Annotated in this window: 43 protein-coding genes and 2 pseudogenes (2 of these 45 only partly in view); 32 read left to right on the top strand and 13 right to left on the bottom strand. The window is 55.0% G+C overall.

The window, feature by feature from the left end; all coding sequences use genetic code 11:
* Nucleotides 1-688 carry the 3' portion of a DNA-processing protein DprA gene (gene dprA / locus OEV49_04600; GenBank protein ID MDH3890341.1) on the top strand. The gene continues 428 nt to the left of window position 1, outside the view, so the window shows 688 of its 1,116 coding nt (coding positions 429-1,116); its start codon lies off the left edge, out of view; it ends in the stop codon at nt 686-688.
* Complete coding sequence (locus tag OEV49_04595) at nt 685-963, top strand: HPr family phosphocarrier protein (protein ID MDH3890340.1); 279 nt, start codon at nt 685-687, stop codon at nt 961-963. The genes dprA and OEV49_04595 overlap by 4 nt, the downstream gene beginning before the upstream one ends.
* Nucleotides 964-1,322: 359 nt before the next feature.
* On the opposite strand, the gene OEV49_04590 is transcribed toward OEV49_04595, so the two are convergent.
* Complete coding sequence (locus OEV49_04590) at nt 1,323-4,253, bottom strand: S8 family peptidase (GenBank protein ID MDH3890339.1); 2,931 nt, start codon at nt 4,251-4,253, stop codon at nt 1,323-1,325.
* A 530-nt stretch (nt 4,254-4,783) separates the two neighbouring features.
* Here OEV49_04590 and OEV49_04585 point away from each other — a divergent pair.
* Nucleotides 4,784-6,148 (top strand): MSCRAMM family adhesin SdrC, encoded by a 1,365-nt coding sequence (locus OEV49_04585; protein ID MDH3890338.1) that lies wholly within the window; start codon nt 4,784-4,786, stop codon nt 6,146-6,148.
* Between the two features lie 106 nt (nt 6,149-6,254).
* On the opposite strand, the gene OEV49_04580 is transcribed toward OEV49_04585, so the two are convergent.
* The 4 genes and pseudogenes from OEV49_04580 to OEV49_04565 form a co-directional block, all read right to left on the bottom strand.
* Complete coding sequence (locus OEV49_04580; GenBank protein MDH3890337.1) at nt 6,255-7,070, bottom strand: mechanosensitive ion channel; 816 nt, start codon at nt 7,068-7,070, stop codon at nt 6,255-6,257.
* A gap of 144 nt (nt 7,071-7,214) precedes the next feature.
* Nucleotides 7,215-7,874: an OmpA family protein gene (locus OEV49_04575; protein MDH3890336.1), complete on the bottom strand. Its 660-nt coding sequence runs from the start codon at nt 7,872-7,874 to the stop codon at nt 7,215-7,217.
* A pseudogene (locus OEV49_04570) lies at nt 7,815-8,068 on the bottom strand (thrombospondin type 3 repeat-containing protein). The gene OEV49_04575 and the pseudogene OEV49_04570 overlap by 60 nt, the downstream one beginning before the upstream one ends.
* A 189-nt stretch (nt 8,069-8,257) precedes the next feature.
* A pseudogene (locus OEV49_04565) lies at nt 8,258-8,785 on the bottom strand (porin family protein).
* A gap of 274 nt (nt 8,786-9,059) precedes the next feature.
* On the opposite strand from OEV49_04565, the gene OEV49_04560 reads away from it, so the two are divergent.
* A complete protein-coding gene (locus tag OEV49_04560; protein MDH3890335.1) occupies nt 9,060-9,716 on the top strand; it encodes a LysE family translocator in 657 nt (218 codons plus the stop codon).
* A 7-nt stretch (nt 9,717-9,723) separates the two neighbouring features.
* A complete protein-coding gene (locus OEV49_04555; GenBank protein MDH3890334.1) occupies nt 9,724-10,203 on the top strand; it encodes a GNAT family N-acetyltransferase in 480 nt (159 codons plus the stop codon).
* 90 nt (nt 10,204-10,293) lie between these two features.
* Here OEV49_04555 and OEV49_04550 read toward each other — a convergent pair whose 3' ends face one another.
* On the bottom strand, nt 10,294-11,124 hold the full coding sequence (locus tag OEV49_04550; GenBank protein MDH3890333.1) for a class I SAM-dependent methyltransferase: 831 nt from the start codon (nt 11,122-11,124) through the stop codon (nt 10,294-10,296).
* A gap of 700 nt (nt 11,125-11,824) precedes the next feature.
* On the opposite strand from OEV49_04550, the gene OEV49_04545 reads away from it, so the two are divergent.
* The 21 genes from OEV49_04545 (at nt 11,825) to OEV49_04445 (ending at nt 40,269) form a co-directional block, all read left to right on the top strand.
* The gene (locus OEV49_04545; GenBank protein MDH3890332.1) at nt 11,825-15,517 is read left to right on the top strand and encodes a hypothetical protein; all 3,693 of its coding nucleotides are present in this window, start codon (nt 11,825-11,827) and stop codon (nt 15,515-15,517) included.
* A 1,224-nt stretch (nt 15,518-16,741) separates the two neighbouring features.
* On the top strand, nt 16,742-17,281 hold the full coding sequence (locus OEV49_04540) for a DUF177 domain-containing protein (protein ID MDH3890331.1): 540 nt from the start codon (nt 16,742-16,744) through the stop codon (nt 17,279-17,281).
* Nucleotides 17,282-17,291: 10 nt separating this feature from the next.
* Nucleotides 17,292-17,474: a 50S ribosomal protein L32 gene (gene rpmF / locus OEV49_04535; GenBank protein ID MDH3890330.1), complete on the top strand. Its 183-nt coding sequence runs from the start codon at nt 17,292-17,294 to the stop codon at nt 17,472-17,474.
* A gap of 139 nt (nt 17,475-17,613) precedes the next feature.
* Nucleotides 17,614-18,714, top strand: a complete 1,101-nt coding sequence (plsX, locus tag OEV49_04530) for a phosphate acyltransferase PlsX (GenBank protein MDH3890329.1) — start codon at nt 17,614-17,616, stop codon at nt 18,712-18,714.
* Nucleotides 18,653-19,630 (top strand): ketoacyl-ACP synthase III, encoded by a 978-nt coding sequence (locus OEV49_04525; GenBank protein ID MDH3890328.1) that lies wholly within the window; start codon nt 18,653-18,655, stop codon nt 19,628-19,630. Before plsX ends, OEV49_04525 begins: the two co-directional genes overlap by 62 nt.
* 4 nt (nt 19,631-19,634) lie before the next feature.
* Nucleotides 19,635-20,567 (top strand): ACP S-malonyltransferase, encoded by a 933-nt coding sequence (fabD, locus tag OEV49_04520; GenBank protein ID MDH3890327.1) that lies wholly within the window; start codon nt 19,635-19,637, stop codon nt 20,565-20,567.
* Nucleotides 20,568-20,596: 29 nt separating this feature from the next.
* Entirely contained in the window at nt 20,597-21,331 is a 735-nt protein-coding gene (fabG, locus tag OEV49_04515) for a 3-oxoacyl-[acyl-carrier-protein] reductase (GenBank protein MDH3890326.1), read from the top strand.
* 46 nt (nt 21,332-21,377) lie between these two features.
* A complete protein-coding gene (locus OEV49_04510; protein MDH3890325.1) occupies nt 21,378-21,617 on the top strand; it encodes an acyl carrier protein in 240 nt (79 codons plus the stop codon).
* 21 nt (nt 21,618-21,638) lie between these two features.
* Complete coding sequence (gene fabF, locus OEV49_04505) at nt 21,639-22,901, top strand: beta-ketoacyl-ACP synthase II (protein ID MDH3890324.1); 1,263 nt, start codon at nt 21,639-21,641, stop codon at nt 22,899-22,901.
* Between the two features lie 3 nt (nt 22,902-22,904).
* Entirely contained in the window at nt 22,905-23,654 is a 750-nt protein-coding gene (gene rnc / locus OEV49_04500; GenBank protein MDH3890323.1) for a ribonuclease III, read from the top strand.
* Between the two features lie 359 nt (nt 23,655-24,013).
* Entirely contained in the window at nt 24,014-24,433 is a 420-nt protein-coding gene (locus tag OEV49_04495) for a hypothetical protein (protein ID MDH3890322.1), read from the top strand.
* A 788-nt stretch (nt 24,434-25,221) separates the two neighbouring features.
* On the top strand, nt 25,222-26,007 hold the full coding sequence (locus OEV49_04490; protein MDH3890321.1) for an electron transfer flavoprotein subunit beta/FixA family protein: 786 nt from the start codon (nt 25,222-25,224) through the stop codon (nt 26,005-26,007).
* A gap of 178 nt (nt 26,008-26,185) precedes the next feature.
* Nucleotides 26,186-28,423 (top strand): hypothetical protein, encoded by a 2,238-nt coding sequence (locus tag OEV49_04485; protein ID MDH3890320.1) that lies wholly within the window; start codon nt 26,186-26,188, stop codon nt 28,421-28,423.
* Between the two features lie 64 nt (nt 28,424-28,487).
* Entirely contained in the window at nt 28,488-30,251 is a 1,764-nt protein-coding gene (locus tag OEV49_04480; GenBank protein MDH3890319.1) for an ABC transporter ATP-binding protein/permease, read from the top strand.
* The gene (locus tag OEV49_04475) at nt 30,248-32,044 is read left to right on the top strand and encodes an ABC transporter ATP-binding protein/permease (protein MDH3890318.1); all 1,797 of its coding nucleotides are present in this window, start codon (nt 30,248-30,250) and stop codon (nt 32,042-32,044) included. The genes OEV49_04480 and OEV49_04475 overlap by 4 nt, the downstream gene beginning before the upstream one ends.
* A 3-nt stretch (nt 32,045-32,047) precedes the next feature.
* Entirely contained in the window at nt 32,048-32,851 is an 804-nt protein-coding gene (locus OEV49_04470; GenBank protein ID MDH3890317.1) for an inositol monophosphatase, read from the top strand.
* A 97-nt stretch (nt 32,852-32,948) separates the two neighbouring features.
* Nucleotides 32,949-35,495, top strand: a complete 2,547-nt coding sequence (locus OEV49_04465) for a fibronectin type III domain-containing protein (GenBank protein ID MDH3890316.1) — start codon at nt 32,949-32,951, stop codon at nt 35,493-35,495.
* Between the two features lie 101 nt (nt 35,496-35,596).
* Complete coding sequence (gene glmM / locus OEV49_04460) at nt 35,597-36,958, top strand: phosphoglucosamine mutase (protein ID MDH3890315.1); 1,362 nt, start codon at nt 35,597-35,599, stop codon at nt 36,956-36,958.
* 15 nt (nt 36,959-36,973) lie between these two features.
* Nucleotides 36,974-38,800, top strand: a complete 1,827-nt coding sequence (gene glmS, locus OEV49_04455; protein ID MDH3890314.1) for a glutamine--fructose-6-phosphate transaminase (isomerizing) — start codon at nt 36,974-36,976, stop codon at nt 38,798-38,800.
* A gap of 15 nt (nt 38,801-38,815) precedes the next feature.
* Nucleotides 38,816-39,292, top strand: coding sequence for a GNAT family N-acetyltransferase (locus tag OEV49_04450; protein ID MDH3890313.1), 477 nt, complete (start codon nt 38,816-38,818; stop codon nt 39,290-39,292).
* Nucleotides 39,289-40,269, top strand: coding sequence for a class I SAM-dependent methyltransferase (locus tag OEV49_04445; GenBank protein ID MDH3890312.1), 981 nt, complete (start codon nt 39,289-39,291; stop codon nt 40,267-40,269). Before OEV49_04450 ends, OEV49_04445 begins: the two co-directional genes overlap by 4 nt.
* Before the next feature lie 159 nt (nt 40,270-40,428).
* Here the strand turns inward: OEV49_04445 and OEV49_04440 are convergent, their stop codons facing one another.
* Complete coding sequence (locus tag OEV49_04440; protein ID MDH3890311.1) at nt 40,429-41,007, bottom strand: hypothetical protein; 579 nt, start codon at nt 41,005-41,007, stop codon at nt 40,429-40,431.
* Between the two features lie 271 nt (nt 41,008-41,278).
* Here OEV49_04440 and OEV49_04435 point away from each other — a divergent pair, with 271 nt between their 5' ends.
* Complete coding sequence (locus OEV49_04435; GenBank protein ID MDH3890310.1) at nt 41,279-41,824, top strand: hypothetical protein; 546 nt, start codon at nt 41,279-41,281, stop codon at nt 41,822-41,824.
* A 264-nt stretch (nt 41,825-42,088) separates the two neighbouring features.
* Here the strand turns inward: OEV49_04435 and OEV49_04430 are convergent, their stop codons facing one another.
* From OEV49_04430 to OEV49_04420, 3 genes are all read right to left on the bottom strand, one after another.
* Nucleotides 42,089-43,198 (bottom strand): DNA alkylation repair protein, encoded by a 1,110-nt coding sequence (locus tag OEV49_04430; protein ID MDH3890309.1) that lies wholly within the window; start codon nt 43,196-43,198, stop codon nt 42,089-42,091.
* 64 nt (nt 43,199-43,262) lie between these two features.
* Nucleotides 43,263-45,206, bottom strand: a complete 1,944-nt coding sequence (locus OEV49_04425) for a tetratricopeptide repeat protein (protein MDH3890308.1) — start codon at nt 45,204-45,206, stop codon at nt 43,263-43,265.
* 33 nt (nt 45,207-45,239) lie between these two features.
* On the bottom strand, nt 45,240-45,650 hold the full coding sequence (locus OEV49_04420; protein MDH3890307.1) for an arsenate reductase ArsC: 411 nt from the start codon (nt 45,648-45,650) through the stop codon (nt 45,240-45,242).
* Nucleotides 45,651-45,930: 280 nt separating this feature from the next.
* On the opposite strand from OEV49_04420, the gene OEV49_04415 reads away from it, so the two are divergent.
* Nucleotides 45,931-46,533, top strand: coding sequence for a cation transporter (locus OEV49_04415; GenBank protein MDH3890306.1), 603 nt, complete (start codon nt 45,931-45,933; stop codon nt 46,531-46,533).
* A gap of 456 nt (nt 46,534-46,989) precedes the next feature.
* Complete coding sequence (locus OEV49_04410; protein MDH3890305.1) at nt 46,990-47,973, top strand: PorV/PorQ family protein; 984 nt, start codon at nt 46,990-46,992, stop codon at nt 47,971-47,973.
* A gap of 88 nt (nt 47,974-48,061) precedes the next feature.
* Here OEV49_04410 and OEV49_04405 read toward each other — a convergent pair whose 3' ends face one another.
* Together OEV49_04405 and OEV49_04400 are read right to left on the bottom strand one after the other, a co-directional pair.
* On the bottom strand, nt 48,062-49,069 hold the full coding sequence (locus tag OEV49_04405) for a YCF48-related protein (GenBank protein ID MDH3890304.1): 1,008 nt from the start codon (nt 49,067-49,069) through the stop codon (nt 48,062-48,064).
* Nucleotides 49,070-49,172: 103 nt separating this feature from the next.
* Nucleotides 49,173-51,833: a BamA/TamA family outer membrane protein gene (locus OEV49_04400; protein ID MDH3890303.1), complete on the bottom strand. Its 2,661-nt coding sequence runs from the start codon at nt 51,831-51,833 to the stop codon at nt 49,173-49,175.
* A gap of 16 nt (nt 51,834-51,849) precedes the next feature.
* Here OEV49_04400 and OEV49_04395 point away from each other — a divergent pair, with 16 nt between their 5' ends.
* From OEV49_04395 to sppA, 3 genes are read left to right on the top strand one after another with little or no spacing between them, the layout of a single operon-like run.
* Nucleotides 51,850-52,644 (top strand): RNA methyltransferase, encoded by a 795-nt coding sequence (locus OEV49_04395; GenBank protein MDH3890302.1) that lies wholly within the window; start codon nt 51,850-51,852, stop codon nt 52,642-52,644.
* A gap of 5 nt (nt 52,645-52,649) precedes the next feature.
* The gene (locus OEV49_04390) at nt 52,650-53,693 is read left to right on the top strand and encodes a DUF4097 domain-containing protein (GenBank protein MDH3890301.1); all 1,044 of its coding nucleotides are present in this window, start codon (nt 52,650-52,652) and stop codon (nt 53,691-53,693) included.
* Between the two features lie 23 nt (nt 53,694-53,716).
* Nucleotides 53,717-56,119, top strand: a complete 2,403-nt coding sequence (gene sppA, locus OEV49_04385; protein MDH3890300.1) for a signal peptide peptidase SppA — start codon at nt 53,717-53,719, stop codon at nt 56,117-56,119.
* Nucleotides 56,120-56,193: 74 nt separating this feature from the next.
* Here sppA and OEV49_04380 read toward each other — a convergent pair whose 3' ends face one another.
* On the bottom strand, nt 56,194-57,671 hold the 3' portion of the coding sequence (locus OEV49_04380) for a hypothetical protein (protein ID MDH3890299.1). Its footprint extends 178 nt past the window's final position; 1,478 of the gene's 1,656 nt are visible here — the last part of the coding sequence; its start codon lies beyond the right edge, outside the window; its stop codon occupies nt 56,194-56,196.

The following is a 57,671-nucleotide window of genomic DNA, read 5'->3' as shown; positions in this document are numbered from 1 at the left end:
GCTGGCCCGAAGCGGCATCACTGTCGTTTCCGGAATGGCTGAAGGAATCGATGCCGCCGCTCACAACGGCGCGCTGGAAGGCGGCGGTAAGACAATTGCCGTACTCGGCAGCGCCCTTGATGTGATATACCCGGCCACCAATAAGGGGCTGGCCCAACGAATCAGAAACCAGGGCGCTCTGTATTCCGAATACCTTCCCGGAACCAAACCGGACCGAGCCTTTTTCCCCGAACGGAATCGAATCATCTCCGGTCTGTCACGCGGCGTGGTGGTGATCGAGGCGGGGAGAAAGTCGGGAGCATTGATCACCGCTTCGCATGCTTTGGAGCAGGGTCGTGAACTCTTTGCGGTACCGGGATCGCCGCAGGACAACATGAGCGAAGGAACCAACGAGTTGATTCGTAAAGGGGCAAGATTGACCACGTCACCCGAGGATATTTTCGATGAACTACCCACCCTCAAAGGTGAAGTCGCCGCCAGGAAATTTATTCAACTGCCCGATATGACCGACGATGAGAAGATGCTCACCACCCTGTTTGCAACCGGACCTATGCAGGTTGACCAGCTGTCGCGGGTGGCCGAACTGCCGGTGGCGAAATTGATGGAACTCCTCCTGGCTTTGGAACTCAAAGGTGTGGTGCGCGAACTGTCCGGCAAGCGGTTTGTCCTCGCTGAAGAATACGCATGATCAAACGGACCGTCACTATCGTCAACAAACTTGGTATGCACGCCCGGCCGTCGGCTATGTTTGTCACCGAAGCCTCACGGTTTCAGTCCGAGGTGTGGTTGACCAAGGAGGGTCAGCGTATCAATGGTAAGTCGATCATGGGCGTCATGATGTTAGCGGCCGAGATGGGTTCAGAAATCGAGATTGAGGTCAACGGTCCTGACGAGGAAGCATCGATGGCCGCTTTGGTCAAGGTGATCGCATCAGGCTTTGGTGAGGAACTTAGTGCCTTATGAGTGGGCCTGTTTCATGTGCGGGCCTGTCCCATATATGAGCGCACGGCCAAGCAGTGTTCTTCGCGCTTCTCATGTCACCCTGAGCGCAGTCGAAGGGTGAGCGCAGTCGATGCGTGAGAGCAGTCGAAGGGTGAGCGCAGTCGATGCGTGAGAGCAGTCGACAGGTGAGCGCGTTGTGCCCGCGTGATCTTCAGATCGCGTGGGTCCTTGCAGCCGAGTCTGAAGACTCGCCTGCCACAACGACTCGGCTCTTTCCGCGTAGCGGCGGGGCTTGTCTCCGCCGACCAAGTCACCCTGGCCGGAGTCGAAAGGTGAGGTTACATGAAGCACACGTGAAGCGCTAGAAACAGGCTTGCCTGTCACCGCAGAAGCAGCATCTTGCGGCTTGAAGAGAAATCGCCGGCGGTCAGTTTGTATAAGTAGATGCCGGTAGCCAGACCATCAGCATTCCAGTCAACTCGATTGGTGCCGACACCGCCTTGGCCAATAATCTCCGTGACCCTCTGCCCGGCGACGTTGTAGATGCTCAACCGATACTCGCTCCTGCGCGGCAGCACAAACGAAATCGTCGTGCTGGGATTGAACGGATTGGGATAGTTTTGATTAAGGGTGAAGCCATCGGGCAGCATATCGCTACCACCTTCATCGTCTGCGTCAAGCATCAGATCATTGTAGGCCACGCGAGCACGATCGGACGCGTCGGTCATCCCACTGAGATCATCGGCGGCCAACAGCGCAAAGGCGACCGTATCGACCTCACCGGCGATCAGATTGAGTGGGCCGACCGCAATCAACTGGACCAAATCGATACTCGCATCGGCATAGATGTCGGCACTGCCGGTACCGTTGGTGAGAGCCCAGTATTTTTCAGCTTCGGTGAAGCCGTCGCCCGAGTATGACACCAGAGTGCCGGGATGCGTCAAAGCGGTGGCCAGGTTACCGTCAAGCACCATCACGCCGCGTGGTTGACTGTTGGTGAAGCCTGTGTGATAGGCTGTCCAGACGAACTCGTCGAAACTTGCGAAGCCCCCGGCGTTGGAGTTGAAGTTGACTACATCCCAGTCCGCATAGATACCGACATAGATTCCACCCATGCTGACCGGACAGTTGTTGAAGACAGCATACTGTAGGATGATAAAGTCGTCGAATGGGTCTTGCGGATAGGCAAACGAAAGTTGGGTGATCTCGATATTTAGCGGGTTCTCAGCGCGGTGGTCACCGAAGCGCGCAATCATTTGTTGCGAGCCGTTGGGACCGGGTTCTACAAATGCGATGTTCCCACCGGGCAATACACCAAAGTCACCGTCCAGTTCGCCGGCTGCGTTGCGAAGCCCATCGGAGACGTGGGTTTCGTCCGTGCCGATAATCAAACCACCTTCGTATAAGTAATCCGGTGAGCCGTCGAAAGTGAAACCCTCGCCGCCGGCCGGAAAAAACTGACCATCACCGAGGCCGAAACTTCCGAAATTGGTCAAGCTGAATCTGATCCGTCCCACATCGTGCGTCCCTATCGACCGCTCCAGATTCGGCTCGACCAGAAAGTAGAGATGTGCACTTTCCGAGTAACCGCCGGAGCCGGTGATCTGCATATCGAGTGACAGGATGTCTCCCTCAATTGCATCCTCTGAGACTGCCACCTCGATCTGTTGAAAGGACGAGAGTACTTCACCTTCATCTATGTCGCCGAACACGGCTGTGCCTGTTATCACGGATAACAACGGTTCGCTGGAAGTCAAGGAGATTGAAACATCGGAGACCGCCTGCCCGGAATTCTGAAGATCAACCGTTCCGCGCACTGTGTCGCCGGGAGCGATGGGTGCGTGATCGAAACTGTAGAGCCGAACATTCGGATCGATATTTCCGGCCGGCAGCGCGTTCAGCGCCGCCATGCAGTCAATAACGCCCCAACCGAAATCGTTGTCCGGCAGACTATGCCCGAAGTCACGCGCCGTTGACAGAATGGCCGTTTTGATCTGTTCCACGGTGGCGCTGGGATTTTTCTGGCGCATCAGCGCCACCAGCCCGGCCACCTGCGGAGCAGCCATGGAGGTGCCGGTCATCGCCTGGTAGGACCCGCCGGGCACCGATGAATAGATGCTCACACCGGGGGCGGTGACGTTCGGCTTGGCGGCGCCATTGCAGTCGGACGGGCCGCGCGAGGAAGAAAAGTAAACAGTCGGCGGTCCGGAACGCATGTCGACGTTGCCGACGGCGAAACAATCGATCGAATCGAGCGCCCGGTTGGCCGGGTTGCGAATTGTCTCGCTGCCACCGGCTCCCTCATTACCGGCCGCAAAGATGTTCACGATACCCAGTGCTTCGGTTGCTTCAACGATGCCGTAAAAAAGGTTCTCGCAGCCAACATCGGCCACGCCCCAACTGTGATTGATGACATCGGGGACGTCGTCTATCGTGTTCAGATCGCCGTCGGGGTTGGCCGCCCACTCAAAAGCATCGACAATTGAAGTGCCGGTGACGTCGATCACAGCCGCCGAGATCCACAAAGCGTCGGGGGCAACACCGATGGTGTCGGTGTCGTGGCCGACCATGGTGCCCATGGTGTGAGTGCCGTGTGAAGTGTTGCAGGGACTGTAACCGCACTCAGAAATAGAGCGTGGTGTGGACTGCCCGTCGTAACGAGGGTCGAACCAGGCAGCGGCATGATTGCCGTCGTTGCCTTTCCAGTTCGAAGACAGGGCCGGGTGGTCGCCATCGACGCCGGTATCGAACGAACAAACAAGCCGGCCTTGTCCGGTATAGCCGGCTGCCCAGGCATCGTCGGCGTTGATGGCGGTCAGATGATCACGCACGCCGGTTGACAGTGGTGGCGCCGTTTCAACTTTATCAGGAAGGACTGATGTAATTCGGGGTTTTGCATGGATCATGATGACGTCATCGTGCGCGGCAATTGAAGCGATCGAACCGGCCTTGATTTCTGCCTCAACCAGATTGATCATCCAGTGCTGTTTGATGTTCCGAACCTGACCCTGGGCCTCAAGTTGTCGCAAGGTGGCCACAAGGCTCTGCTGTTGCTCGGAATGTGTCTGCTTCAACTGCTGCACCGTCGCCCGGTTGCGCTTTGCTCGCGAGACGTCGGATTCGGATACGGCGGCTTTCAGTAACGCCGTGCCGTTTTGAGAATCAAGCTGAATCCATACCGGTACCAACTGGTCGCCATTGGCGCCGGCTAGTTCTGCCTGTAAGTTATCAGTAACCTGACCGGCCTGAACAGAGACGATCAAGGTCAGAGTCAAGAGGATCGAAGATGTCAATACAGTCGCGGTTTTCATCCATTTTCTCCACATAAGAGGACGTAAGACGGCCTTCAGATATCCATTACGAGCGAAAAGTATGCCGCGTTGAGAGTTTCTGGTTGCTATATATCTGGCTGACGTTCAGTCGATTACACATAACCGTCTGGGCTGGGACAGAGTCCTTATCCTCCGGCGACAGATAATGAGCAACAGTTTTCACTCTGAGCTTTATACTGCAGGTGAGACCGCCTGGGAAATTTGCTATCGGAACATCCATGTTCGATCTATTATACGCCTTGATCGTCGATTTGTAAACAACCGGCAGTCGATTTGTGTGTCTGAGGATATTTGGACTGGAGGATAAACAACCCGCCCGATCAAGCAGCTCCTGCGCGATGTCTTACAACTTGACAACTTGGCCATTCGTGCCCATATTAGGATGTGTCGCTGATCAGTGACACTGACTGTGTGTATTTTTCTTGTTTTTGGCTAAGTTTACCTGAGTGCCAAGAGTGCCCTCATGGGTAAACTCTGACATCAATGGTCGACAGCGGAGGAATGGTAAAATGCTGAAGCTTACTTGCGTGATTGGGGCATTTCTGATGATCGCATCGTGTGGGGTAGTTCTCGGTCAGAGTATTTCCCTTGACCACGTGGATGGCATGACACCGGGTGGAGATTTGGAGATCGACGTACCGATCACATTCTATTTGCGAGTAACAGCCGACAATCACGATTACGCGGCCATTGCCAACGGCTTTCGAGTCTACTCATTGAGTGGGGTCAATTGGGATACAACAATTGCCGACACCACAGGCACCTTGGGCGGAGAGCAGTTTGACTTCGTGTTTGTGATTAGACAGCAGAATACCGACGGACTGGCGGCGGACACGGTGTGGTTCAGTGGAAGCAGACTCTTCACAGTAGGGATGCCGGCCGGATTTGACGATGTCGCGTTTACGATCCAGATCGGACCGATAGGGAGTGATTATGTTGGGCGAGCGATTTGCCTGGATTCCTCCTGGGTCCCACCCCAGAACCGATGGATGTGGTATTACCCGTATCAAAACGTGTTTCCGTCATGGGATGGGCCGCACTGTTTTAATGTCGAGTGTGATGCAGTTAGGACTGATACCGATGGCGATGGCATCGCGGACGCCTGTGACAACTGCCCTGATCTCTTCAACCCGTTGCAGGAAAACGCCGATGGCGATTGGCCCGGCGACTCGTGTGATGTTTGTCTCTACGACCCGTATGATGATGCCGATGGCGATGGTGTCTGCGCAGATGTCGACAATTGCCCGACTGTAGACAACCCAACTCAGACAGACGAAGATCAGGACGGTCTCGGCGATGCGTGTGACAACTGTCCCACGGTCAGTAATGCGGACCAGGCGGATGACGATGGTGACAATTTCGGTGATATTTGTGACAACTGTCCCAATGATGACAATCCCGGACAAGAGGATGGCGACATTGACGGCATAGGTGATGAGTGCGACAATTGCCCAACTCAATACAATCCTCAACAAGAGAACAGTGATGGCGACGAATTCGGAAACCTATGTGACCCTTGTCCCGCCGACCCCGCGAACGATGCCGATGGCGACGATCTTTGTGCAGCTGATGACAACTGTCCTACGGTGTACAACCCAGACCAGACCGACTCCGACGGGGATGGTGTGGGCGATGCTTGTGCCGCCATGTTTGAGTGTGTAGGAATCAGGGGTAATATCGACGCTGACCCAACAGACGAGATAACAATAACTGACTTAGTATACCTTGTCGATTTCATGTTCACCGGTGGTCCGGCACCGCCGGTATTCGAGGAGGCCGACATGGATGCCAACGGTGGAATTGACATCTCCGACTTGGTATTGCTTGTCGACTACATGTTCACCGGCGGGCCTGCACCGGAGCCTTGTCCGTAGATTCGAGATTGGCAGAAGGGCCCCCGGTGTCATCAGGGGCTCTTCGAATCCGCTTTAGTTTGACCAGATTGTCGTGTGCAGTCTTTGTTGACGCACACGAGCGTCGCTACCCAACTTTCTCCTGGAACAGGTGTACGTCCCGTTGCGGGAAGGGAATTGTCACTCCGTTTTCGTCGAAAGTCATCTTGACTTTTTCGGTCGTATCAAAGTAGACCGCCCAGTAGTTTTCGACTTTTACATACGGTCTTACCACGAAGTTGACCGAGTTGTCCCCAAGTTCCGACACCGCGACGGTCGGGGCGGGAGCGTCGAGCACACGGGGATCATCGGCCAGGATTTTCTCGAGGATCTGTTTGGCTTTGGGAATGTGATCACCATAGTGAATCCCGAAGACCATATCGACGCGCAGCATTCCTTCAGCCGAATAATTGACGATGTTATCGCCGGTGATCTTGGCGTTGGGTATTATCACCCGCTTGTTGTCCAGAGATACCATGATGGTGTTGAAGATATGAATCTCCTTGATGACCCCGAGGGCTCCTCCTGCCTCCACCAGGTCACCCACCTTGATAGGACGCAGAACGATCAGAATCACACCGGACGCGAAATTGGACAATGACCCCTGTAGGGCAAAGCCGATAGCCAAACCGGCGGCGCCTATGACTGCGATGACCCCGGTTGTCTGCACCCCCAGAGTGTTCAGCGCCGCCATCAGCACCAGAATCATCAGGGCGATTCGGACCAACGTTGTCACGAACTTGGTGAGCGTTGACTCCAAACCGGTCTTTTCCATTAACCTGCGAACAATTTTTGTGAGCAGTCCAACAAGCAACCGGCCGAAGACCAAGATGGCCAACGCGCCGACAATGCGCATTCCATACAGCGCACCCCATTCGGGGATTTTTTCCAGTAAGGCTTCCATGACAGTTTCCTCTTACTTAGTGACTACACTTATGTATTCGTTTTCAAAAAAAGCGCCAGGCCTGTTGATCGTTCAGCTGGGCCAATACTAATACGAGAGCGAGGCCTGAGACTTCGCTCTTGCATAGACTCTCCAAAACCGCGACTATTTTCCGCCGGAACTCTCCAAAAGGTCGATTTCTACACGACGGTTTTTCTGTTTTCCTTCTGCAGTGCCGTTGTCGCCTATGAAATACTGAGGGTCCTCACCGAATCCCTGCACGGTCATTCTTGAGGATTCAATCCCCAGAGAAACCAGGTGGTCTCGGGCCGCTCCGGCACGGTTTTGCGAGAGCGTGAGGTTATATGACCGAGAGCCGGAGGCATCAGTGTAACCGCTGATTGATATCATGATGTCTGGATAGGCGCGCATGGGTGCGGCCACGCTGTCAGCCAGGAACTTCTTGGCGGCGTCGGTAAGTTCAAATCGATTGACCGCATAGTTGACACTGCCGCTCAAGCTGATCTTTTTGGTAATGCGTTTGACAATGGGACAACCTTTCGCATCCACCTTGACGCCGGCGGGCGTGTCCGGGCATTCGTCCTGAGAGTTCAAGACACCATCACCATCCTGGTCGGGTGGGCAACCGAACTCATCAACCGGCGAGTCGGTCGGTGAGTTGGGACATTTGTCAAGACCGTCAAAAACGCCGTCACCATCTCCGTCGAGCGGACAGCCGCTGGAATCCACTCTGGCCCACGGGGGGTATCCGGACACTGGTCGGCATGATCCATGACTCCATCGCCATCGGAATCCGGTGGGCATCCCTTGTCGTCCACGGTCAGGCCCACAGGTGTATCCGGGCAGTCGTCGAAACTGTCAAAGACACCGTCGCCATCTGAGTCTATCGGGCAGCCGTCGGCGTCGACCCGCACTTCTGCCGGTGTATTAGGACACAGGTCCAGACCATCGAAGACACCATCGCCGTCGGTATCGATCGGGCATCCGCGCTCGTCCACCATAGCACCCTTGGGTGTACCTGGGCATTGATCGTCGCTATCCCTGACGCCGTCTCCATCTTCGTCCGGCGCACCGCCCAGATAGACCGTGATTCCCAGCGACGGTTCAAAGTATCCCCGGTAGGGACGCAAACTCCAGTCGGTCCAATCGCCCGCGCCGTAGAATCCTTCCGGCACTTCAGATTTGAGATTGGAAAGACCGTAGGAGAACTTCGCTTGAAGATCGATCGTCAACCACTCGAAAATCCAGTAATTCAAACCGCCGCCGAGTTTCAAACTGAGATCGGTGATAGAGTGCGTATCCCAACCCCGTCGCTCACGAAGCCGCCAATGATCGATACCCAACCCGGCCAATGCGTAAGGTTGCAGTTTCTTTTCCGTCTGAAAATAGTAGTTGGCCGTAAGTGCATACAGCTTACCACGCAGATGACTAAAGGCGTTGTCTCGATCACGCCATTTGAACGTCCGGTTGCTGGTTTCGGTGGTGTCATCGTAGGTGTTGGCATAGCCGATTGAGAAGACACCGACCCAGTTGCGCGTAAATCCATAGCGCGCTTCGCCGCCAAGTTTGTAGCCCATTTCAAAGGGCTGGTATTCACCACCGAAATTCGAGAAATCGGACCCTTTGAACATCAAGGCCGTTCCCAGGCCGCGAGCTCCAATGCCCATTTTGCCTTTCCACTCTTCGGCATGCGTCGTAGCAATCAAGAGGACCATTGCCAGAACTGTCAGAACAACAGCTTTCTTCACCCTACACCTCCATGTTAATCCCATAGCGCTTAGCTCTCACGTCATTATGTGAGTGTATGTTTTGATTCCCAATGTCAGTTGATCGATTCTCCTTCCAAGTAAGAACCATGGACTCTAAATGGCAAGCAGTTTTTGACCAACCGGCCATCCGCTTGGTGTGGTAGCATGCTTGTCAGGAACAAATGTCATCCCACTAATACAGATTTGGAACCGAGCATTTTTTGAGTTATAATATGTAACCATGGAACTGCTGGTATTGTTCTTCACATCGTTCATGGTCGGGTTCTCAGGCGCTATGATGCCGGGTCCGCTGTTGGCGGTCGACATCGCCGAAACGCCGCGCTACGGCTGGCAGGCCGGGCCGATCCTATCGGTCGGTCATGCCATTGCCGAAATCGCGGTCGTGGTAGTGCTATCGCTCGGCGTGGCAGCGTTGGCGCAGAACGAAAGTGTAGCCGGCGTGATCGGCGTGGTGGGGGGGATCGCTCTTATCTTGATGGGGAGTAGCATGGGGTACGAGACGCTGAAAAACAGGTTGAGTTACGAAGTCGACGGTTCAAGTAAATCGGGCGGTCATCGTTTGACCGGTAAAGGAATCACGGCAACCTTGTCCAATCCATACTGGTTCGTCTGGTGGGCGACCACCGGGCTGGCCTATTTGCTCAAATCACAGAAGTTTGGCTGGGTGGGTCCGGTGGTGTTTTACTTTGGGCACATACTGTCGGACTTTGTCTGGTACACGGTGGTGTCGATTCTTTTGTGGCAGGGGAAACGGTTGTTGGTGGGGCGCTCAATGAAAATCTTGATGGCGTTATGTGCGGCTTTTTTGATCTATCTCGGATGCACGTTCGTTATGGATGGGGTTTCAGGAGAACTGGCGCTCGACATGAATGGATGATCAACCAATGTCTTTCACGATCAAGAAGGTTACCGATAAAGAACGCGAATGGGTGCTTGAAATAGCGCGCGGTTGGGGAGCGGACTTTATCATCAGTCGGGCGCGCAGAATCTATCCGGCCGAGATCGAAGGATACTACGCCGTGGACCAGACCGGCAAACGGGTTGGCCTGGTGACCTACGAAGTAACCGGCGACCAATGTGAGGTCGTGACACTGGATGCCTTCGACAAGTTCCGCGGTGTCGGAACAGCACTTCTGGATACGGTACGTGCGGAGATGCCGAAGCGCGGTGTGGAGCGCATGTGGTTGATTACTACCAATGACAACCTTGATGCAATCCGTTTTTACCAGCGTCGTGGCTGGACGATTGCGACGGTTCACGTTAACGCACTGGCTGAGTCCCGACGTATGAAACCATCCATTTCGGAGATCGGGATGCACGGTATCCCTCTGCGTGACGAGATTGAATTTGAGTTGCTGTTGTAGCACCCCGTAGGGCAGGATCCCTGTGATCCTGCCGAATACGGCGGCATCCCTCCTGCGGCGGACCTTCGGCGCAGGGATGCCGCCCTACTGCTACTTAATCGAAAGCTCCAACCCGAAGCGGTCGACATCGAACGATACAGACTCCGAGAAATTGCGCGTGTCCCGAACCCAGGCCAGGTATCCTGCCAGGTCCTTCTGGTGGTCGGCGTGGGTCGAATCGTGAGCGATGACCCAGGCGCCCGGTGGTAGCTTGTCGTATGCTTGCTGTAAAAATTCCAGATAGCCACTGAAGTTCTTTTCGTCTTTGGCTTCCAGGTACAAGAAGTCTATGGGTGCATCGATTCGTTCCAAGACCACGGCGGCGTCTTCACCGATTAGCTCCACCGATTCGCAGTGGCCGAGCTGGTCGAAGTTTTTGCGAGCCTGAGCGGTCATGGCCACATCGATATCGACTCCGTAGATTGTTTCTGCATCGTACACTCGATGCTCGCCGACACAGGGACCGGCAAACCAGGCCAGGCTGTTACCCCAAAAGCTACCCAATTCGACCAGGCGCTTGGGTCGCTTGACTGCGGTCAGCATGTACATCAGACGCTCCATCACGGGTGTGATAGTTGTCCAACCACCTTTGAATGTTTCTTTTACTTTGGCGCGGTGTTTGTCGAAGGCGTCTTTGTCGTAGGATGCATCCGATGGAATCAGTTTCATTTCGATCAGCATCTGGAGCGCGGCGTCGACACATTCCACTTGCGGTGTGCGTTCCATCCGGTATTGGAGGTCCTCGTCGCGGTAGGTGATTTCTCGACGCATGCCGCCTTCTGCTTCGTAGTTGAATTTGGCTTCGGGGTGAGCGACGCCGTCGGCTATCATTTTGGCTACTGCTTGTTCGATGACACTTTTGGGTGGATGGAATATACGCACTCTGTCTTGTCCTTGTTTTTGTCTTTATGGAACTTCGTCTTGTTTGATACGAGGAATGCCCCGCAGGGTTCCGGTGACAAATCACTTTATGCGGTGCGCGGCTTGTGACACCATCAGGCTTTGCCTAGGGCAATGTGCGCGTAGCGCGAAGAACGGGCTTGCCCGCCGTCCCAAGCAAGGCTTGAGACGGCCACCCAGTTTGGCTCATACCTCGACTCCGCACGTCATGACACACGGTCAAGCCGTGTGTCTCACGCTTCGCGCGCAGCTCATGTGTTTACGTTGTGTCGGGTCTTGATTCTGCAATTGCGGGAGTGTGACCCGACACAAAACCGAATACAGGACGAGAGCGTCAGGTCACACAAATCACGCGTTCCGCGTGATTCGCAAGACCTGACGCAACCGAGCAAGCGTTGTGCCCGTGTGATCTTCAGATCGCGCGGGAAGGCATCGGCTGACCAATTCATGGCCGAGTCCGAAGACTCAGCCACCACAACAATTGTGATCGTCCGTGCCACCGCGGACGCAAGGGGCAGCCGAGGACGGCCATAAGTGGCTTCCACTTGCCACCCGAAGCCAAGACTGGATAGCGGCCCGCTCCAGTTGACAGATAACCGAAAACCTGCGTTTGGGATTGACAGAATTGCCATCCCCGCCTATCTTTCGGGGATACATGACTGACGGCCAATGCGGAGGACCGATGAAGTGTCTTCTCTCTGTGGCGATGCTGGTGCTCTGCGCCGGTGCGCTCAACGCGGCCACGATCCACATACCAACGGACCAGTCCACGATCCAGGCAGGAATTGATGCCGCCTCCGACGGGGACACGGTGCTGGTGGCACCGGGTCTCTATACCGAGAACATTGTGTTCGGCGGACATTCTATTGTGCTGCTGGGGTCTAAGGGTGCCGACAGCACGATTCTCACGCCGGCGGAGCCAAACGTTCATACCGTGGTCATCGGCAACGGTGAACTGCCCGGTACCGAGTTCCGAGGGTTCACGGTAAGGGGTGGTGGCGTTACCCACACTTTACGCGTTGATGGCTCGGCGTCGCCTACGATCTGGTACAACCTTTTCTGCGACAATATTCCGGTCGGAAGTGAAAACGTTGAGGTGATTTCCTGTCTCGACGCATCGGCCCACGTGACTCGGAATATCTTCTCCGGCAACGGCGGTATCGGCTGCGTAGGTCTCCGGGTGGGGGCTCAGGGAAGCTGGATTGTCAACAACACCTTTGACAACAATGAGCGTGGCTTCTTCTCCATCGCCAGCGGCGGCTTCGCCCTGAACAATATCGTGACCAACTCTATTGAGTTGGGTGTCGTCGTCCATGAAACTTCCAACTTCACGCTGCTTGACTACAACGACATCTGGAATAACCCAACAGATTATTCCATGCCGGAAATTGAAGGCCCCAACGATATACACGTTGATCCCCTCTACCTTGATGCGATCAGCAGGAACTATTCACTATCGGATTTATCACCCTGTATCAACGCCGGGCACCCCGATAGCGAGTATGACGACCCCGACAGTAGCCGCAACGACATAGGCGCTGTGCCTCTGCACGCATGGTCGGACCAGTATCCGCTGGCCGCAAAACTAAACTTCGGAGCAGATGCTCATGGGGACGTTCTGTCATCACCGACACCAGCTATCTACTGGACGTTCACGGACACATCGGGGGTCGGGCAGGTCCAGTATGAGATCGAGGTTGATTCGGACGGAAGTTGGTCATCGGCCGATCTCTGGTCTACTGATGCTGTGACCTCTCCCGATACCCAGGCCGTCTATGCCGGTTTACCGTTAGCCGACCACTCAGATCTATATGTGCGGGTAAGAGTCAGTAATGGTTCAGCGTGGGGCACCTGGTCGATGCGTCGTATGTCTACCAATTTTAACCCAACGATTCTCGTTCCGGAAGAATACCTGACGATCCAGGAGGCTATCGATACTGCTTTCAATGGAGACACTATCCTGGTGGGTCCCGGCGATTATACCGAGAATATCGATTTTCTCGGAAAACAGATAGTCATTCTTAGCACCGCCGGACCTGAAGTCACTGTGCTGAGACCGGCCAACCCCGCGGCGAGTACGATCAAAATCGCATCCGAGGAGCCCATAGGTACGGAAATCAACGGCTTCTCTATTACCGGCGGGGGCGACACACATACCATTGCCGTGTCCGGAAGTGCCGGCGTTCTTATAAGGAACAACGTCATTCACGACAACATCCCGATCGGCAGTGGTAACGTCGAAGTGGTCTCGTGTAACAACGCCAGCGTGGTGGTAACAAGAAATGTCTTCTATAATAACGGTGGCATAGGCTGCGTCGGTCTTCGCTCTGGCGCCGAGAATAGCTGGATTATCAACAATACTTTTGACGGCAACGAGCGAGGGTTCTTCTCGATTGCTGGTGGTGGATACGCCATCAATAACATTGTCACCAATTCAATCGACGGGGGAGTGAACGCGGGATCATCGGGGGACTTCACCTTACTGGATTACAACGATGTTTGGAACAACAACCCCGACTACATGCCCGTCCTGAGTCCCGGGCCCAATGACATTCAGGTCGACCCCGAGTACCTGGAGTTGGTTGCTCACGATTACCGTCTGCTGCCTGGCTCGCCCTGTATCAATGCCGGCCATCCCGACTCGCTGTATAACGATCCGGACAGCACCAGAAGCGACATGGGCGCTCTTTGGTTATCAGACGTCTTCCCGTATGTCGGTATGCTGGAGTTGGAATCCGAGGACCCCTGGCACGTTGTAAACCACTCTCCGAAGTTCCGCTGGCTCTTTGTCGATACCCTGCCGTCACAGATTGCATACGAGATCGAGGTGGGGGTTGACCAGGATTGGTCCACGGCTGAGATGTGGAGTCCCGGACAAGTCTATACGGCCGACACTTTCGCAGTTTATTCCGGACTGCCGCTTGAGGATGGAACCCTGTACTACTTTCGCGTCAGGTTGTACAACGGTATCCAATGGGGTGGCTGGAGGACTCGCACTTTATACATGAACAGTGCACCCACAGAACCCATGCCGTTCAGCCCGGTGGGGGGGGAGACCGTACATGTGTCAATAGTCTCCTTGAGCGTGGATCACGGGTCGGACGCCGAAAACGATCCGCTGTTATACGACTTTGAATTATACGAGGACCCGGGATTGATCTTGCTCGTCGAGTCGGTCGAGGGCGTTGACGAAGATTCGTTGATGACATCCACCGGTTTCCTTCAAGATTTGAGCCCGGAGCAATCCTATTGGTGGCGCGCCCGGTCATTTGACGGCTTTGAAACATCCGACTGGTCTGATACCGAGTGGTTTGTGACGCGCTCACACTATGTTGTGATCCATGTTCCCGGGCAGCGTCCGACCATCCAAACCGCTGTAGAATCCGGGTTCCATGGCGATACCATCCTGGTAGCCCCCGGCACCTACCAGGAAAACATTGACTTCCTGGGTCGGCAGTTGATCTTAACCAGCTCCGAAGGCGCCCAAACGACCACGCTGACGCCGATGGACCCGGAGTTACCCACCGTTTCGATCGAGGATGTCCCGATGTCAGGCACCGAATTGGCCGGCTTTACGATAACCGGAGGTGGCCAGGAGTTCACCGTGGCAATAAAAAACGCCGTCTCGGCGACGCTCTCGGCATGTGTTTTCAGAGACAACATCCCGGTCGGCACCGCCAATAGGGAGGTCATTCGGTGTCAGGAAACGGCGGTGCTTGTGACCAGATGCCTCTTTTACGATAACGGCGGCATTGGCTGTGTGGGATTGCGGGGGGGCGCCCACGATTCCTGGATCATCAACAATACGTTTGACGGCAACGAAAGCGGTTTCTTCTCAATCGCCGGTGGTGGCTATGCGATCAATAACATTGTGACAAACTCGCTGGAACGTGGTGTCGGCGCCCTCTCGGCTTCAGATTTTACGCTACTGGATTACAATAACACCTGGAACAACAACCCCAACTATGACGTGCCCGAAACCGAGGGTGCCAACGACATTCATGTTGACCCGCTGTATACGAATCCGCTTCAGGGCGACTACTCGCTTCTCAATAGTTCCCCCTGCATCGACGCCGGGCATCCAGACTCACAATACGACGACTCCGACGGCAGTCGCGGCGATATCGGTGCGATTCCTTTTGTCATCCACTGTGTCGGTATCCGAGGCAACGTCGACTATGATCCCGGCGACGTGATTGACATCTCCGATTTGGTCTATCTCGTCGACTTCATGTTCAGCGGAGGTCCAGAGCCAGTTTGCTTTGATGAAGCAGACATAGACGGGAGTGGTGTGGAGCCGATCGACATAGCAGACTTGGTATATCTGGTCGACTACATGTTCACCGGCGGCCCGCCGCCGGCGGCCTGTCCGTGAATGCGGCACAGCCCCTTGCGAGGATTGGTCCGGGCACCCATCGAAGACTGGACTCCGGCCTTCGCCAGAATGACCGGCAAGCCGGTCTTTCTGCGCTTCGCGGCGACAAATCGCTTTTTCGGCGCTAGGCGCCCACTGTGTGTCATCGGGAGCACGCCGCCACCTCACCCTGAGCGGAGTCGAAGGGTGAATCCGCTCACACAGCAACCGTCCCAAACAAGATTTGAGACGGCCACCCTGACGAGCTACCTATCTCGTCATGCCGGACCTTGATCCGGCATCCATCGCCAAAATCGAATACTGGATTCCGGGTCAAAGCCCGGAATGACACAGGTAAACCTGTTTCTTCGCGCTACGCGCACCCCTTACTGTACATCCTGCAGAAGTGTGTAGGCTGGTGGAAATGGGTTTGTTTTACGGAAAAAGTGTTTTCAGAGCGCGGCAGTCCTCTTCGTATGTCTCAAGTCTGTACCCATGCAGGATTTGAGGTGGTTTTCGAGATGGTGTGCAAATGGCTTAGGGCGGAAAAGTCCTGCATTAGAGATACAAGATTGATGGTGATTGCCGGACCGACACTGTTTGGCGGTTATGTGTACAGCGGTTTGTTTTGCGATGGTGGTCATTGGACGGTCCTTTTATGTCCCGACCTCCAGCCACATTCTGCTACTATTTGATAGGGTTCTTATGGACTGAAGAACCCACCAGTCGCGAAACGCTCTTGGTGGGGTACCGTACCCAAGAAAGATGGTGCTATGAAGTCGATTGGTGTGTTACCAGGTTTCGCCCTACAAGAAGCTGCGTTTTCAAGTTGATCATCTATGGACAGGCAGATGTGGACATCTGCCGGGCACAGGGCAATGAAACCCGGACTGAAGGACCTGTTGATATAGGTCCATATCGTGGGTGGTGTTGGGCGACCCCGCCCGACACCTGCTGCCCTACCCACTAGCTGTCAGGCGAGTCGCCTTACAGCACCGGCACCGCAAGGCACGTCACCTGACGGCGCAGAGGGTTTTTCAACAAGCCCTGAAGTCCGGGCCACCCAGGCTTTCTATGTGCCCGAATCTGAAGACTCAGGCACCACAAGGACGGGACCCTTCGACTGCGCTCAGGGTGACACGGTTTGCCACCTCCCGCCCCCCCCCTTAACCCATTGCGCTCCAAACCGTTCTAAGGCCGGTTTTAGCTTGACTTTTTCGCTCCATTTTCATACTCTTCGAAGCTGTGATTATTGACTTTCGGGAATTTGAAACGTTCCCAGCACATAAGGTCCTGGAGGGCGGCCCGGAAAAGATTTCCCTGGATTATCAAGGGGTTCACAGCGTTCAGGCAGTGAAAGTCGACCTCTCAATCCAGAAATCCGGCGAAGAATACTTCTGCCGAGGGGAAGCCCGAGCCAGGACGACAATTGAATGCGCGCGATGTCTGGCTCTGTACGAGATGGACGTCAACAACCAGCTGGACTTTATCGTCTGCTCGGCCGATTTGCACCAAGCAAACGCCCAGGAAGCAGTGGACGCCGAAGACTATGTGCATTTTGTGGACCAGGCGATGCGCGCCGACATAAGCGAGGTGGTCAGACAGGCGATCCTGCTGGCGGTTGATCTGAAACCGCTATGTTCGGATGATTGCGCGGGGCTTTGTGCCCAGTGCGGCAAGAATCTGAACGACGGCGTCTGTGACTGCAAGAACGAAGTAATTGACGAACGCTGGGCGGCGTTGAAAGATGTCACGCCGCCCGAGCAGCAACCTGACAATAGTTGAGGAATATCTGATGGCCCTGCCTAAGAGAAGACATTCGAAAACGCGCGGTCGCAAGCGTCGCACCAACTGGAAGATCACGGCTCCGAACGTGATCGAGTGCGCGCACTGTCACCAAGCCCGCTTGCCGCATCATATCTGTTCACACTGCGGCTACTACGACGGCCGGGCGGTACTGGCGGAGAAAGAGGCGTAGGAAGAACCAATGCCGACGAGGTTGTCTGAATCATCGTCGGGTCACACCATCCCGCTGGTAGCGGGAGGCCAAGACCCGACGCAACGACCTCGCGAGACATCTTCCGACCGATGATGTAACGAATCAGTTGCGGAGTTTGATGACGGATTCCAAACCATATACCGTTGTTCTCGACGTGATGGGCGCCGACTCAGGCGAGGTGGGCATTATCGACGGCGGCGTCGAGGCGGCTATGGGTGTCGGTGACAGCCTGCATGTTACTCTCGTTGGCCAGAAGGACCTGATCGAACGAAGACTCAGCCAGTGGGACGACCTGCCGAGCAACATTTCCGTCGAGCATGCCAGCGGGATGGTACCGATGCACGTCTCGGCCTCGGACGGAGTGCGGGTGAAAGACAGTTCTATCAAAGTCGGGCTCAGACTGTTGCGCGAAGGCAAGGGTGATGCTTTTGTATCGCCCGGCAATACCGGCGCCGTAATGGGGACCTCTCTATTGACTCTGGGTCGTATCGAAGGGGTCAGTCGGCCGGCGATCACGGGAGCTTTTCCCACCTGGACGGGTCGGCCGACGGTGGTTTTGGATGTCGGCGCCAACGCCGACGGCAAACCGATGCATCTCTCGCAGTTTGCGGTAATGGGTTCGGTGTATTATTCGGTAGTATTCGGCCAGGAGGCCCCTCGGGTCGGTTTGGTATCGATAGGCGAGGAGCGTTCCAAGGGGAACGAATTGATCTTTACAGCGTTGAAACTCCTGAAGAACTCGAACATCAATTTTGTAGGCAACATTGAAGGGCGTGACATTTTATCAGGTACCGTGAACGTAGCCGTCACCGATGGATTCACCGGAAACATAATTTTGAAGTTCGCCGAATCGATAAGGCCATTTTTGGTTAAGACAATGCAACGACAGATACAGACTAATATTTTTTCGCGAGTCGGCGCAATGTTGCTGCTCCCGTTTTTGAGGCGGATGCGCAGTAATTTCGATTATGCCGAGGCCGGCGGTGCGCCGCTTTTGGGTGTCAACGGCATCGTGATAATTTGCCACGGTGCATCGGGCGCCAAGGCTATTCGCAACGGTGTGAGATTGGCGCACGATTTGGCTTCGAGAAACCTGTTGAAACGTATCAAGGATGAACTGGTAACAAACCATTTTGGACGGAATAATGGCACAACAATTGAGAGCCAGGATAATCGGGACGGGGTCATACGTTCCTCCGCGGCGAATGACCAACGCTGATTTTGAGAAGATAGTCGATACCTCGGACGAGTGGATCATCACGCGCACCGGTATCCGTGAGCGACGTATCTCCGACAACGGTATGATGTCCTCGGACATGGCCGTCGAAGCGGCCGCTAAGGCTATAGCCATGGCCGAGTGTTCGCATGAGGAAATCGAAGCAATCATCGTGGGTACGGTCACTCCCGACTATCGGCTTCCTTCAACCGCTTGTGTTGTCCAGGAGAAGATGGGTTTCCCGAATGCCGTTGCTTTCGATACCGTCGCTGCCTGTACCGGGTTTATCAACTCACTTTCGATCGGTCGTTCGTTCGTTGAGTCGGGAATGCATAAAAAGGTTTTGGTGATTGGTGTGGAGAAACTCTCCAGTATCACCAATTATGCCGACCGCAACACCTGTGTGCTGTTCGGCGATGCCGCCGGGGCGGCGGTGCTGGACGTCAGCAACAACGGCCGTGGTGTCGTGTCGACTTTCATGAAGTCGGAGGGTAATCTGCGCGAGTTGTTGTGGATGCCGACCGGTGGCGCGGTAAATCCGTATACGTCGGAATTCGCTTATGATGGTTCCGACAAAATCGCCATGAACGGTTCTGAGGTGTTTAAGGTGGCGGTGCGTCAAATGTGCGATGCCGCTTTGCGGGTTGTCGATGAGGCCGGACTGCAACCGTCGGACATATCTCTGGTGGTTCCGCACCAGGCCAATATTCGCATCATTGAGGCCCTGGCCAAACGGCTCGGCCTGAGTATGGATAAGATAGTTTTGAACATTGATAAGTATGGCAACACATCCGCTGCTTCGGTGCCGTTGGCCCTTGACGAAGCCAACCGCGCGGGGCGGATCAAACCTGACGATAACATTCTGATGGTGGCTTTCGGCGGTGGGTTGATATGGGGCGCTGCCCTGGTAAGGTGGTAGAAGAGTGAGCAAGACAGCACTGTTTTTTCCGGGGCAGGCTTCCCAGTATGTCGGTATGGGTCGCGAATTGTACGAGGCATCGGCCAAAGTGCAAAAGCTGTATCAATTGGCCTCCGACGAGATCGGCGTCGATATCGCCAGGCTGTCGTTCGATGGTCCGTCCGATGAGTTGAAACGAACTCGCTTCACGCAACCGGCGATTCTTTTGCATTCGCTGGCCGTCTTGATCCATCTTGAAGAGAACATGCCACGCTTTGATTTTGCCTGTGGTCACTCTTTGGGAGAGTACGGCGCCTTGGCCGCAACCGGCGCGCTGACTTATGAGGCTGCGGTTAAAGCCGTTGTCAAAAGAGCCGAGTTGATGGAGCAGGCATGTCAGGACCAACCGGGTACTATGGCGGCGGTGCTGGGACTGAATGAATCGCAGGTCGAAGATGTCTGCAAAGAGGCCGCGTCCATCGGTGTGGTCGTCCCGGCCAATTATAATTCTACAGGCCAGATCGCGATTTCGGGAGCCGTTGCAGCTGTGGAAGAAGCTACGGTACATGCAAAAGCTGCCGGCGCCAAAAGGGCTATAATCCTGGAAGTGGGTGGCGCTTTTCATTCTCCGCTAATGGAACCGGCCAGGCAGGGGCTTGAGGATTATCTGCGAAGTGTCAACATTGCCGCACCGGTGCAAGTGGTCGTGGCCAACGTTACGGCCCAGCCAGTGGTTGATGGTGACGATATCAAGCAGTTGTTGGTTCAGCAAGTGACCTCCCCGGTGAAGTGGTCGCAGACCATGAGCTACCTGGTGGCCAATGGTGTTGAGCGCATCATCGAAGTCGGACCCGGACGAGTACTGAGCGGGTTGGCCAAGCGCGACATGAAGCCGACCGACTCCACCAGTCTCGACAAGCTAACCGATATCGACTCTTTCATCGGCGTAACGGCCTGATTGTTGATCACAGTTTCAGCGAGGAGCGTATGAGTTTCGAGAATAAGACAGCCATAGTGACCGGCTCAGGACGAGGTATCGGAAAAGTCATTGTTTCGCAGTTGGCCGCTGCCGGCGCCAATGTGGTGGTGAGTGATATTGATCAAGCAACTTGTGAGACCACGGCTGGGGATATCGGTGCTTCGGCAATCGCCTGCCAGGCCAATGTAACCAAGGCCGATGACATTGACCGTTTGTTCAAAACAGCCTCGGAGAAATTCGAGAGTATAGATATTGTGGTAAACAATGCCGGGATTACTCGGGATGGTTTGATGATTCGGATGGATGAAAAGGACTGGGATACGGTACTTGACATCAATCTTAAAGGAGCCTTTCTTGTCACGAAAACCGCCGCCCGGATTATGATGAAGCAGCGTCGTGGTCGCATCGTGAACATCAGTTCGGTGGTTGGGCTGACCGGGAACGCCGGGCAGGCGAATTATTCCGCAGCCAAAGCCGGACTGGTAGCCCTGACGAAAACAGCGGCCAAGGAGTTGGGTTCGCGCGGTATTACGGTTAACGCCGTTGCGCCTGGTTTTATCGAGACGGAAATGACGGCCGCCCTGCCCGAAGCCGCTCGCGCATCGTTTCTGAGCAACATAGTTCTGGGACGGGCGGGAACGCCTTCCGATGTGGCCGCCGCGGTGCTTTTTCTGGCTTCCGATGAAGCGGCCTATATCACCGGTCAGGTGCTGTCCATAGATGGCGGCATGGTGATGGCTTGAAGATGAGAACGAGAGAAATAACATAGCGTTTACAAGGAGTGAACAAATGTCAGTTGAAGAAAAGGTCAAAGAACTCATCGTGGAACAGTTGGGTGTGGAGGCTTCGCAGGTCACGGAGCAGGCTAAGTTCGTTGAGGACCTCGGGGCTGACTCGCTGGATACTGTCGAGTTGGTAATGGCTTTGGAAGAAGAGTTTTCCATAGAGATCCCAGATGAAGACGCCGAGAAGATCGTTGCTGTTGGTGATGCCGTTAAGTACATCAACGAACACGCCGAGAAAGCGTAGCGCCGAAGGCGGCGTGGCAGTATGAACAGGACCGCGACTCTAAGAAGAGTGGTTGTAACCGGGATGGGGGGGATAACTCCCCTCGGTAACAACGTCGAAGATACCTGGCAGGCATTACTTGCCGGCAGGTCAGGGGTTGGTCCGTGTACCCGATTCGACGTCAGTGATTACTCGACTCAGATTGCTGCCGAGGTCAAGGATCTGGATGTCTCCGAGTTAATCGATAAGAAAGAACTGAGGCGGATGGATCTGGCCGAGCAGTATGCCATCATGGCCAGCGAAGAGGCTCTGAATCACAGCAAGCTCGATCTGGATTCGTTGGATCTTGATCTCTGCGGCGTGGTTATAGGGTCTGGGATCGGCGGTATCTCTACTTTCGAGCAGCAGCATGCGCGGCTTCTCAAAGGGGGACCCGGCAAGGTTTCACCGTTCTTTATTCCGATGATGATTACTGATATGTGCGCCGGGTTGGTCTCTATTCGGTACAACTTTCGTGGTCCCAATTATGCCACCGTGTCCGCCTGTGCTTCATCGGCGCACGCCATATCGGATGCTTTCAAGATCATTCAACGAGGTCAGGCCGAGGTCATGATCGCCGGCGGCGCTGAAGCCACGATCACGCCGGTTTCGATGGCCGGTTTTTGTCAAGCCCGCGCTATGTCCACGCGCAACGATGATCCGACAGCCGCTTCGCGGCCGTTCGACAAGCAGCGTGATGGGTTTGTGATGGGCGAAGGGGCCGGGATCTTGATATTGGAAGCGCATGACCATGCAGTAGCGCGCGGTGCGCGTATGTACGGCGAGATACTCGGCTCGGGCATGACGGCCGACGCTCACCACATTACCGCACCTCATCCCGAAGGTCACGGCGCTCGTCGGGCCATGGAGGCGGCCTTGAAAGACGCCCAGTTGACATCGGACCAAATCGATTATGTCAACACCCACGGTACGGCCACCGGGCTGGGTGATATTGCCGAAACCAAGGCAATCAAAGATGTGCTGGGCGATCGTGCTTACGAGATTCCGTGCAACTCCACCAAGTCGATGTCGGGGCATCTGCTTGGATCAGCCGGCGCCATCGAGGCGATCGCGACCATACTGTCCATCGATGAAAGTGTCGTGCATCCCACAATCAATCTTGATTACCCCGATCCGGACTGCGATCTGGATTATGTACCGCAGAAGAAGCGGGAGGTTTCCATAAACTGTGCGCTGTCGAATTCGTTCGGCTTTGGCGGTCACAACGTCACCCTGGTGGTCGGCAGCGTGAACGGCAGCAGATAATAGATGAGTCTTTTTGACAATCTAAGAAAAATACTTGGTGTGGCGGTGAGTGCACACGCGGCGGACCTCTATGCCGTGCAGGAATTGCTGGGCTACCATTTCCGCGACACCGCACTATTACTGCTCAGCCTCACCCATCGCTCATATTCACGATTCGATCAGGATCACTCACCATCCAACGAGCGGTTGGAGTTTCTCGGTGACTCGGTCCTGGGGCTGGTCATCGCCGATCAGTTGTTCCAAGACAACCCCGATCTTCGCGAGGGAGAACTCACTCAGACCAAAGCAAAACTGGTCAATGAAAACGCGCTGGCCTCGGTAGCCGGGGATATCGGGCTGAACAAGTTTCTTCGTTTATCACCGGAAGAAGATAAAGCCGGTGGGCGCAGCCGTCCGTCGATCATCTCCGACGCTTTCGAGTCGGTCATTGCGGCGGTCTATCTCGATGGTGGATTGGAAGCGGCCCGTGATGTCATTCTGCGGTTGATCTACTCACGACGAGATGAGCTGGCGACCGATTCGGCTCAACGTAATTTCAAGGGAGAACTACTTGAGTTGACCCAGTCGCGCGGTGATGGTGCGCCGCGTTATGATGTTTTGGCTGCTGAGGGACCCGACCATCGCAAGCGGTTCAACATCGCCGTCAATGTGGCCGGTCAGCGAGTCGGCTCAGGCGAAGGATCATCCAAGAAAGAGGCGGAACAACAGGCCGCCGCCGTTGCGCTTAAGAAGCTCTCCGAAGATGCGCCCTAGCCGTTGGTCGTATCGTTGCGTCGCGGATCGCTTGAATCGCATCACCAAGACGTAGCCGACCCCGACAAAACTCCAACGTTTGATCTTTCCACATCACGTCCGCCTGTGAACATCGCTTTGGTTCTACCGTATGTCACAACGGCTAAGAGATGCACAGGCAGGATAGTATCCGCGAGATTGATCCGGCACCTGACAACAATGTGGTTCGCTTGCGGACAAGACCATGTCAATGTTTTATATTGACTTGATTTTCAAATTGTGGTTTATGGGTGCATCTGAACGGGTATCCCTGCATTCGTGCATAACCTGTCCGTCGGATGTGTAGGAAACCTTGAACCTTTTGTCAGGAGCATCAGCGAATGCGCAAAGCAACACGGAAAAAGCCAGCTCGAAAGGCGGCGGCTCGGAAAACCACTCGCAAAGCCGCGCCGCGCAAAGCCGCCAAGAAAAAAACCGGTCGCCCCGGTGTGAAGCCATGGAGCGCCGCTGAACTCAGCATGCTCAAGAAGTCTTACAAGACGACGACGGCGACCGCTATAGCCAAGAAACTCAGAAGGACCTTGTCGTCGGTGAAGGCGAAGATCAGAGTTTTGGGTCTGAGCAAGCCGAAGGTTGCTCGCAAAGCGGCGCCGAAACGCAAGGCCGCCCCCAAACGTAAGGCAGCTCCCAAGCGCAAAGCCGCCGCCAAGAAGAAACCGGCCAAGAAGGCTGCCGCCAAACGGAAACCGGCCAAGAAAAAAGCGGCCGCCAAGAAAAAGCCGGCTCGCAAAAAACGCTAAGAAGAGATCGAACGGAGATCTCTCTTTCTTGCAGTAACACCTATGGGTGTAAAGCCCGCCATCAGGCGGGCTTTTTTTTTGGTGGTAGTTTCATTTCATGACTCACAGCATGCTCCAAGGCACAGGGTTCATGCTTCGACTGCGCTCAGCATGACACGGTCAAGCAGTGTTTCTCACCTTCTGGCCATGGTTTTGGACCTGCGGTTTGCTCTGGAAACCCGGGGCAAGGGGAGTGTTGAAAAAGGTCCATGTCGTGGGTGGTGTTGGGCGACCCCGCCCGACACCTGCCGTCCAACCCACTGGCTGTCAGGCGAGTCGCCTTACAGCACTTGCACCGCAAGGCACGTCACCTGACGGCGCAGAGGCTTTTTCAACAAGCCCCAAGCCCACGGGCCACCCGCCCCACCCATGTGTTGCGGTGGGTCCTGTTCGCCGCGGCGGACGCGAGCGAATCCGTGTGACCCGCCGCCGCTGTCCAACATGGGGTTGGGTGTCGGGTCACAACCCCCGCTATCGCGGGGTCCAGGACCCGACACAACGTATACCGGGCTTGTCAACAAGCCTCAAGCAGTCATGCGGGGGTGCATGACGGCACAAGAGAAGAGTGGATTCCGGACTTCGCCAGTATGATGGAGGAGGGTTAGCCAGGTGCGTGGTTGGCAATAACGAGTTCCAGGGTCTTTCAACACCCTCACCAGTCTGCACGCTACTTGACAAACAAACCGGTTTTCGACATATTCGCCCGAAGACAACTTGGACGGTTCCGAGATTTCCTAATAGGAGCAAAAATGAATATTGTCGTTCTGATAAAACAAGTACCTGAAATTGCACTGATAAAAGTGGATGAAGCAGCCAACGAAGTAGTCCTGCCGCAGGGGCCGGGAATGGTCAACCCCTTCGACGAATACGCCGTGGAAGAAGCTCTTCGCATCAAAGAGCAATCCGGGGGGACGGTCAGCGTTATTTCGGTCGGTTCCGAGCGCACCGACTCTGCCCTGCGGGCCTGCCTGGCGTTGGGGGTCGATGAAGCCTACCTTTTGTGTGACGATTCTTTTGTCGGTTCCGACCCTCAGGCAGCCGGTCGCATTCTGGCCGCCGGTCTAAAGAAACTTGACGGTGTCGATCTGATTCTGGCCGGTAAGCAGGCCATCGATTCCGACGCTGCTCAGGTTCCCACGGTCGTGGCAGCGCTTTTGGATCTGCCGCAGGCTATGTTTGTGCGTAAGTTCGAGTCGGTCGAAAGCGGTTCGGCTACTGTGCAGCGCACTACGGAAGAAGGATACGATCTGATACAGTTATCGCTGCCGGCCGTGGTTTCGGTGGTGAAAGAGATCAACGAACCCAGACTGCCATCGTTGAAGGGCAAGATGGCGGCCAAGAAGAAGACAATCACCACCTGGACCGCGGCTGATTTGGAGATCGATTCCGGTGGTGTCGGCGAGGCATCGTTGACCAAGACGATCAAAGTGTCGGTACCGCCGCCGCGTCCTTCGGGTGAGATGGTCGAAGGGGAGACACCGGAGGAGATCGCCGGAAAGTTGTTCGACAAACTCAGAGACAAACAGGTTTTGTAATCGCCAAGCCGCCTTCGGGCGGCTTTTTTATTGTCTTGATAACCGGCAATTGGGCGGTCGCACGTCACCTGGTTCGGCGCATCGTTGTTTCGGCCACCAGAAACGGTTCCTATAGCGGGTTTAGCCAGACCTTTTTCATGTTTGACACTCTCGCCAAGTTGCCGATATATTCGAATAGATGCAATACAATCGCAACCATATCATCCGCCTCACGCTGCTTGCGTTGTGGCTACTGACGGCGCGGTTGGCTGTGAGTGCCGACGCTGGTCTGATCGACTTCGCCCTGTCCGATGTCCGGGTACTATATGTCTATGATGACGACAGGACGATAGACTGGCCGACTCTGTACTACCTGAACGATGAGTACGGATGTCGGGTGGACCTGGTGACACTAAAGCCGCACACACAGTTTCATACCGCTACTACCTCGCTGCCGAGGCGCGAGATATACATGCATCGCTATCTTGTGCCCGACGACAGCGGCGCCATGCTAATGGTAGAGGACAGTTTGTTCAAGCAACGGCGTCCCGATCTTATTATTTTCGGTCCCTCAATCGAGAGTGTGCCGGGACGAGCATTCAAGAGCCATGTGACGGCCTTACCTGAATCCGATTCATTGCTGTTTAACGTTATCAAGATTTTTCAGTTGATTGCCGACGATCGCGACCGCACCGACCCGGCCAATACGGTGGTGATCAACGTTCGCGAGGCGTCCCGTCGGTACCGGGGGCGGATGGATCGTGAGATTCCGCAGCTAACCAACAGCTATTATACCGACGAAATCGGCGTTGGCATTCTATCGCACTACCGGATACTGGTTTCACGTTTAGGCGTTGCAGCCAATAAGAGCGACTTCCTCTCCGGCATCGAAACCAACCGGCTCAAGAGCGTGATTGATGACCTGACAACGGCCGGACCGCGAGCCACGATCCTGCAAGATCAGGCTAAGCGTTTTCAGGCCGACTTCGAAGCTGCCCGCCGGGCCGAAGGGCGAGAGCGTGTCGATCTGCTCGTGTCCGGCTATGACGCCGTGCTCAATCTGCAGGAAGCAGCTCTGTCTGCTCCCGCCGATCCGTTGAAACTCGCCCTGACAAGATTTCTCAAACGGACCCTGTATCGAGCCGAGCGCGCGACTCTTGATGCCGTCGGAATAGACTGGGAGGGACGTATCACCCTGCGCGAGTCGCCACACGGTCTGAAGGCCAAGGTGGTGTTGGCGCTTTCCGTTGATGGTCCCTCCGAGGTTGATCTCACCGCCGTGCAGTTTCTACCGGCCGCCGATACGGCCAGAGTGACTCTCGACAGTGTGCCGCGAACCATCGTTCCTCATCAGTCTTACGTCCGTCAATACCTGGTCGACATCGAGACCGATCAACTCGAAACCACCGAACCGGATTCGCTGACCTTTGTCACGATTCTCAAATATGGACGAACGCCGCTGGTGTTGTCGCACAGCCTGCCTTTGAAGGAACTACCCAATCTAAAAGTTCGCTTTGATCCGGAGTTCTTCTTCGTGCCGCCGGTGGCGCAGCTTGATGTTGATCGTATCGTAGCTTCCATGGCCTGGAACATAGTGATCACTAAACCGCCGGACCTGACCGGCGACGTACATATCAAACTGGCTTCGCCGCGAGGCGTTTTTGCCGGAGCTTACCGCACCGATCTTTCCCTGGAAGAAGGCACTGTTCGTCGAATGGTCCGAATCCCATTCAGTGTCTCCAATCTTTTGGAGCAAGGCATTCACTTTCCAACGGTGTCGCTGGTCGTCGATGGTCAGGTGGTCGCGGCCGACACCGGTCGCATGCGTATTGCAGCGTGCAAGCTGAACAGCGAACCGACGGTGACGTTCCTCCCGGATTCGACCGGTTTGTTGGAAGATTGTCTCGGCATGACCAGTGCGGCCACGCGTCCGATGACATCGCGCAGTTTGATGACCGCCGATCTGTCAGCCTATGATGTGCTGCTGATCGGCTCAGGTGCGGCCCAGCGTTTCGATATGCTGTCCGACGCTCGCGACCGGCTGGAGGACTACGTGCGGCGAGGCGGTTCTGTGGTGACCTTCGGCCAGGATTATCGGTGGCCGCACGATGTGCTGCCCTTTATGCTGGTTCCGTCGCTTGAACAGGTTCCCGGCAGTGACATTGCCGTGGTGTTGCCGGATGCGAAGATACTCACACAGCCCTACCAGATTTCGGTGGGTAATCTTTTCAAGGGCTTTGGTTCCACGCGAAAATTGGCCGCGGCTGTGGTCTCGCCTTCGGAGAAGGTCCTGACCACGCCGAGCGGGGCGGTTCTTTTGTCGGTGTCACGTTTGGGCGACGGTCAGGTCATTTACTGCGGTCTGCCGCTTTTTGAGATGATTGGTGATCTCAACCTGCAAGCCATACATCTGCTGGCGAATATTCTGAACTACTGATCTGGACTGTTGTTACAGAGGCTCGAACCTTGTATACTGCCTGGATTAGTATGGATACCGACCTGTGAGCGAGCACAACAAAGAAACCACGACAGACCTGTTTAGTACTGTCACCAAACATCTGAAGCGATATCGTTTCTACCTGATATCAGGCGGCGTCTGCATCATTGCATCTAATCTCTTGCTTTTGCTTTTGCCGTACATCACAAAGATCGTTTTTGATCTTCTGGAACAGCAAGGGACCGATCGCGAACGATTGAACTGGGTGCTGATCCTGATAGCCCTGGCTTTCTTGTCTGGTTTGTTTCGGTTTCTGACCAGACGCACCGTCATCTGGATGTCGCGACGAGTTGAGTATGATCTTCGGGGAGAGGTGTTCCGCCACCTATTGACTCTGTCACCCTCCTACTACGACAAGACCCGCACCGGTGATATAATGGCCCGCATGACCAGCGATCTGGAGGCCATTCGTATGATGGTCGGCCCTGGTATCATGCATTTTACCAGTACCATTGTGACATTCGTAATAGCCTTGTCGTTTATGGTCTATTTGTCGCCACGCTTGACCCTCTATTCTCTGGTTCCCATGGTGCTGTTTCCGTTGGTTGCCAATCGCGTTGGCAACCTTGTGCACAGGCGCGCCATGCGTATTCAGGATCACTTTTCGGTTCTCACTGCTTCAGTTCAGGAAAACATTGCCGGCATACGCGTTGTCAAAGCCTACCGTCAGGAGGAAAACGAAACCGAACATTTCGCGGGACTGTCAAGACAATACCTGGACCTCAACATGGATATGGCCCGGCTGTATGCCGCCATGGTGCCGATTCTCTTCTTGTTGGCCTCGCTCTTGATGTTGTCCGCGTTGTATTTCGGGGGTCTGGAAGTCATGAACGATGTTGTCCCGCTCGGGACTCTGGTTGCCTTTTTTGCCTATTTATCCATGCTCATCTGGCCGGCGGTGGCCCTTGGCTGGGTGGTGTCTTTGTACCAACGAGGCAAGGCGTCGCTTCAGCGGATCAATCGTATTCTGCACACCGAGCCGGACATAAAACAGAGCGCTGACAAACTGCATGCAGAAAAGATGCGTGGGCATATTGCGTTTCGCGCTCTGGATTTCAAGTATAACGGCACGAGAGTTCTTCGTGGAATCGAGCTTACCATCGAACCGGGTCAGACGATCGGATTGGTCGGTCGCACCGGTTCCGGTAAAACAACGCTTGTGTCGCTGCTGGCTCATCTTTATCCGATTGATCGAGGCCAGTTGTTTATTGACGGTGTCGACATTAACGACTGGGACCTATCGGCGCTGCGGCGTCAAATTGGGTTCGCAACGCAGGAGCCGTTCCTGTTTTCTGACAGCCTGGGCGACAACATTCGGTTCGGTGTCACCGGCGCTACCGATGAATCGGTCGAGCAAGCTGCGTCGACAGCGGCTCTGACCAAGGATGTCGACACTTTTGCCGACCGCTTTTCAACCATCATCGGCGAACGCGGCATCACCTTGTCCGGCGGCCAGAAACAACGCACGGCCATCGCGCGGGCGATCCTGACCGATCCGGCCGTGTTAGTGCTGGATGACGCAACATCGTCGGTTGACACCGAGACCGAAGATGAGATCAATCAACGGATATCCAGTGTCCTGGCCGGGCGGACGTCAATCATAATTTCGCACCGGGTCTCATCGGTCAAGGGCGCCGACCGGATTCTGTATTTGGAAGATGGCCGGATCGTCGAGCAGGGACCGCATGAGGAGTTGATAGCCCTGGGCGGGCGATATCATGATCTCCATCGTTCACAGTTACTGGCCGAACAGTTGGAGAACCTATGAGCGGGGGCAACAACTATCACGACGAAGAAGTGCTGGGCAAGGCATACGACGCTCGTCTGATGAAGCGACTGCTTACTTACATCCGGCCCTATCGGTTGTGGGTGACTCTGGCCGTGATTCTGCTTTTGTTGGGTTCGCTGCTTCAGATTTCGTTCGCTTTTTTCACGCAGATCGCCATCGACGATTACATAGCCCATGGTGACCAGGCCGGTTTGGTGCGCCTGGCTCTGGTATTTCTGTTGGCCGTTGGGCTTTCTTTCGGCGCCTCATTTGCGCAGTTGTACATCACGGCGTGGCTGGGGCAACGGGTGCTGCATGATATTCGAATGCAGGTTTTTTCGCATCTTCAAAAACTGCGCCTGAGTTATTTTGATCGCAACCCGGTCGGTCGGCTGGTGACCCGCGTGACATCCGACGTCAACGTGCTCAATGAGATGTTCTCCTCCGGAGTCGTTACAGTGATCGGCGATCTGTTCATGCTGGCTTTGATTGTCGCGGTCCTTCTATACTACAACTGGCAATTGGCTCTGATAACCTTTGTGGTCCTCCCTCTGTTGATTGGCGCCACTTTCCTCTTTCGGGCCAAGGTGCGGCGCGTCTATCGCGAGGTGCGGGTACGAGTGGCTCAGTTGAACGCTTTCGTTCAGGAGCACATCGGCGGCATCAAACTTCTGCAGTTGTTCGTGCGCGAGGAAAGAACCTATGACAGGTTCGACAAAATTAACCACGACCTGCAATCGGTGCACCATCGAGGTATCTACTACTATGCTATCTTTTTCCCGGCCGTCGAAATAATCAGCGCTTTGTCGTTGGCTCTCCTTCTGTATTATGGCGGCGCGCGCATAAACGAGGCTACATTGACTTTCGGGGAGCTGGTTGCGTTCATTCATCTGGTCGAACGTTTCTACCGACCGATAAGAGATCTTTCTGAAAAGTACAACATCCTGCAGGCTTCGATGGCATCATCCGAGCGCATCTTTGCACTCCTGGACACGGTACCGGCATCAACCGAAGGCGGTAGCGTGGGCAGGTTCACCGGACAGATGACGCTTGACAATGTCTGGTTTGCGTACAACCCGGATGAATGGGTGCTAAGGGATGTGTCGTTCACGGTTGAGCCGGGGGAGAAAGTAGCCATCGTGGGCGCCACCGGGGCCGGCAAGACCTCGCTGGTTTCGTTGCTGTATCGCTTTTATGATTATCAGCGGGGGGCAATCAAGTTGGATGGCCTCACGCTGAAAGACTGGTCGCAGCAACGTCTGCGTTCGCATCTCGGTTTGGTGCTGCAGGACGTATTTGTTTTCACCGGCGACTTCGCTACCAATGTGAGGTTGCGCGACAAGACCATCAGCGACGAGGCTGTTCGAGAGGCACTTCATCGTGTCGGCTTTGATCGCTTTCTTATCGATCTACCCGATGGCATCCACTCCAGGGTGCGGGAGCGTGGGGCTACACTGTCGACTGGTCAGAAGCAACTGCTGTCGTTTGCCCGAGCTTTGGCTCACGACCCTGATGTGTTGATTCTGGACGAGGCGACCAGTTCGGTGGATACTGAAACCGAGTTGCTGATACAGAAAGCTCTCGATGAACTTTTGAAAAACCGAACCTCGATTGTGATAGCACATCGTTTATCGACAATTGAGAAAGCCGACAAGATCGTAGTCCTGCACCACGGTGAAGTACGACAGATAGGTACCCATAATGATCTGGTGAAAGAACCGGGTATTTACCAAACACTTTATCAGATGCAGTACCAGAAACCAAAACGACCACCCTCGACTCCGGTGACATAGCCGATGACCATCGTGCCGCCCGGAAAGACAGCGATAAAACGGCTGAGTGGGCTCAGCGCCGAGCTTGCCCGTGAGGCCGGCGGCGTTCTCAAGCAGGGATTCAATCGCAGGCTGTCGATTGTGTATAAGGGGCGCATTGATCCGGTGACCCAGTTTGATCTTAAAGCAGAAAAACTGATAACCTCGCGCATCAGGAAACTCTACCCGGACCACGCCATCCTGGCCGAAGAAGGTACAGCCGTCGACTCGTTATCCCCCTATCGCTGGGTGATCGACCCGCTTGACGGCACGGTGAATTATGCCCACGGATTTCCCATGTACTGTGTTTCCATTGCCGTTGAATACGAGGAGCAGGCTGTAGCCGCCGCGGTGTTTGACCCGGAAAGAAATGAGATGTTCACGGCCGCAGTGGGATTGGGGAGTTTCTTAGACAGCCGAAAGATTCATGTCTCGTCCGAATCCCGTCTGGACCGATCTCTGTTGGCTACCGGATTTTCATATAAGGTGTCGACCGAGCGCAGGAACAATCTGGGCCTGTTCGCGCGCATGGTCAAGAAAGCCCAAGGCGTTCGTCGACCCGGATCGGCGGCCCTTGATCTCTGTTGGCTGGCCTGCGGACGAATCGATGGCTTCTGGGAACTCAATTTGCACCCCTGGGACACGGCCGCGGCGAGATTGATTGTTGAACAGGCAGGCGGCAGAGTGACCCGACTGAACGCGAGACCTTTTTCCATTTTCGACAAAGACATCCTGGCCTCCAACGGTCGCATCCATCGGGCCATGCAAAAAGTACTGACGGCAAAGTAGTCAAAGTCCGCTTGAACGTTTATTCCGGTCGCTTCGTCTCTTTTATTGACGCAATGGAGATACACCGGTATATTTAAGTCAGCACAGGATATCGTCGATGCTCGAACCGGGAGGTAAGCGCATGTCACCGGGTTTTCTCAGAACAACTTTACTTTGTCTAACGTTGATCTTCGCCTCGTGTGGTGATGATTCTGCCGTTAACAATGTCGATACCGTGCCGCCTGCTGCCATTGGTGATTTGCTGGCTCAATGCCGCTCCGATGGTGTTGTCACTTTGATCTGGACAGCTTCAGGTGACGACGGCATGTCGGGCACGGCCTCTCGGTACAAGATCGGTTATTCGGTTGAACGAATCGGCAGCGGCAACTTCGATCAAGTTCCTCTCCTCTCAGGACCGCCCAGTCCGAAAGCAGCAGGGCGGATCGACGCTGTCGACATATCCGGACTATACCCGGATGCTGTTTACTATTTTGCTATCAAAGTAATCGACGAAGCCGGGAATCAGTCCGGGCTTTCCAACACCGTTCATCTGCGCGCCTCGCCAAATGCCGACACCACGCCACCGGCTACGATCACAGACCTTCAGGTCACCGCCGTGACCGAGCAGAGTGTCGCACTCGCCTGGACGGCGACCGGAGACAATGGCAGCGTAGGCTTTGCTCTGCAATACCAATTGCGTATGGATGAAGGAGAAGATTTCGATTGGGGAAGGGCCACGATTGTGACCAACGTTCCTCAACCGGACAGCGCCGGAAAAAGAGAAGCGATGATCGTGACCGGCCTGGCCGCCGACAGCAGCTACTCTTTTGCGATAAGAGCGGCGGACGAGGAAGACAACTGGTCACCGGTTTCCAATGTGATAGCTGCGACCACCTGGGTCTCTACTGACAGCGTGCCGCCGTCGGCGATTGTTGATTTGATAGTGATTGACTCAGCCACCAATCACATTTCACTTAGCTGGACGGCGCCGGGTGACGATTCGGACAGCGGAACGGCGCGTGCATACGAGGTGCGGTTTTCCGTGGGCTCGTCGCTTGACTGGGAAGCGGCCAGGTCGGTGGACGAAGTGGCACCGCCGCAATCGGCTGGTACGCCTGAAACTCTGATTGTGCCGGACCTTGAAGAAGAAACCGCATACGCATTCGGCATCAAGAGTGTGGATGAAAACAACAACTGGTCGGGGTTGTCCAATGTTGTGAGCTTAACTACGCCGGTCGACACGATACCGCCGAACGCCATCACCGATCTACAGGTGACGGATTCAACTCACACTTCAGTAACTCTCACTTGGACGGCTAGCGGTGATGATGGTGCCTCGGGGACAGCTCACGTTTACAGTTTACGGTACTCACAGTCTCCTATCGACGATGCAACCTGGGCAGCCGCTACCGAAGTGGCCGGCCTTTCAGCGCCGCAGGGCTCAGGGTCGGTGGAGACATTTACAGTCACTGATCTGGGGAACGATGTAATCTACTACTTCGCCATCCGCACTGCCGACGATAAACTGAATTGGTCACCCCTTGCTGAAAACCTGGAAGTTTACTTACCCGGTCCGCTGGTTTGGCAGAAGAGTTATGGCGGGGCGGATACCGACGAGGCGAACGCTGTCACTCTCGCGAACGACGGCGGAATTGTGATTGCCGGCAAAACCAACTCATCCGGGGCCGGGGATTTCGATGGCTATGTGGTTAAGATTGACTCCGACGGTGATGTAGTGTGGGAGAAGACGTTCGGCGGCGCAGCCGAAGACCAGTTTAACGATATTATCGCCACTCCCGACGGTGGTTTTGCAGCGGTTGGTTTCACCAAATCCGCCGGAGCGGGTGGGAACGATGGTTGGCTGGTGAAACTGAACTCGTCCGGGACTAAAGTGTGGGAACGGACACATGGTGCGGACAGCCATGAATCTTTTTTGGAGGTGTTGCCGGCTGGTGACGGTGGCTACATCCTGGCAGGATACGGCATGGGTGGTGCCTACGTGGTCAAGACTGATGCCGCCGGAGATTCGGTGTGGGCCGATGTCTATTTCAGGTCGAGCAACTGCAATGGTCACTCGTCATCAGGAGTCTATAATAGCGTGGCACAAATGCCCGATGGATCGATCATGATTGCATGGACTGCATGGATACGCCGATTTTGGCCACCAGAAGATTGTGTGCCCGAAGTCCATTGTTTCCTGACCAAGCTGGATGTCCAGCAGAATGAGGTGTGGACGAAATTATCTCACGGCGACTGGTTCGGCGGCTATGCCGAATGGATGACGGGGACTATGGTGTCGACAAGCTCCGGAGGTTTTGCTATGGCCGGTGGCGAAAACACCAAGTTCTTTGCCAGTTGGGACACAGGTGGAAATCAGCTTTGGCGGCAAAACAGCGGCCATTGGATGGTTGATCCGGTCGACTTGGCTCAGTTGTCCGACGGTTCTTTTATCCCGGTGGGGTATACCCGTGGCTCGTTCGGCCAGGCGTGGTTTGGATTGGTCAACGCATCCGGAGAGTTGGTAGATCAGTTCTTGATTGGTGGCGATGCTGCCGACAGATTCCACGCCGTGACGGAACTTGACGACGGCTCCATAATAGCGGTCGGCTATACACGCTCCTTTAGCGAGTCCACCGACCTCTACGTGGTTAAGCTAAGTCCATAACCGGACCTATCCTCACGACAAGAATTCTTGGTTTTTGGTCTTCAAACAGCTATTTTCCTCGAGGTAACTCACAATGCAGCAATCTTAAACGTTGATGGACTATGCCCAAACAGACTCTTATCAAATCTACTTCCGGTATTCGCGGGATCGTTGGGGCCGGGCTTGATCCGGAACTGGTTGTAAAATACGGTGCTGCTTTCGGCACCATGCTAAGGACTGGTACGGTAGTGGTCGGACGAGACAGCCGACCGTCGGGCGAGATATTCATGCGAGCCGTTACGTCCGGGCTGACTTCGGTTGGTATCAATGTCGTCGAAACCGGTATCGTCCCCACGCCCACGGTCGAGATAGCTGTGAAGAAACTTAAAGCATCCGGCGGTATCTGTGTCACTGCTTCGCATAATCCAGCTCCGTGGAACGCTCTCAAGTTTTTCAATGACCGTGGCGAGTTTATCACACCGGCGCAATATAATAAGCTGGATAAGATTCTCACTGTCGGCAAGTTTGCATACAAACCTGCCGCCCGGCTGGGGCGGATTTCGACACAAACAGAGTGGATCGACCAGCATATCAAGATGACCCTTGCCTCCAAAGCGGTGAACCGGGCTGCAGTGAGGAAGCGGAAGTTCAAGATCGTGATCGACGCCATCAACGGCGCCGGTTCCCGGGCAATTCCAAAGCTTCTGCGCGAACTTGGTCTGAAAGTGATCGAGATTAATTGCAGGGAGGACGGCAACTTTGTTCACGAACCGGAACCAACACCGGCCAATCTTGGCCAGCTTGGTCGCGCCGTGAAGAAACACCGAGCCGATCTGGGTATGGCCTGCGATCCGGACGCCGACCGGTTGGCGTTGGTCGATGAACGAGGCAGACCCATCGGCGAGGAACTCACTTTGACCATTGCCGTCCAACAGGTGCTCTCCAAGCTCCATGGTCCCACCGTTATCAATTTGTCCACGTCGAAAGTTACGGCTGATGCCGCTACGGCGATGGGGTCCAAAGTGCATTACTCAAAAGTGGGTGAGGCCAATGTTGTCCAGATGATGCACCGGCGGAAAGGAGTGATTGGCGGTGAAGGCAACGGCGGTGTGATTTTCCCGAGCTTCCATGCCGGTCGTGACGCCCTTATTGCCGCCGCGCTGGTTCTGTCGCGTCTGGCCGAACAGAAGATAACTCTATCAGGGCTGGTGGAAACTTTGCCGACATACTATACTATAAAGTCAAAAGCGAAGTTACCGATTGATTTCAAACAGCGGCTGAGCCGTTTTGAGAAGAATACTGCGAGTCGCCTGTTGGGTCGTTCGCGTCTTGATCGCCGAGACGGACTGCGCTTTGACTTTGACCGAGGCTGGCTTCAGATAAGGTCGTCCAACACCGAGCCGATTTTTCGGTTGATTGTTGAAACCGATGAGGCCGAGTTGAGCCGCTCTCTGTCACGAAGTGTGATTGGATTGTTTAAGTAAGACGAGGGAAATCGCATGTGTGGAATCGTTGGATATGTCGGACATCGCCAGGCTATGCCGATTCTGATCAGCGGACTGAAGCGACTGGAGTATCGCGGTTATGATTCCGCCGGTATTGCCTTGATGACCGAGACCGGGTTGACGGTGGCCAAGGAGGCGGGTAAGATTGCGCGGCTGGAACAGTCGCTTGAGGAGATCGATTGCAACTGTACGCACGGCATGGCTCACACGAGATGGGCTACGCACGGGGAACCTAACCAGATCAACGCCCATCCGCACACCGATTCGGATCATGAAATCGCGCTGGTACACAATGGTATCATCGAGAACCATCGCGCACTTCGGGAATTCCTGGTTCGGCAGGGTTTCGTTTTTAAGACTGACACGGATACCGAAGTCCTGGTCCATCTGGTCCGCTTCAATTACTCGGGCAATCTGACTGAGGCCGTGCGGGTCGCTCTATCACAAGTGGACGGTACCTATGGGATCGCGGTCGTATCGTCACGCCATCCTCAGACGATTGTGGCGGCACGGATGGGGTCACCGCTGGTGCTCGGCAGTGGCGAAGGCGAGAACTTCGTTGCTTCCGATGTGTCGGCTATGCTTGAGCACACGAATAAAGTCGTTTACCTCACTGACGGTGAAATCGCTACCGTCACTATCGACGGGTTCGAAGTGACGACGATCCAAAACGTCAAGATAGACCCGCCCATTGAGGAAGTGAGTTGGACCCTTGACCAGATCGAAAAGGAAGGTTACGACCACTTCATGCTCAAGGAGATTCATGAGCAGTCAAGCACTCTTCCCAATGCTTTTCGTGGTCGCCTGAGTTGGGAGGAGGGCATACCGCGTCTCAACGGTCTCAATATGCAGATCGATGAACTGAGACGAATCAGGCGAATCATCGTCACTGCTTGCGGCACCTCCTGGCATGCCTCCTTGATCGGTGAGTACATGATAGAAGAACTGGCGCGCGTTCCTGTTGAAGTGGAATACGCCTCGGAGTTTCGCTATCGTTCCCCAATCATAGATGAGAGCACGTTGCTGTTTGCCATCAGTCAGTCCGGTGAAACGGCCGACACGCTGGCCGCGATGCGCGAAGCGAAACAACGCGGCGCCACGGTCCTCAGCCTGGTCAATGTCGTCGGCAGTACCATTGCCCGTGAATCGGACGGCGGCGTTTACATCCATGCCGGTCCGGAAATCGGAGTGGCATCGACCAAGGCCTTCACACATCAGGTGATGGTTGTATCTTTGATCGCCACGTTGTTGGGACGAATGCGTCATCTTTCGGTGCAACAGGGGCAGGAGATCATCGGCGCCATCCAAAAGATACCCGAACAGGTGCAATGGATTCTGGAATCGGAACAGCAGATTAAGAAGATCGCCGACGAATACTATAAGGCGAACAACTTCCTCTATCTTGGTCGTGGTATAAATTTCCCTACAGCCCTTGAGGGCGCGCTCAAACTCAAGGAGATTTCATACATACACGCCGAAGGATATCCAGCCGCCGAGATGAAGCACGGACCCATCGCCTTGATCGACGATTCCATGCCGGTGGTAGTGATCGCTTTGCGGGACCCGGTCTATGACAAGGTAATGTCCAACATAGCTGAGGTGCGGGCACGTAAAGGGAAGATCATTGCTATTGCCACCGAAGGGGACACGGAGATTGCCGAGCGCGTCAATCATGTAATCTATATTCCCAACACCTATCGGCTGTTGACACCGCTGTTGTCGATCATCCCGCTTCAATTGTTGGCTTACCATATTGCCGTGATGCGTGGCTGTCATGTAGATCAACCGCGCAATCTGGCCAAATCGGTCACTGTGGAATAGAGCCGGAGGGTCGCCGTGAATCAACGAACTCAAGCCAAAGCAGATATCGTTCCATTCACCATGGAGTACGCGCCGGTCGTTCGTTCATGGATCGATTCGGAGGAGACGTACAAGAACCTTTGTCGCGGCAAGGACTACCCACCGCCCGAAGAGATTGTCGAATCCTGGCAGCGAGACGCTGTTTCTTCTTACATTCTTCTCTGGCAACGCAGACCGGTGGCCTACGGTGAACTGTTCAACCGACCGCTTGAGATGGCCGTTGAAATCACGCATCTGATTGTCGATCCGGTCAAGCGCTGTGAAGGCTACGGCACCAAGATGCTCGAGCTTCTGTACAACCGAGCCGCCGCGCGGGCCAACGTGGCCAAAGTTGTGCTCAATCTGTATGGTGACAGCGAAATCACATTGGGATGCTATCTCAAGGCCGGCTTCGTCATCGAAGCCACGTCATCCTATACCATCGGTTTCCGCATGGCGCGGATGGTTACATGAGCGCCGACCGGCCGCATCCTGACTCATCCACTGCTGAACCAATGTCGGATCGTATCGCCCAACCTCGAATGTACACGGAGCTTGCGCATCTGTGGACCCTGGTTAGTGCGCCTTCAGATTACGCCGATGAAGCTCGACACTGGCGCAACGTGCTGTACACCAAGCTCGGTGCAGGGCATCATGAGCTGCTGGAACTTGGTGTCGGCGGCGGGAACAACCTTTCGCACATTCTCAGACCTCAGGTACCTGATCATGGAGGGCAGCATACCGGTGGTGGCTGCGCACCTTCCAAGTCCCCTCTCGAGAGGGGATTCGGGGGTGTGTCTCATCAGCACAAAAACACACCCCGCCCTTCGGGCACCCCTCTCAAGAGGGGAAAAGAGAATGCTACCGCGGAGCAGGATGTTATTGACGCTGCAACAATCAGCTTCAGGGCTACTGCCGTTGATCTCTCGGACAAGATGCTGAATAATTCCCGACTACTCAACCCGGATGTCGAGCATCATCTGGGCGATATGCGCACCGTGCGACTGGGGCGCAAGTTCGACGCTGTGTTGATTCACGATGCCATCAGCTACATGGCATCGGAGGACGATTTGGTGGCAACATTCAACACCGCCGCCGTCCATCTGGAAAGAGGTGGCCTGTTCATGACCACTCCGGATCACTTTGAGGAGTCCTTTGTCGAGGGCGCCGTTAGCCACAATAGTAACACCGAAGACGGAACTACTCTTACTTTGATCGAATACTCCCACCGCCCGGACCATTCACGGCCGGTGTATGAAACCCTGATGTTCTATTTGATTTCAGAGGGCGGGAAGGTGCGCATCGAACAGGATCGACATCGGTTTGGGTTGTTTCCGATAGCTACCTGGGTACGTTTGCTGAAAGAGGCCGGATTTGATGTTGAGAAGTATCCCTACGACGTTCACGACGACCACCACGAGTCGTACCTGTTGGTGAGCACGTTGCGTTAGGACTCATCGGTAGCGCCCGCCCGTGGTTGCCGTTTGGGTGTGACTGTCGTGCGAGAATGCGGACCCGGATTATTGGTAAGCCAACAAGAAACCGACTCCCTGTATTGGAGAGTCGGTTTTTATTATTCGCGGGTCGAGACCCTTGTCTTTGCGGTCCGGTTACGGCCCCGTGCGTCCGGCGACCGGCAAGGTCACGCCGAGCACAACCTGTACCATCGTACCCGAAGGGTCGGTCAGCACATAGTGAAACCTCGGCATGACGAACCAGGCGAACTTATCGCCGGCCATTCTGGTGTAAAGAACTCCGGCGTTAAAACCGAATTCGTCCAAACCGCTATACTGCCCGGCGCCGAATGCGAGGAATAAGGCCTGCTGGTTTTCGACATAGTTCAGTGCATAGAGGCCGCTGGCCAGTATGTTCAATTTGGTGTCTGTCGTGGACGCGGAAAGACCACCGAGCGAGGCTTGCGTCTTATAAGACTGAAAGCCCAGCTCGCCTCCGAGAAAGAACTTGTCGGTCAGCCCATAGTGGAAGGCACCTCCGAAGGAGAGACCGGCCTCAAAGGAGACGTTGACTCCCGCAATTGTCTCATCGAAGAACAAATCCCCAAAGCCAAAAGTGTAGCCACCGTATCCACTCACCAACGCCCAGCCTTTCATGCCGTCGCCTTCCTCGGCGGCAGCAGTGACGCTAAGCGCAAGACATAGCACCAACATTAACAACAATGATCGTCTCATCTGTACATCTCCTGTGATTGTGTGAAGGGTCTGTTTGGTTTCTTCCTTGAACTCCTATTCGTCAGGCATGACTCAATGTCTGCACCACCACCATCTCTGGTGTTCTCTCATATAATTCGTATCAACCTGTGCTCCAGCCCACGATGTGTCAACAAACAAATTGGGTCCAAATTGTACAAACTGGCAGACGGTTTTTTTGCTTGCGGGTCAATCCGATTATCGAGTATGTTGCCTGTTAATAAGCCGTGGACCACAAACCTCAGGAGGTAAGATGAGACGTTTGGTATTGATTACGATGTTGGCCGTGTTGTTTATGGCCACCACCGCCGGCGCCTTCGATGGATTGCGTAAAGGATTCGTGCTCGGTGGCGGATTGGGCGTGGCCGCCCAAGCGGAGTGGTCGGTGGATTTTCTGGGCTTCCCCGTTGGAGAAGACGGCACCGGCCTGGGAGTGAATTTTATCATAGGGTACGGCTGGGACGAACAGAATATGATCGTCTACGAAGGGAATGTTGCGGCATGGAAAGGTGACATATCCGACGCGGACATCGTTCAAGGTTTCAACGGAGCCGCATGGTACCACTACTTCGGTCCTGTCGGTAAGTCGTTCTTTACGGTTGGCGGCCTTGGTGCATATATCTTTCATGTTGATGAATACGAAGCCGATCCGGGCTTTGGTTTCATGGTTGGAGCCGGATACGAGTTTGCTCGCCATTGGCAAGCAGCGGTCTATTTCGCAAAGGGTAAAACGGAAGAATCCCCAGTGGAATTTGATCACCAGCATATCAACATTCTGGTGAGTGGCGTCGCTTTCTGATCTGGATTATTGGTTTTTGCATGAGCCGGCTCCGCTTGGGACCGGCTCTTTTTTTGGGCTTGTTGAAAAAATCCCTCCTCCATGTTGCGGTGGGTCCTGTCCGCCGCGGCGGGCGCCAGCGGATTCGTGTGACCCGCCGCCGCTGTCATGTATGGAGTTAGGTGTCGGGTCACAATCACGCCTTCGGTGCGCTCAGGACCCGACACAACACAAACGGGGTATGTCAACAAGCCCTTTTTTGGGGGAGCTATGGACGAATGGAATCTAAGCGAACACATGGAAATCGGTGGCGGCCCAAACAACACCGTTGATAATCAACTCCACACGATGTCGACCGGGATAATGGCGCCGAGTGTTCTGATCGGCAAACGAACGGACGGTTTCGAGTTTGAGGGAGTCCTGCGAGGGCAGAATCTTCTCGGACCACTTGAACAGTTTCATGGAGGTCCTGTCGGCCGGACGGGTGTAGCTGATACGATAATCGATGGCCAGCTTTTGATGTTTGGCCGCTGTCGATCTAAGATGCAAACCTAATGACAAAGCCGAACCAATCTCGATCCGTTTTGGTGTCAGCCCAAACCTGACCAGGTCGATCTTTGGTCTCACCGTAAAACCTAACAGCCCGAACACTCGCGGGTCGCCGTTCTTCACCAGCGTCCGGCAGCCACGTTTGACGATCCAGTTGGTGTGTGGATTGTTGTCGGCCAGCCAGCGTTCCGCCCATTTTATCACGATGTCGGGGTTCTCTTTTGAAATATCGTTGAGATTATTGGCTACCGCTTTGCGCACATACAGCGAAGAGTCCGCTTTCAGTTTTTCAAGCAGTTTCAACACCGGCCGGGGGTCCTTCTTGAATGCTTCAATGTGTGCCGTCCAGACACCACGTGGACGTGAACCTTCGGCCGCCAGACGACGCACGTGCTCGTTGGGATCATCGGCCCATCCGGACATGACTTCCAGCATGGGTATCGGCTGTTTTATGATGAACGAACGGATCGCAAATTCGCCGGTGCCATAAGGTGTCAAGGCCTTAAGGGCGCGCATGGACTCGCCAAAACGTCCCTGTCCGAACCGTTCGACATATCCGGTCAGCGCCCAGTTTTCGAATTCGCCGAGTTGAGGAGCGGCCTTCAGAAGGATACCTACTGCCTTGGGGTAGTCGTTCGGCAAAAACCTTCCCAGAGTTTCTGAGATGCGATTAATGCGGTCTTTCAAGTTGAGGTCAAAGAACCCACGCGAAGTCAGTTCGCGTATGAATCTTGTCTTGTCGAACTTGCTGTATGCACGGCTGAACACTTGAGCGATTCGGTTGACCATATCATCATCGACCCAGTCTTTCCACAGCGGGCTGCTCTTGGGTTTTGCTTTGGTCATTGATGGTCCTTGCTTCGTCTTGCCGCGCCTCACCAGGCACCTTCAAAGGCGAATCCCGGTCAACCTACGACTGGTGCTCAAACGGCAAAGAGATGGTAAAGCGGCTTCCCCGCCCCACGGTACTTTCGGCTCTAATCTCGCCGCCGTGTTTGCTGACGATATTGTGCGATGCAAACAGTCCCAGGCCGGCTTTTGCACGTGGACCCGTTTGCGTGAAATTCGGTTCGAACAGATGTGACAACTGATCTTCGGCAATGCCGGCGCCGGTGTCCCGTATTTCTATACTCAAACTGTTATCGTTACTTGAGGTAGTCACGGTGATGGTGCCTTCGCCGTCCATTGACTGCATCGCATTTGTCAGCAGGTTCAGAAAGACCTGGTTCATTTCCGATGCGTAGCAGGTAAGTTTGGGGATGTTGTCATATTGTCTGACAACAGAGATACGTCCGTCAAGTTCATGGTTCAGCACGGCCAAGGCGCTCTCCAGGCCATCATGAAGGTCGACCGTTTGATAGGTTGCTTCGTCCAACCGCGCAAAGCTCTTGAGATTGTGCACGATTGAGGCCAGGCGATCACCGGCACTGTGAGCGATAGTGTGGTTGTCACTGAGCGTTCGCATAACCAACCTGAACTGTTCGAACATGTCGGTGTCCTGCAACAGGTTTTCAAGGTCAAGTTGACTGAGTCGTTCGAGGCTGCGGCGCAAGACATCGATAGCGCTTTTCATCGATCCCAGCGGGCTGTTCATCTCATGCAGGATGCCGGCGACCAGTTTGCCCAGTGCAGCCATCTTCTCAGCCTGCACCAGGTGCGCCTGGGCTGTTTGGATCTGCTGAAGCAGTTGCTTAAGTTGCTCGTTCTTCTCTTTTAGTTCGACGTTTTTCAGCCGCTCGATCTCTGCTTCGTTTTCGGATTTCTCGATTTCATAGCTGACCTGAAGATTCTTGACTCTGGTGTTGGCATCGTCCCCGGATACTTCGTCGCGCACTTGCTGAAAGGCCCGCTGGTGTTTCAGCGCTTCTTCAAAACTACCGGCTGCTTCATAGGCGTCCGACAGCGCTCTATGGGCCTGATAGATTCGCAGTTTTACATTGACGTCCAGCGCGATCCTCAACGCTTCGGTGAGAAGCTCCAAAGCGGCGGTTACCTCTCCTTGTTGCAGTTTGAGTTTGCCCAGGTTTATCAACGATGTGGATTGTGCCTGCCGCATACCGATCCGCCGACGGATTTCGAGACTGCGGGTGTGGCAGTCCAGGGCAACTTCGAATTCACCAAGCTCTTGATGGATCTCCCCGAGATCGTTTAGCGACCGGGCGATACCGATGTTGTTCTTGTGGTTTTCAAAAATCTCCAGGCTCTTTCGGAAATAACAAGCGGCTTCGGCCAGATCACCTTTGCTTTTGTACACCATGCCGATGGCGTTAATAGCCCGGCCGCGTCCGGAGATGGCTATACGATCATCACCCAGGTTTTCAAAAATAGCGAGACTCTGGCGGGCATACTCAAGCGCCTGATCAAAGTCTCCCAGTTCGAGAAAACCGGTGCCGATTCCGTGAAGCGCCCAGGCCTCCTGCGCCGGCCGCCCAATCTGACGATACAGTTTCAGTGACTCAAATCCGTTAGCCAGGGCCTGTTCGTAGTTGCCCACACTTAGCTGAACACCGGCGCTGATGGTCAAAGCGCGCGCAATCGTCATCGGATCGCCGTCCTGGCGGGCCAGGTGCAGCCCTTCGTGAATCTTGGGAAGTGCCGCTGCATGGTCCGAGTGTAGATAGTGTGTAAAGGCAATGCCGGTCAGGGCCCCGGCCAAGCCCCTTTGATAGGATATTTGCTCGGCCAGGTGATACGCCTTTTCGGACAACTCCAACCCCCTGTCCGGATTGTTGACACTTGTTTGCTCAACAATCCGAAGCAGAAGCTTGACCGATTCCTCGGTCGGTTCAAGCTCCCTGCCGTCGGTTGTTAAGGCGGCAAGCTGGTTTTCCAGCGCGGCTGAGTTTTCAGTCATTTCGTCCTGCTGTGTTAATACAGTTCCTCATGGTCATTGGATAGTCTTGAGCCAACTTACCACTTTCGCTTTGATCTCATCGCGTACCCGCCGGAATTCTGCCATTACCTCCTGGTCACTGCCGGTGGCGGCCGCGGGGTCGTCAAAAGGCCAATGGAGCCTTTTTGCCTGACCGGGGAACAGGGGGCAGTTGTCTCTGGCGTTGTCGCAGACGGTGATTACATAGTCGAACTGATCTTGCAGATAACGATCCATTGCGTCCGAGGTATGTCCCGAGATGTCGATACCCAATTCCGCCATCGCCGTTACGGCCCGCCGATCAAGCCTGGACGGTGTTATCCCGGCCGAGTCGACGGTCAACCGATTCCCACCCAGAGTACGCAGAAACCCCTCAGCCATTTGGGAGCGACAGGCGTTGCCGGTGCACAGGACCAGCATTTTCATGACAATTTTCTCCTATTCTGTGTAGTCAGGCGGTCGGACCGGTCAATTTGGTCCTCAATGTAGCAACGCAGCCGTAAAGAGAAAGTTCATTTTTGTGACAATATGCCGATTTTCATGTTAAAACAGGAACTAATTGCGTCCATATTTGTCTAAACAGTGTCCTTATCAGCCTCTGAGAACCGGCCGAAATGGGCAACAAACTATTGACTTAGGCAGGTTTTCTGCTTAATTGGAAGAAAACAAACGAACTTTTTAGGTTTAACACAACAGGAGTAGTCAGGTGAAGAAACTCACACTATTCGGTTTGAGCGCTCTGCTATTGGTAGCGTTCATCAGTTCGTCGGCCCTGGCCGGCCCGGGATGCGGCGCCCATAAAGCTGCTGCTAAAGGTGACGGGGCTAACTGCCAGAAACTGACTCAGGAAGAATGTCTCAAGCTCTACGGTATCACGGCTGAAGAATGCAAGAAGATGTGCGCCGACCACGAGAACTGCGGTTTCACCAAGATATCGGTCAAGGGTATGACCTGTGGTGGCTGTGAGTCTCAGGTTACTTCTGCTCTGGCCAAAGTTGACGGCGTCAACAAGGTTATCAAGGTCGACCACAAAGGCAGCTATGCCTTAGTCTGTTGCGACCCGGCCAAGTATGACGGCAAAGCGCTCACCTCGGCTGTGATTAACACCGGCTTCCAGGCGGAGATCATCCCCGCTGTGGCCAAGGGTGATGCACCGACGGCCAAGGCAGCTTCTGCTTCGGGCAAAGCCGGTTGCAGCAAGTCTTGCGCTAAGACCTGCGCCAGCCACGCCAAATCGGGCGGTTGCGCCAGCAGCAAAACCGCCGACAAACCCACCGAGAAGACTGAAACGAAATCCGACGAGAGCTAATCGCTCGGAACAACATAGATTCTATTGGGCGGGACAGAGGTCCCGCCCTTTTTTTGTTTGATGACGACCCGGTACCAATGAGTATAAAGAGTGACGTCCAAAAGCCTTGCGGTTGGAGGGCGGGCTACGCTTATTGGTGCCGAACGATTTGAGATAGATGCTTGAGCATAGCAGGAAACGAACGGTGATCAGACTTATCAGCATATTGACAAAGCCCAGTATCGGTGGGAGTGTTGACAGGACCCGGTGTATCGTCATTGCGAGGCACGCCTGGTATGCCGCGACGATCTCAATACGTTGCACACTTGTCATGCCGAGCGGAGTCGAGGCATGAGATTGCCGCGCTTCTCCGCCTGTAGCGGATCGCTCGCCATGACACGCGACAGGTGGTCGTCTCAAACCTTGTTGGGGACGGGGATCCGCGACCGAAGAGTCACCCCCAAAGAAGCTTTGAAGGTGCCACACGACGCTGTTAGACTATTCCCCGCTCTTATTTGTATGCTTCTGGTGTGCTTTGTCGGTGCTGCGCCGCTGCAGGCAGCCAAGTATGCCGGTGATCCCTTCTCGTTGGGTGTTGGCGCTCGTGGTTTGGCCCTGGGTGGCGCCGTGGTGGCCGGGCCGTTCGATGGCAGCGCCGCCTACTGGAACCCGGCCGGGATGAACTATCTCGACCGTCGCCGACTGGTCGGGATGCATGCTGAGACCTTCGGGTCGTTGTTGAACCACGACTTCATCGCCTACACCGACAGCCGCCCGCGGGCTAATTCTACCGTGCAGGCATATAGTTTCTATCTGTACTATCTCGGTGGCGGCGGGATCAAGATCACGCAACTTAACGAATTCGACCGTCCGTTCGTGTTGCGTGAAGAGTCGCATGGTGACTTTCTGTTGACCGCCGCGATGGCCGGTAAACTGAGCGACAGAATCGGCTACGGCCTCAGCGCGAAAATCATCTACCGCGATATCGGAACCGAGTCGGGCTATGGCCTGACCATGGACGCCGGCATGCTCTACCAGTGGCGACCGTCGTTGCGGTTGGGTCTGATGGTGACCGATATCACGTCGGGGTTCATACGGTACAGCGGCAAGACTTTCGACTCAGGGGCCAATGTCGAGTCTATCTACCCAACGGTCAAGCCGGGTCTGATGCTCAAACATTCGCACCGCGACTTCACCGGACGATTGGTAGCATCCGGCGATATCAAATTCGAATCGCTTCAGGAGACCGCGCAGTATTGGACCGGGTCGTTGTCGCTGGATGCGCACTACGGGCTTGAACTGGGTTGGCGTGAGATGGTTTTCGGTCGGGCCGGGTATGACATCGGGCGCTTGACCGCTGGTGGTGGCTTTAGCGTCAAGAACATCGCGGTCGACTTTGCTTATCTGCACCACTCCGACCTTGATGCTACGTTTAGGCTTTCGGCTGAGTATCGGTGGTGATCTGCGAGGTTGCGACAAGCGCGAAGCGCGAGAAAGCGACTTATCGCCGCGAAGCGCCAAGAGGTGATTCATCACACCGTGATTATCATCACTCCTCGCAACACTCTTCCCAACTATAAGTAAAGCGCAGAAGCGTGCCGTTGACGCCGCAGACTACGAGTGTGTGGGCGTCGGCATAAGAAACGCTCAGCAAATCGTTGTCGTTGCCACTGAGTCGTTGCTCCCAGGTTTCCCCGCCATCGGTGGTTGTGAAGACAACCCCTGAATCGCCCACCACCGCGCCATTCTCAACATTCCAAAAATCGACCCCGTGCAGAACGCGACTGGTGCCAATTGTCTGTTTGGTCCAGGTAGCTCCACCGTCTGCCGTGTAAACCACCGTGCCGCCGACCCCGACCGCCCAACCGTGGGACCCATCGACAAAGCTCACATCCAATAGCGGTTGAGTGGCAGGGTTGCTTTGCGGAAACCAGTGCGCTCCGGCGTCGGTGGTGTTGATGATTCTATTGTCACCGGACCCGACCGCCCAGCCCTTGTTGGGATCGACAAAGGTGACGCCGTACAGAAACGGCAGCACGTTATCGATATCCTGGTAGACCTGCCAGGATGGTATAGAGTTATTGGCTTTGAGAACAACGTGATCACCCACGGCAAAGGCGCGTCCTTGATCGTCCATGTACACTGCGGTTAGGTCGAAGCCGGCGGTGGATCGTGCTGTCCAACTGTCACCGCCATCGCCGGTGCGCAAGAGAGTATCATCCTCGCCGACAACGTACCCGAAATCGGAGGTCGGGAAATGCACGCCCCACAGGCGCCCACCGGCGCCTTGATGCTGGGCCGACCAGGTGACGCCGCCGTCGTCGGAGTGCAAGACGATACCGTCGTTGCCGACCGTCCAGCCGTTGGCGCTATCGGCAAAGAAAACGTCGCGCAGGATTTCCTGGGTACCGCTGTTGGGATGGGTCACATGAAATCGGAAACATCCCTCACAAACGGGATCAATAAACTTATCCTCGGTGCAATTCAGCACCGTCAATAACAGCGCCATGACAGAACCGATCAAAGCGGCGCGCGCAGTATAAACATTGTGAGCCATGCCCAATCCTTCGCGAGATTTATCCGAGCCCGGGTATGGCGTCGGAGTTTTGTGGACCCAGGTTCACCTACACATTATACACTCGATCGGCCCAGGATGCATCCTAAAAGGCGAGGCCGATATTGACATAGTAACGCTCGAAACCTTCATCGGCAACGCCGTACCCGAATTCCAGCGGACCAATCGGTGAATCCAGGGCGGCGGTCACGCCGAAACCGTGCCGCAATCCGGACAGCCTGATGTCGTCGGCGCTTGCGTAGACCTCGCCGATGTCGTAGCGCGCCGACAGATACAGCCTCAGCGGTAGTTTGCATCTGAGTTCGTGAGACATTGTCATAATTTTGTCGCCCGACAGTTGATCGGTTCGGAATCCGGCGAAGGACTTCATGCCGCCGAGATAGAACTTCTCCGACTCGGGCAAGCCCGAGCGCGACAGACCGACGGCCAGTTTTGGATGATAGTTCAAGGGTCCACCGAGCGACCAGTATGCTTCAATCGATGAATAGAACTTGGTATACTCAACTTCGCCGCCAATGAATTTTCCGGAGAGTTGAATCTCAAAAAGATGCTTCTTCCCTGATTCCGGAAAGGGCAGGCGGTCGAATGTCTCGACCAGCGACTCGAACTTAAGCGCGCGCAGCCCGAATTTCTCTCGAACCTGCGCGGTGTCGAATTCGTATTCGACTTCCTGGACAATCAGACCGGCCGAAAGAGTACCCAGCCGTGAAATTTGTTGGCCGAACTTAACTTCCAGGCCGGTTCGGTTTTCGTCTATTTCGTCGGTTACGTTACCGTGGGCGTCGTAGACGTTTCGATTGAGTCGATTGTGGTGTAGGTTCAGTTTGGCCAGCAGATAGGTCGAGAGTATGCGATCTGCTTTAAGCGAGGCGGCATAAACCTGCCGATCCGGCGCGTAGCGAGCGTGCAGCAAGTACTGCAAGCCCGCACCCATGACGTTGTTGTCCAGAAACTCGGCGAACTCCTCCGATTGGTACTCATCATGCCAGTGCCAACCCAGCCTGAGTTGGTGCCCGTGCCTTTCTTCGACGCCGATGTTGATCCGGGCGCCGGTATCACTTGGAACCAGATCGAGCGTGACACGATTGAAAAGATCCGAGGCAAAAACATTGGCCAGGCCCCGAGAGGCTCGCCCGGTAGAAAAAGGACGACCTTCTTTGAGAGAAAAGTTGGACCTGATCAGCCAGGACCTTGTACGATGGTTCCCGGCGATGTCGATACCGGTCACTATTGCTTCATCAAGGACCACCGTCAGATGCCGTCCGCAGTCGGAGAGAGTGGTTCCTTCGATATCCACCAGGTCGTAGCCCCGCCGTTTGTAGTGGTCGAGAATCTTGTCAAGACCGTGACGGAGCGAAGACGGCGAAATCACGTCATTGTCGCTCTTTATCAGATGGGTGAGAAGGCTGTCCGGGAACATCTGATTCCCGGCGAATTCTATCTCGACGTCCGGCCAGCGATTCTGAGGCAGTATGCTGATAGCCAGACTTAGCCGCCGGTCATGAACGCTGGTGTCATCGACCAGATCAAGGTCCGCTTCCAGCCGAAACAGTTTCAGGTCGATGCACAGAGCTTTAAGGTCGGCTACCAGCCTGGCCTTGCTTAAGTGGCGATTGAGCAGTCGTTTTTCGATAGCATCGGCATAAGTGGCGGCACAACCGGGGAATTTCATGGCGGCAATGGTGAATTCGGAACTGTCTGATCGTTGGTGCAACAGGTCGATGATGCTGTCGGCGGCCGTTAGCCCGGCTTGATAGCCGATCTCGATCAAACTTTCTTTTGCTTTGAATTCGGACATGCTGATGCCGTTCAAGGGCGGTTTGATGGCATAGTCGGCCTTGTCTAACTGCTCTTTGAGTTTGTCGGCGGTCATTATGGAGGTTACCTGGTTGGCGATGTCAACCGGTGTCGACAGTTCCTCTTTCGGCATTAGCGGGCTGACAGTGTTTACGGCAACGGTGAAGCCGATCGAGTCGCTCATGCTTTTTACCAGTTGGACCGGAATGGGCGTGACCATACCGCCGTCCATGAGCAGGCGTTCGCCTTTGTCAAGCGGCGTGAAAGCCAGCGGGAAGCCCATGGTGGCGCGCATGGCATCGGTCAGGGAACCTTTGTCCAGCACCACCTCCTGTCCTGAGACAATGTCGGTGCTGATAGTTTTGAAAGGGATAGCCAGGTTGTCAAAGTTGCCGCCGGCATGATAATTGGCCCGTGTTGTCCAGGTTGTGAGAATAGAGGTGAGTTTCTGCCCGGCCGTCAGGGCGCGAGGCACCACCGGCATGAAACCATCGAAGCGGATCGAAAACAGATGTCGACCCCGCTCCTGGCGTTGAGTCAGAAACATGGTTCGCCTGGCCGGCTTGTTGGAGAAGAGACCGGTCAGGTCAAGATTGTTGACCAGGCTGGTCAACTCGTCGGGAGTATAGCCGCAGGCATAAAGGCCGCCGATGATCCCGCCGATCGAGGTGCCGGTGATCGCTTCGACCTCGATTCCCTTTTCATGGAATGCTTTGAGAACGCCTATCGAGGCAATGCCACGGGCGCCACCCCCGGACAGAGCCAACAGGACCCGGTGGTGCTCACCGTTGCCGGACATACTGAGGCCGTCCAGCCCGCCGATGACTATATCAGCGCCGGCTAGGGCGGGGGAGTGGACGGCAATCATAACCGGCAGCAACAATGTCAGTACAGTTTTCACTTGCCAAGCCGACGCTTTGAACGATTCATTGGGTCTTAGTCGTTTCATGCCTCAGAGGTAAAAAATGGTGTCGATCACCAAAAAGGAACTAAAAGAAATCAAGTCGTTGCGCACTGTGAAAGGGCGCCGTGTCCATGGTCGATTCGTAGCTGAAGGTGTGCGGCTTTTGGAAGAGGCCATGCGGCACCGAGTAGGTCCCCGGCTCTTGCTTACTGCCAAGCCGTTGTTGACCGACAGAGCTTCAGCGTTGGTCGGACGGTTTCGTGCCAAACGTATACCTCTTGCCAGCACCTCGGCGCGAGAAATGAAAGCGACCTGCGACAGTGTCACCTCACAGGGTCTTTTGGGCGTTTTCGACATGATGGAATGGTCGCCGACTGAACTTCTGAAGCCGCGGTATCGTAAAGTCTTATTGTGCGATGGCATCTCGGACCCCGGCAACCTGGGCACCCTTATACGTTGCGCCCTGGCTTTCGGGTTCAATCCTCTGTTGCTGGTCGGTGCCTGCGCCGATCCGTTTGCGCCCAAGGTGGTGCGAGCTTCGGCGGGTACGATATTCGGTGTGAAGCTGATCCGGACGACGGCGACCCAAGCGGCCCAGTTGTCCGCAGAAGGCGAGTTCACGCTGGTGGCGGCCGACGTAAATGGCAGGTCCACGGCCGGACCACCGGTCAATGCCAAACGAAACAGGGTGATCCTGGCCGTCGGTTCCGAAGCGGTGGGTCTGTCCGAGCCCATCGCAAATACAGCGAACTGCCGTTGGCAGCTAAAGCACGAGAGCAGCGTGGAATCTCTCAATGTTGCTGTGGCAGCGGCTTTAATGATGAAGCAATTCTACGATCAAGTTGAAGGTAAATGATTACTATGAAGAAGTCCCTTGCTCTAATAGGTGTTTTTCTGGTGATGATGTCGACGACGTCTATCGCCCAGGAGATTCGTGAAGAATCGAACGGACTTTTTGCCACCAGGGAGTTGCAGAGATCGGTTATGCCCGGCAAGGGTACTCAGCTCTCGGTCAAGTCCGCGGCGAGCCTCCGTGGGGAGTTGCAGATTTTGGCCACGACCGAAGATAGTGCGGTTTTGACCTACATCAAAAAAGCGCGCACTTCCAGGAAGTCTCATGCTGTTGACTATCTTGATCAGATTGCGGTAGTGCTGAGCAAAACGCCGAGCGGTCTTAAGCTTCAGATGCGAGCCCCCAATCCACCCCCGTGGAAAGCTGATGAGTCCGGTATTGTGGAGGCGGTCCTCCAAATTCCGGAAGGTTTTGCGGTAGATATCGAGGCTGCTGAATTCGATATTGACGCCGATGGCCCCTTCGTTTCTTTCGAAAACACCGCTTCTCTCGGACGGATGGATATAGCTCATGTGTCCAAGCGCCTGGAGGTCCAGACAGCCAATCAACGCATCACGGTCACCGACGTATCCGGGCAGATTACGGTTTCCACCACAAACTCGATTCTAACCGCTGAGGGAATCAGCGATCTGAGCCAACCGGCCGTTCTTCGCAACGACGGCGGGGATATTCGTATCCATGGTCTTACCGGCGGGCTGAATGTTAAGAATGCCTATGGACGAATCGAAGTCGAGGATTGGGACCCGGGCGATGACAAGAGTTATGTACGGTGCACCTCCGGGCCGATCTTGATCTCGCTGGCCGAACTGAGAACGGGGCAACTCTTGATTAGCAATCGCTATGAAGATATTGAACTCATGCTGCCTGAGGAGTTCTCGGCGGTGCTGACGCTGACCGTGGATGGGGGCAGCAAGATCGAAGCTGAGCACTTTGCTTTCACGACCGAGCTGGTTGAACAAAACCGACTTAATCTCGTGGTCGGGGATGGTGGCGGTTTGATAAGCGGATCCATCCGAGGCAAAGGGAACATCTATGTCACAGCCAGTGAATGAGGGAGTCCATAGTGCATTGTAACATGAAAACTCTGACGCTTCTGTTCGGTCTGGTCTTTCTGATTGATTCAGGAGAGATTTTCGCCCAGAGAATGGAGATACCTTCGAGCGTATTCTACTACCAACCGGCAGCTTCGGTTTTTGGGTCCGAGGCGGCCTGGGTCAACCCGGCCGGGCTGGCCCGGTATAGTGCGGCATCCCTTCAGTTGATAGCCGGTCTGCACGATGATACGCAAGCGCGCAGTTGGGGCTTGGTCACGACCCGAGACCGCCTGGCCATGGCCTATCGCAACGTTTACATGCCGGACGGCGATGACCTGAAAGAGTATTTGTTTGCGCTGGGCACGACGCTTGGAGACGGCACGCACGTGGGAGGGTCGTATCGGTATTTCAAAGAAGGTCCGCCGGAGCTTCATAAAGGCCATACCTGGAATGTCGGTATTCTGGGCGGACGTGATAAACTTCGATGGGCGGCGGTTTTTGAAAACTTGAACCGCAGCAAAAACTCCGAGGGAAATCGGACAGAAACAGAGATGCGCTATTCGATAGGCTATCGTCCGATCGGCCACCGCTTCACTTTTTCGGTCGACATGTTCCTTTCCACCGGCACCCGGCTACCCAATGCCGATTATGTCTACCACGCCGAGCTGGCATCCAACAACGGCCTCTACCTTCGGGGGCAGATCGACTCGGATAAGAATTTCCAGATCGGTTTGAGAGCCAATTTGCTCGAGTATTTCGTGGGCTCACAGACACATTATTCCAGCGGTGGTGACCACCTTAACAGCGATGTCTACGCCGGCAGCACCAGCAAGCGACAGCGCTCGATAATCGGACCGCGCGGTCGTCGTCTTGCTCTCGGACTTTCCGGCCGTATGCCCGAAAACCCGCCGCGACCATTTTTCGGACACAAGCCCACACCGTTTGCCGTTCTCATCACGAATATCTACCGGGCAGCTGAAGATCCGTCGATTGATGAGATGCTTATCAGTCTGCGCGGTCTCTCACTCGGTTTTGCTCAGGCGCAGGAGCTTTGGGCAGCCCTGATCGAGTTCAAGAGAGGCGGCAAACTCATCACCTGCCATCTGTCACGCGCCGGTAACATCGCGTACTACGTGGCATCAGCCGCCGACCGCATATTGATGACACCGGTCGATCGCTTGCGGCTGGTGGGCATGAAGGCGGAGTTGACATTCTATGCCGGCAGCCTGGACAAGATAGGTATTAAGGCGGACGTTATGCAGGTCGGTGATCATAAGAGCGCCGCCGAGAAGTTCACTCGCAGTGAAGCATCCGATGCGAACCGAGTCCAGGTTAATCGGTTGCTTGACGATTTATTCGATCAGTTGGTCTCGACTATTGCCGCCGGGCGTTCGCTCTCGGCCGACTCGGTACGTAGCCTGATCGATCAGGGACCTTTTGATTCCGAACAGGCTCTCGAATACGGTCTGGTCGACGCCCTGAGCTATCATGATGATCTGCATCATGGCATCTTGTCGCCCATGCCGCAGGTATCTTTCAAAAGATATCTGTCCGACACCCTGCTCAACGATGGCTGGCCTCCCCTTCCGGTGATGGCTGTGGTGGTAGCCGACGGTGAGATTACTTCATCAGGCAGTCCCAACCCGTTCCAGCGGCGGCGGGGCGTGACACCGTCGCTGATGAATCTCGGATTCGCGCAAGCGCTGCAACACCCGAAGGTAGCCGGTGTTGTTCTGCGCATAAATTCACCGGGTGGTTTCGCACTGGCGGGCGAGGAGATCCATCATATTGCCGAAAAAGCAGCGCGCAAGAAACCGTTGGTGGTTTCCATGGCCAATGTGGCCGCTTCCGGTGGCTACTACATTGCCATGAATTCTCGACGTATCTACGCCGGGCCGGGTAGTATTACCGGGTCGATAGGTATCTTCGGCGGTAAGCCGGATTTCAGCGGTCTGTACGACAAGATCGATCTCGGTACCGAGATGTATACCCGTGGTCGCTATGCCGGGATGCTCAGCACCATGCGAGGCTTCACCGACGATGAGCGCCTAAAGTATTTCTCGCAGATGCAGGCGTTCTACGATCACTTTCTCAAGTTGGTGGCCGACAACCGCACCCTTGAGGTTGATTCGATAGATGCGTTGGCCCAGGGTCGGGTTTGGACCGGCCGGGAAGCGGCGAAGTATGGTTTGGTGGACGAGATGGGCGGGCTTAAGCAGGCGTTGGACTACACAGCTTCGCAACTTCGGGTATCCGATTACCGCGTTGCGCTGTTTCCAGAGAGACGCTCCTGGTTTGCGCTGCCGGGGCGCTCACTGTTCGGTATGGTGGCCGGATTGTTTTCAGGCAACGTTGATGTCGTGGACAAGGCCTTGGAAAACGTGCCCCCGTTGACCGAAGAAGGTATCTATGCGCGGATGCCGTATGATTTGATCATTGAATAACCGTCCAACCCATCGACATAGAAAAACCCGCCCGAGAAGGCGGGTTTTGTAGTTCTATTTCTACGGGGAACAGGTTAATGAGCAGCCCCGGCGTCGTAGTAGCTGACAAATTCCTGGCTCCAGCCGACTCGCTGAAGGATGCGCACAACCGGAACCTCCGGCGGCATGTTGGCCGGGTCATCGAGGTCGGTGTCGTAATTCCAACTTCGGTTGGGGGCACTGTAGACATTGGCCTTGCCCCAGGAGCCGTCGGCTTGTACCGAGTTCCAAAGGTTGACGGCTGAACCGGCCCAGTTCAGGTTGCGCGAGGACCAGTCTTCGAGAAAACGGGGCAGATTCTCGAAACCGCCGCTGTAATTGGTGGCATCGGTCTCGACATTGCCGGCGATGTACGAGCAGTTGACCGTCGTGTGCATCGGCTTGTTGCGAGTAGCCAGTGACCAGGTGGATTTATTGTCATCCCACTGGTCGGAGAGGAAAGTGATGGCATCGGCGAGGATCGCAGCCGGTTTCTTGTTCGTCCGGTTATAATCACCGAAAGTATAGACCGGGTTCTCGCTGGCCACGGTCAATGCGGCGTCGAGTTCGACGCCATTCACCAGTCGTACGGCCGGGAAGTCTGAAGTCCCATCCGAGACATAGAGCACACCGTTGGCCGGACCGTATCCTTCGGTGTACATCAGATCAACATCAAGGTCCATGACGTCGACATTTTCAACTTCGCGGGTGTCATAGAACTTATCGTCGTTGAACGTTATGATTCCCTTGGCCACCATGTCGGCGGTTACATCGACCCAGATACCGCCGACTAAGCGAAAGGCGGTACGGTCGATGATTTTGAGGCTGGCTTTACCTTCGAACGAGTCGCTGTTGCCGCCGGCTGAGGGTTCGATCAGCTTGTGCGGGTCACCGCCCGGATCGTCCACAGGCACGTTCAACTGCTCCTGGCCGTGGGTTTGATCACGCACCATGCCGCCCCAGCGGGCCACCGAAGAGTCATACCAATTGGCGTGATCGCTGTCCAGCCAGACACCGCTGCGGAGCATGTTTTGATCGTTGCCGGAGACGTCCTTGATGAAGACATCACCTCCGGCGCCGATAGCTCCAGCGCCGGTGCCGCCATGATGGATATCCTTGGCGCAGGTAACCCAACTGTCCATAGTGAGATTGTTGCCGGCCTGCAGGTACATTTTGTTGTTGGTATGCACGCGGCCGGATATGGTCATGGCCGGTCCGGGGGCGAATTCGAGTTCGTTGTTATAGAAAACGGCGAACTGGAAAATCGGAATCAAGGCCATCTGAAAGGACTCCCGGAGAGTTATCTGACCGGGGTCGAACTTGCTTTCGGCCATGGCCGTTACGGTGAACGATTTGACCGACGCATGCAATCCTGAGAGAGTCCCCCTGGCAAGAATTTCCTGAGTCATGGGACCGTCATCGACGGTTTCATAGACCAGGTAGCATTCGTTCAATTCCAGTTTGGCCGCGGGCATCTTGGTAGGCGGAGCTCCGGTCGAGTCGAACTCGGAGCGCAAGGCTGCTCCGGCGGCTT

This window comes from Candidatus Zixiibacteriota bacterium (genome assembly GCA_029860345.1).
Classification (GTDB): Bacteria; Zixibacteria; MSB-5A5; order GN15; family FEB-12; genus JAJRTA01.
Note: the sequence above shows the minus strand (reverse complement) of the source record. Positions and strands in the feature narration are given on the sequence as shown.

What these genes read in the sequence shown, in the direction of transcription:
- OEV49_04595 (MDH3890340.1), top strand. Translation starts at nt 685, where the DNA reads ATGATCAAACGGACCGTCACTATCGTCAACAAACTTGGTATGCACGCC.
- OEV49_04590 (MDH3890339.1), bottom strand. Translation starts at nt 4,253, where the DNA reads ATGAAAACCGCGACTGTATTGACATCTTCGATCCTCTTGACTCTGACC.
- OEV49_04585 (MDH3890338.1), top strand. Translation starts at nt 4,784, where the DNA reads ATGCTGAAGCTTACTTGCGTGATTGGGGCATTTCTGATGATCGCATCG.
- OEV49_04580 (MDH3890337.1), bottom strand. Translation starts at nt 7,070, where the DNA reads ATGGAAGCCTTACTGGAAAAAATCCCCGAATGGGGTGCGCTGTATGGA.
- OEV49_04575 (MDH3890336.1), bottom strand. Translation starts at nt 7,874, where the DNA reads ATGCCCACCGGATTCCGATGGCGATGGAGTCATGGATCATGCCGACCA.
- OEV49_04560 (MDH3890335.1), top strand. Translation starts at nt 9,060, where the DNA reads ATGGAACTGCTGGTATTGTTCTTCACATCGTTCATGGTCGGGTTCTCA.
- OEV49_04555 (MDH3890334.1), top strand. Translation starts at nt 9,724, where the DNA reads ATGTCTTTCACGATCAAGAAGGTTACCGATAAAGAACGCGAATGGGTG.
- OEV49_04545 (MDH3890332.1), top strand. Translation starts at nt 11,825, where the DNA reads ATGAAGTGTCTTCTCTCTGTGGCGATGCTGGTGCTCTGCGCCGGTGCG.
- rpmF (MDH3890330.1), top strand. Translation starts at nt 17,292, where the DNA reads ATGGCCCTGCCTAAGAGAAGACATTCGAAAACGCGCGGTCGCAAGCGT.
- plsX (MDH3890329.1), top strand. Translation starts at nt 17,614, where the DNA reads ATGACGGATTCCAAACCATATACCGTTGTTCTCGACGTGATGGGCGCC.
- fabG (MDH3890326.1), top strand. Translation starts at nt 20,597, where the DNA reads ATGAGTTTCGAGAATAAGACAGCCATAGTGACCGGCTCAGGACGAGGT.
- OEV49_04510 (MDH3890325.1), top strand. Translation starts at nt 21,378, where the DNA reads ATGTCAGTTGAAGAAAAGGTCAAAGAACTCATCGTGGAACAGTTGGGT.
- fabF (MDH3890324.1), top strand. Translation starts at nt 21,639, where the DNA reads ATGAACAGGACCGCGACTCTAAGAAGAGTGGTTGTAACCGGGATGGGG.
- rnc (MDH3890323.1), top strand. Translation starts at nt 22,905, where the DNA reads ATGAGTCTTTTTGACAATCTAAGAAAAATACTTGGTGTGGCGGTGAGT.
- OEV49_04495 (MDH3890322.1), top strand. Translation starts at nt 24,014, where the DNA reads ATGCGCAAAGCAACACGGAAAAAGCCAGCTCGAAAGGCGGCGGCTCGG.
- OEV49_04490 (MDH3890321.1), top strand. Translation starts at nt 25,222, where the DNA reads ATGAATATTGTCGTTCTGATAAAACAAGTACCTGAAATTGCACTGATA.
- OEV49_04485 (MDH3890320.1), top strand. Translation starts at nt 26,186, where the DNA reads ATGCAATACAATCGCAACCATATCATCCGCCTCACGCTGCTTGCGTTG.
- OEV49_04475 (MDH3890318.1), top strand. Translation starts at nt 30,248, where the DNA reads ATGAGCGGGGGCAACAACTATCACGACGAAGAAGTGCTGGGCAAGGCA.
- OEV49_04470 (MDH3890317.1), top strand. Translation starts at nt 32,048, where the DNA reads ATGACCATCGTGCCGCCCGGAAAGACAGCGATAAAACGGCTGAGTGGG.
- OEV49_04465 (MDH3890316.1), top strand. Translation starts at nt 32,949, where the DNA reads ATGCTCGAACCGGGAGGTAAGCGCATGTCACCGGGTTTTCTCAGAACA.
- glmM (MDH3890315.1), top strand. Translation starts at nt 35,597, where the DNA reads ATGCCCAAACAGACTCTTATCAAATCTACTTCCGGTATTCGCGGGATC.
- glmS (MDH3890314.1), top strand. Translation starts at nt 36,974, where the DNA reads ATGTGTGGAATCGTTGGATATGTCGGACATCGCCAGGCTATGCCGATT.
- OEV49_04445 (MDH3890312.1), top strand. Translation starts at nt 39,289, where the DNA reads ATGAGCGCCGACCGGCCGCATCCTGACTCATCCACTGCTGAACCAATG.
- OEV49_04440 (MDH3890311.1), bottom strand. Translation starts at nt 41,007, where the DNA reads ATGAGACGATCATTGTTGTTAATGTTGGTGCTATGTCTTGCGCTTAGC.
- OEV49_04435 (MDH3890310.1), top strand. Translation starts at nt 41,279, where the DNA reads ATGAGACGTTTGGTATTGATTACGATGTTGGCCGTGTTGTTTATGGCC.
- OEV49_04430 (MDH3890309.1), bottom strand. Translation starts at nt 43,198, where the DNA reads ATGACCAAAGCAAAACCCAAGAGCAGCCCGCTGTGGAAAGACTGGGTC.
- OEV49_04425 (MDH3890308.1), bottom strand. Translation starts at nt 45,206, where the DNA reads ATGACTGAAAACTCAGCCGCGCTGGAAAACCAGCTTGCCGCCTTAACA.
- OEV49_04420 (MDH3890307.1), bottom strand. Translation starts at nt 45,650, where the DNA reads ATGAAAATGCTGGTCCTGTGCACCGGCAACGCCTGTCGCTCCCAAATG.
- OEV49_04405 (MDH3890304.1), bottom strand. Translation starts at nt 49,069, where the DNA reads ATGGCTCACAATGTTTATACTGCGCGCGCCGCTTTGATCGGTTCTGTC.
- OEV49_04400 (MDH3890303.1), bottom strand. Translation starts at nt 51,833, where the DNA reads ATGAAACGACTAAGACCCAATGAATCGTTCAAAGCGTCGGCTTGGCAA.
- OEV49_04395 (MDH3890302.1), top strand. Translation starts at nt 51,850, where the DNA reads ATGGTGTCGATCACCAAAAAGGAACTAAAAGAAATCAAGTCGTTGCGC.
- OEV49_04390 (MDH3890301.1), top strand. Translation starts at nt 52,650, where the DNA reads ATGAAGAAGTCCCTTGCTCTAATAGGTGTTTTTCTGGTGATGATGTCG.
- sppA (MDH3890300.1), top strand. Translation starts at nt 53,717, where the DNA reads ATGAAAACTCTGACGCTTCTGTTCGGTCTGGTCTTTCTGATTGATTCA.